Origin of the sequence: Pseudomonas sp. NPDC089408 (assembly GCF_044749445.1) — a bacterium.
Lineage (GTDB): Bacteria > Pseudomonadota > Gammaproteobacteria > Pseudomonadales > Pseudomonadaceae > Aquipseudomonas.
The window spans coordinates 1-55,882 of record NZ_JBIVHY010000010.1 but is presented as its reverse complement, the minus strand read 5'-3'; the positions used below and the strand labels follow the sequence as shown (position 1 = coordinate 55,882).

The 55,882-nt window shown below is 64.0% G+C and carries 54 protein-coding genes (1 of these 54 cut by a window edge); 27 read left to right on the top strand and 27 right to left on the bottom strand.

Going from position 1 to position 55,882, the window contains the following annotated elements; translation table 11 throughout:
* Positions 1 to 1,591: the 5' portion of a sensor histidine kinase gene (locus ACIP02_RS17230; RefSeq protein ID WP_400618266.1), read on the bottom strand. Its footprint begins 398 nt before the window's first position; 1,591 of the gene's 1,989 nt are visible here — the first part of the coding sequence; its start codon is at positions 1,589 to 1,591; its stop codon lies off the left edge, out of view.
* 265 nt (positions 1,592 to 1,856) lie between these two features.
* Between ACIP02_RS17230 and ACIP02_RS17225 the strand changes: the two genes are divergently transcribed.
* From ACIP02_RS17225 to ACIP02_RS17210, 4 genes are all read left to right on the top strand, one after another.
* Entirely contained in the window at positions 1,857 to 2,654 is a 798-nt protein-coding gene (locus tag ACIP02_RS17225; protein WP_400618264.1) for a hydroxymethylpyrimidine/phosphomethylpyrimidine kinase, read from the top strand.
* A gap of 13 nt (positions 2,655 to 2,667) precedes the next feature.
* A complete protein-coding gene (gene thiE / locus ACIP02_RS17220) occupies positions 2,668 to 3,291 on the top strand; it encodes a thiamine phosphate synthase (RefSeq protein WP_400618261.1) in 624 nt (207 codons plus the stop codon).
* A gap of 14 nt (positions 3,292 to 3,305) precedes the next feature.
* On the top strand, positions 3,306 to 4,589 hold the full coding sequence (gene hemL, locus ACIP02_RS17215; RefSeq protein ID WP_003249773.1) for a glutamate-1-semialdehyde 2,1-aminomutase: 1,284 nt from the start codon (positions 3,306 to 3,308) through the stop codon (positions 4,587 to 4,589).
* A gap of 237 nt (positions 4,590 to 4,826) precedes the next feature.
* Positions 4,827 to 5,372 carry a tetratricopeptide repeat protein gene (locus tag ACIP02_RS17210; RefSeq protein WP_400618258.1) on the top strand — a complete coding sequence of 182 codons (546 nt, stop codon included), beginning with the start codon at positions 4,827 to 4,829 and terminating at the stop codon, positions 5,370 to 5,372.
* 3 nt (positions 5,373 to 5,375) lie between these two features.
* Here the strand turns inward: ACIP02_RS17210 and ACIP02_RS17205 are convergent, their stop codons facing one another.
* Positions 5,376 to 5,702, bottom strand: coding sequence for a DUF1820 family protein (locus ACIP02_RS17205; RefSeq protein WP_041167902.1), 327 nt, complete (start codon positions 5,700 to 5,702; stop codon positions 5,376 to 5,378).
* 275 nt (positions 5,703 to 5,977) lie between these two features.
* Here ACIP02_RS17205 and ACIP02_RS17200 point away from each other — a divergent pair, with 275 nt between their 5' ends.
* The 4 genes from ACIP02_RS17200 to lnt are packed head-to-tail and all read left to right on the top strand — an operon-like array spanning position 5,978 to position 9,833.
* A complete protein-coding gene (locus ACIP02_RS17200) occupies positions 5,978 to 6,976 on the top strand; it encodes a PhoH family protein (RefSeq protein ID WP_400618255.1) in 999 nt (332 codons plus the stop codon).
* On the top strand, positions 6,969 to 7,442 hold the full coding sequence (gene ybeY, locus ACIP02_RS17195) for an rRNA maturation RNase YbeY (RefSeq protein WP_400618252.1): 474 nt from the start codon (positions 6,969 to 6,971) through the stop codon (positions 7,440 to 7,442). The genes ACIP02_RS17200 and ybeY overlap by 8 nt, the downstream gene beginning before the upstream one ends.
* Positions 7,443 to 7,467: 25 nt before the next feature.
* On the top strand, positions 7,468 to 8,307 hold the full coding sequence (locus tag ACIP02_RS17190; RefSeq protein ID WP_201203614.1) for an HlyC/CorC family transporter: 840 nt from the start codon (positions 7,468 to 7,470) through the stop codon (positions 8,305 to 8,307).
* Positions 8,308 to 8,315: 8 nt separating this feature from the next.
* A complete protein-coding gene (lnt, locus tag ACIP02_RS17185) occupies positions 8,316 to 9,833 on the top strand; it encodes an apolipoprotein N-acyltransferase (RefSeq protein ID WP_400618249.1) in 1,518 nt (505 codons plus the stop codon).
* Between the two features lie 153 nt (positions 9,834 to 9,986).
* Here lnt and ACIP02_RS17180 read toward each other — a convergent pair whose 3' ends face one another.
* A complete protein-coding gene (locus ACIP02_RS17180) occupies positions 9,987 to 10,748 on the bottom strand; it encodes a YdcF family protein (protein WP_400618246.1) in 762 nt (253 codons plus the stop codon).
* Positions 10,749 to 10,883: 135 nt separating this feature from the next.
* Positions 10,884 to 11,198 carry a hypothetical protein gene (locus ACIP02_RS17175; RefSeq protein WP_400618243.1) on the bottom strand — a complete coding sequence of 105 codons (315 nt, stop codon included), beginning with the start codon at positions 11,196 to 11,198 and terminating at the stop codon, positions 10,884 to 10,886.
* Between the two features lie 227 nt (positions 11,199 to 11,425).
* Here ACIP02_RS17175 and leuS point away from each other — a divergent pair, with 227 nt between their 5' ends.
* From leuS to ACIP02_RS17150, 5 genes are all read left to right on the top strand, one after another.
* Entirely contained in the window at positions 11,426 to 14,032 is a 2,607-nt protein-coding gene (leuS, locus tag ACIP02_RS17170) for a leucine--tRNA ligase (RefSeq protein WP_400618240.1), read from the top strand.
* Positions 14,033 to 14,093: 61 nt separating this feature from the next.
* Positions 14,094 to 14,699, top strand: coding sequence for an LPS assembly lipoprotein LptE (gene lptE / locus ACIP02_RS17165; protein ID WP_400618237.1), 606 nt, complete (start codon positions 14,094 to 14,096; stop codon positions 14,697 to 14,699).
* 39 nt (positions 14,700 to 14,738) lie between these two features.
* Positions 14,739 to 15,776 (top strand): DNA polymerase III subunit delta, encoded by a 1,038-nt coding sequence (gene holA, locus ACIP02_RS17160; protein ID WP_400618234.1) that lies wholly within the window; start codon positions 14,739 to 14,741, stop codon positions 15,774 to 15,776.
* A 209-nt stretch (positions 15,777 to 15,985) separates the two neighbouring features.
* Positions 15,986 to 16,150 carry an alternative ribosome rescue factor ArfA gene (arfA, locus tag ACIP02_RS17155; protein WP_009685838.1) on the top strand — a complete coding sequence of 55 codons (165 nt, stop codon included), beginning with the start codon at positions 15,986 to 15,988 and terminating at the stop codon, positions 16,148 to 16,150.
* A 60-nt stretch (positions 16,151 to 16,210) separates the two neighbouring features.
* Positions 16,211 to 17,527, top strand: coding sequence for a lytic murein transglycosylase (locus ACIP02_RS17150; RefSeq protein ID WP_400618230.1), 1,317 nt, complete (start codon positions 16,211 to 16,213; stop codon positions 17,525 to 17,527).
* A 148-nt stretch (positions 17,528 to 17,675) separates the two neighbouring features.
* On the opposite strand, the gene ACIP02_RS17145 is transcribed toward ACIP02_RS17150, so the two are convergent.
* The 13 genes from ACIP02_RS17145 to ACIP02_RS17085 form a co-directional block, all read right to left on the bottom strand.
* Positions 17,676 to 18,614: an LD-carboxypeptidase gene (locus ACIP02_RS17145; protein WP_400618227.1), complete on the bottom strand. Its 939-nt coding sequence runs from the start codon at positions 18,612 to 18,614 to the stop codon at positions 17,676 to 17,678.
* A gap of 109 nt (positions 18,615 to 18,723) precedes the next feature.
* Positions 18,724 to 19,740, bottom strand: coding sequence for a lipoyl synthase (gene lipA, locus ACIP02_RS17140; RefSeq protein ID WP_400618224.1), 1,017 nt, complete (start codon positions 19,738 to 19,740; stop codon positions 18,724 to 18,726).
* Between the two features lie 2 nt (positions 19,741 to 19,742).
* Positions 19,743 to 20,390, bottom strand: a complete 648-nt coding sequence (gene lipB / locus ACIP02_RS17135) for a lipoyl(octanoyl) transferase LipB (RefSeq protein WP_400618221.1) — start codon at positions 20,388 to 20,390, stop codon at positions 19,743 to 19,745.
* Positions 20,390 to 20,665 (bottom strand): DUF493 domain-containing protein, encoded by a 276-nt coding sequence (locus ACIP02_RS17130; RefSeq protein WP_003249736.1) that lies wholly within the window; start codon positions 20,663 to 20,665, stop codon positions 20,390 to 20,392. Before ACIP02_RS17130 ends, lipB begins: the two co-directional genes overlap by 1 nt.
* A 73-nt stretch (positions 20,666 to 20,738) precedes the next feature.
* Complete coding sequence (locus ACIP02_RS17125) at positions 20,739 to 21,899, bottom strand: D-alanyl-D-alanine carboxypeptidase family protein (protein ID WP_400618218.1); 1,161 nt, start codon at positions 21,897 to 21,899, stop codon at positions 20,739 to 20,741.
* Between the two features lie 333 nt (positions 21,900 to 22,232).
* Positions 22,233 to 23,237, bottom strand: coding sequence for a septal ring lytic transglycosylase RlpA family protein (locus tag ACIP02_RS17120; protein ID WP_400618216.1), 1,005 nt, complete (start codon positions 23,235 to 23,237; stop codon positions 22,233 to 22,235).
* A complete protein-coding gene (gene mltB, locus ACIP02_RS17115; RefSeq protein ID WP_400618213.1) occupies positions 23,237 to 24,247 on the bottom strand; it encodes a lytic murein transglycosylase B in 1,011 nt (336 codons plus the stop codon). Before mltB ends, ACIP02_RS17120 begins: the two co-directional genes overlap by 1 nt.
* Before the next feature lie 17 nt (positions 24,248 to 24,264).
* On the bottom strand, positions 24,265 to 25,368 hold the full coding sequence (gene rodA / locus ACIP02_RS17110; protein ID WP_400618534.1) for a rod shape-determining protein RodA: 1,104 nt from the start codon (positions 25,366 to 25,368) through the stop codon (positions 24,265 to 24,267).
* Between the two features lie 38 nt (positions 25,369 to 25,406).
* Entirely contained in the window at positions 25,407 to 27,296 is a 1,890-nt protein-coding gene (mrdA, locus tag ACIP02_RS17105; RefSeq protein ID WP_400618210.1) for a penicillin-binding protein 2, read from the bottom strand.
* Positions 27,297 to 27,312: 16 nt separating this feature from the next.
* A complete protein-coding gene (gene rlmH, locus ACIP02_RS17100; RefSeq protein WP_003249722.1) occupies positions 27,313 to 27,780 on the bottom strand; it encodes a 23S rRNA (pseudouridine(1915)-N(3))-methyltransferase RlmH in 468 nt (155 codons plus the stop codon).
* Between the two features lie 9 nt (positions 27,781 to 27,789).
* Entirely contained in the window at positions 27,790 to 28,212 is a 423-nt protein-coding gene (gene rsfS, locus ACIP02_RS17095) for a ribosome silencing factor (protein WP_400618207.1), read from the bottom strand.
* Positions 28,213 to 28,255: 43 nt separating this feature from the next.
* Positions 28,256 to 28,915, bottom strand: coding sequence for a nicotinate-nucleotide adenylyltransferase (gene nadD, locus ACIP02_RS17090; protein WP_400618204.1), 660 nt, complete (start codon positions 28,913 to 28,915; stop codon positions 28,256 to 28,258).
* A 1-nt stretch (position 28,916) separates the two neighbouring features.
* The gene (locus tag ACIP02_RS17085; RefSeq protein WP_400618201.1) at positions 28,917 to 30,188 is read right to left on the bottom strand and encodes a glutamate-5-semialdehyde dehydrogenase; all 1,272 of its coding nucleotides are present in this window, start codon (positions 30,186 to 30,188) and stop codon (positions 28,917 to 28,919) included.
* A 492-nt stretch (positions 30,189 to 30,680) separates the two neighbouring features.
* On the opposite strand from ACIP02_RS17085, the gene ACIP02_RS17080 reads away from it, so the two are divergent.
* A complete protein-coding gene (locus tag ACIP02_RS17080) occupies positions 30,681 to 31,349 on the top strand; it encodes a DNA-3-methyladenine glycosylase (protein WP_400618198.1) in 669 nt (222 codons plus the stop codon).
* Positions 31,350 to 31,351: 2 nt separating this feature from the next.
* The gene (locus ACIP02_RS17075) at positions 31,352 to 32,668 is read left to right on the top strand and encodes a bifunctional DedA family/phosphatase PAP2 family protein (RefSeq protein WP_400618196.1); all 1,317 of its coding nucleotides are present in this window, start codon (positions 31,352 to 31,354) and stop codon (positions 32,666 to 32,668) included.
* A gap of 110 nt (positions 32,669 to 32,778) precedes the next feature.
* Here the strand turns inward: ACIP02_RS17075 and ACIP02_RS17070 are convergent, their stop codons facing one another.
* From ACIP02_RS17070 to ACIP02_RS17060, 3 genes are read right to left on the bottom strand one after another with little or no spacing between them, the layout of a single operon-like run.
* On the bottom strand, positions 32,779 to 33,369 hold the full coding sequence (locus tag ACIP02_RS17070) for an LON peptidase substrate-binding domain-containing protein (RefSeq protein ID WP_400618194.1): 591 nt from the start codon (positions 33,367 to 33,369) through the stop codon (positions 32,779 to 32,781).
* 9 nt (positions 33,370 to 33,378) lie between these two features.
* Positions 33,379 to 34,095: an LrgB family protein gene (locus tag ACIP02_RS17065; RefSeq protein WP_400618191.1), complete on the bottom strand. Its 717-nt coding sequence runs from the start codon at positions 34,093 to 34,095 to the stop codon at positions 33,379 to 33,381.
* Positions 34,092 to 34,454 carry a CidA/LrgA family protein gene (locus tag ACIP02_RS17060; protein WP_400618188.1) on the bottom strand — a complete coding sequence of 121 codons (363 nt, stop codon included), beginning with the start codon at positions 34,452 to 34,454 and terminating at the stop codon, positions 34,092 to 34,094. The genes ACIP02_RS17065 and ACIP02_RS17060 overlap by 4 nt, the downstream gene beginning before the upstream one ends.
* Positions 34,455 to 34,597: 143 nt before the next feature.
* Here ACIP02_RS17060 and ACIP02_RS17055 point away from each other — a divergent pair, with 143 nt between their 5' ends.
* The 9 genes from ACIP02_RS17055 to ACIP02_RS17015 all read left to right on the top strand — a co-directional run bounded on the left by ACIP02_RS17055 (position 34,598) and on the right by ACIP02_RS17015 (position 45,994).
* Positions 34,598 to 35,053 carry a MaoC family dehydratase gene (locus tag ACIP02_RS17055; protein ID WP_400618185.1) on the top strand — a complete coding sequence of 152 codons (456 nt, stop codon included), beginning with the start codon at positions 34,598 to 34,600 and terminating at the stop codon, positions 35,051 to 35,053.
* A gap of 211 nt (positions 35,054 to 35,264) precedes the next feature.
* Positions 35,265 to 36,143, top strand: a complete 879-nt coding sequence (gene prmA, locus ACIP02_RS17050; protein WP_400618182.1) for a 50S ribosomal protein L11 methyltransferase — start codon at positions 35,265 to 35,267, stop codon at positions 36,141 to 36,143.
* Between the two features lie 42 nt (positions 36,144 to 36,185).
* Positions 36,186 to 37,553, top strand: a complete 1,368-nt coding sequence (locus ACIP02_RS17045; RefSeq protein WP_400618180.1) for a DUF3426 domain-containing protein — start codon at positions 36,186 to 36,188, stop codon at positions 37,551 to 37,553.
* Between the two features lie 278 nt (positions 37,554 to 37,831).
* Positions 37,832 to 38,845 (top strand): tRNA dihydrouridine synthase DusB, encoded by a 1,014-nt coding sequence (gene dusB, locus ACIP02_RS17040; protein ID WP_400618177.1) that lies wholly within the window; start codon positions 37,832 to 37,834, stop codon positions 38,843 to 38,845.
* Positions 38,842 to 39,162 (top strand): DNA-binding transcriptional regulator Fis, encoded by a 321-nt coding sequence (gene fis, locus ACIP02_RS17035; protein ID WP_003249693.1) that lies wholly within the window; start codon positions 38,842 to 38,844, stop codon positions 39,160 to 39,162. Before dusB ends, fis begins: the two co-directional genes overlap by 4 nt.
* A gap of 81 nt (positions 39,163 to 39,243) precedes the next feature.
* Complete coding sequence (purH, locus tag ACIP02_RS17030) at positions 39,244 to 40,851, top strand: bifunctional phosphoribosylaminoimidazolecarboxamide formyltransferase/IMP cyclohydrolase (RefSeq protein WP_400618174.1); 1,608 nt, start codon at positions 39,244 to 39,246, stop codon at positions 40,849 to 40,851.
* Between the two features lie 183 nt (positions 40,852 to 41,034).
* Positions 41,035 to 42,330: a phosphoribosylamine--glycine ligase gene (gene purD, locus ACIP02_RS17025; protein ID WP_400618171.1), complete on the top strand. Its 1,296-nt coding sequence runs from the start codon at positions 41,035 to 41,037 to the stop codon at positions 42,328 to 42,330.
* A 135-nt stretch (positions 42,331 to 42,465) separates the two neighbouring features.
* Positions 42,466 to 45,237: a response regulator gene (locus ACIP02_RS17020; RefSeq protein WP_400618168.1), complete on the top strand. Its 2,772-nt coding sequence runs from the start codon at positions 42,466 to 42,468 to the stop codon at positions 45,235 to 45,237.
* Between the two features lie 160 nt (positions 45,238 to 45,397).
* A complete protein-coding gene (locus ACIP02_RS17015; protein ID WP_400618165.1) occupies positions 45,398 to 45,994 on the top strand; it encodes a MarC family protein in 597 nt (198 codons plus the stop codon).
* On the opposite strand, the gene ACIP02_RS17010 is transcribed toward ACIP02_RS17015, so the two are convergent.
* The 7 genes from ACIP02_RS17010 to cobG form a co-directional block, all read right to left on the bottom strand.
* A complete protein-coding gene (locus ACIP02_RS17010) occupies positions 45,991 to 46,614 on the bottom strand; it encodes a hypothetical protein (protein WP_400618162.1) in 624 nt (207 codons plus the stop codon). The two genes, ACIP02_RS17015 and ACIP02_RS17010, sit on opposite strands and share 4 nt — an antisense overlap.
* The gene (locus ACIP02_RS17005; protein ID WP_400618159.1) at positions 46,607 to 47,299 is read right to left on the bottom strand and encodes a hypothetical protein; all 693 of its coding nucleotides are present in this window, start codon (positions 47,297 to 47,299) and stop codon (positions 46,607 to 46,609) included. The genes ACIP02_RS17010 and ACIP02_RS17005 overlap by 8 nt, the downstream gene beginning before the upstream one ends.
* Positions 47,300 to 47,358: 59 nt before the next feature.
* Positions 47,359 to 48,042 carry a hypothetical protein gene (locus tag ACIP02_RS17000; protein ID WP_400618157.1) on the bottom strand — a complete coding sequence of 228 codons (684 nt, stop codon included), beginning with the start codon at positions 48,040 to 48,042 and terminating at the stop codon, positions 47,359 to 47,361.
* A 92-nt stretch (positions 48,043 to 48,134) separates the two neighbouring features.
* Positions 48,135 to 49,832, bottom strand: a complete 1,698-nt coding sequence (gene cobJ / locus ACIP02_RS16995) for a precorrin-3B C(17)-methyltransferase (protein WP_400618154.1) — start codon at positions 49,830 to 49,832, stop codon at positions 48,135 to 48,137.
* Positions 49,820 to 50,554, bottom strand: coding sequence for a precorrin-2 C(20)-methyltransferase (locus tag ACIP02_RS16990; RefSeq protein ID WP_400618151.1), 735 nt, complete (start codon positions 50,552 to 50,554; stop codon positions 49,820 to 49,822). The genes cobJ and ACIP02_RS16990 overlap by 13 nt, the downstream gene beginning before the upstream one ends.
* Complete coding sequence (locus tag ACIP02_RS16985) at positions 50,551 to 51,177, bottom strand: precorrin-8X methylmutase (protein ID WP_400618148.1); 627 nt, start codon at positions 51,175 to 51,177, stop codon at positions 50,551 to 50,553. The genes ACIP02_RS16990 and ACIP02_RS16985 overlap by 4 nt, the downstream gene beginning before the upstream one ends.
* Positions 51,170 to 52,501, bottom strand: a complete 1,332-nt coding sequence (gene cobG / locus ACIP02_RS16980) for a precorrin-3B synthase (RefSeq protein WP_400618145.1) — start codon at positions 52,499 to 52,501, stop codon at positions 51,170 to 51,172. Before cobG ends, ACIP02_RS16985 begins: the two co-directional genes overlap by 8 nt.
* A gap of 245 nt (positions 52,502 to 52,746) precedes the next feature.
* Between cobG and cbiE the strand changes: the two genes are divergently transcribed.
* From cbiE to ACIP02_RS16965, 3 genes are read left to right on the top strand one after another with little or no spacing between them, the layout of a single operon-like run.
* On the top strand, positions 52,747 to 53,958 hold the full coding sequence (gene cbiE / locus ACIP02_RS16975; RefSeq protein ID WP_400618143.1) for a precorrin-6y C5,15-methyltransferase (decarboxylating) subunit CbiE: 1,212 nt from the start codon (positions 52,747 to 52,749) through the stop codon (positions 53,956 to 53,958).
* Positions 53,951 to 55,045, top strand: coding sequence for a cobalt-precorrin-5B (C(1))-methyltransferase (locus ACIP02_RS16970; protein ID WP_400618140.1), 1,095 nt, complete (start codon positions 53,951 to 53,953; stop codon positions 55,043 to 55,045). Before cbiE ends, ACIP02_RS16970 begins: the two co-directional genes overlap by 8 nt.
* Positions 55,042 to 55,764 carry a cobalt-precorrin-6A reductase gene (locus tag ACIP02_RS16965; protein ID WP_400618137.1) on the top strand — a complete coding sequence of 241 codons (723 nt, stop codon included), beginning with the start codon at positions 55,042 to 55,044 and terminating at the stop codon, positions 55,762 to 55,764. Before ACIP02_RS16970 ends, ACIP02_RS16965 begins: the two co-directional genes overlap by 4 nt.
* The last annotated feature ends 118 nt before the right edge of the window (positions 55,765 to 55,882 follow it).

Here is a 55,882-nt window from a genome sequence, read left to right as displayed (position 1 = left end):
CACCCAACAGCCCGTCCGGCAAGTCGGCCGGGATATCCAGGCTCAGGTACAGGCCTTTGCCCAAAGCCTGCCCGGCATACCCGGCACGCAAGCTCTGTAGCAGCGTGCGCAAGCTGAACGGCGCAGGCTGTGCGCGCAAACGGCCCGCTTGCAACTCGGACAGGGTCAGAATCGCATCAACCATGTCCATCATGCCCTGCGCCGAGCCCACCGCTGTACGATGGTACTGGGCCATCTCGCCTTCCATCGGCAGCGTGTGCATCAGCTCCAGCGAGCCAATCACCCCATTCATCGGCGTGCGCAGCTCATGGGTCACACTCGCCAGGAACTCATCCTTCAGCCGGTTGCTCCTGGCCAGTTGCAGGTTCAACTGTTCCAGCGTGCGCCCGGTCTCACGCAAGGTCTGCGCCTGCTGCTCGCGCAGGCTGTTGATACGGTCGGCCAGCGCCAGCGACAGCAACGCCACTTCCAGCGCTGAACCCAGCTGGCTGGCATACATGGTGATAAACACATTGGGCAGGTAACCCAGCACCATCAGGGTATTGACCAGGCCACCGAGCAGGAACGCCGTCCAGGCAATAATGAACCAGCGCGCCACGCGCAGGCCGCGCCACCAGGCATACAGCCCGGCGCTGAAGATGCTCACGGTAAACAGCAGCGCCAGCAACGTGGCCATGCGCAAGGCAATGCCGTAAGGCACGCTCACCGCCAGCACCATCACCACGGCGCCGCCCAGCATCAGCAATTGCAGCAACCGGTCGAAGCGGCGGCTGATGCTGCCCAGTTGCAGGAAGTGCCGGGCAAACTGGCAGCCGAACAGCCCGGCAGCGCCAATGAACAGTGGTGTCGAGGCATTCGCCCACCATGGGCTGTCCGGCCAGAAGTACGCCACACCGGCACCGTTCACCGACACCTGATAAAAGCCGAACGACGCGATATAGAGGATGTAGTAGAGGTAGCTGACATCGCGCACGCTGAGGTAGATGAACAGGTTGTACACCAGCATCACCAGCAGCACGCCGTAGATCATCCCCAGCACATACAGGCGCGTGGGCTGGTCTTCCATGTAGGCCTGGGGGGACCAGAGCGCCAGCGGCGCCTGCACCGAGCCCTGGCTGTGCAGGCGCAGGTAGGCGGTGGTCACCTGGCCAGGCGGCAGCTGCAGTTCGAACAGGTAGTTGTTCTGGCGGATCTGCCGACTGCCATAGGGCAAGGCATCGCCGGTGCGTTGGGCCAGGCGATATACGCCGCTGCGGTCGGGCAGGTACAGCTCAAGGTGGTCCAGCGGCGGATAGGCCAGTTCCAGCAGCCATTGCCGGGGGGCAGCGCCGGGCGGGGCTACAGGGCGCAACTCGACCTTGAGCCAGAACACCGAGGTGGAATAACCGGCGTTCAGCACGTCTTCCTGGTGGGGGCGAAAGCGTTTGGCGAACCCCGGGGCGCTGACCTGGGCAATGCTGGTGCTGCCATCGAGGTCTTCATAAACCTGCATGGCCTTGCCCAACGGAACATGCCCGGTCGCGTCGTCGAAATCGACCGCTCCGGCCAGCACGGGCAATAAACCCAGAAGCACAATCAGCAAATAGCGCATACAGCCCCAGCATGGCCTGTCCGGTCGCGTCGCGGTTGCCTCCCATCCGTTTGAGACGACGCAATCCGGCAGAACCCGTTTGTCGAGTTATCCGAGCACTCTAGCATAGCTTCACAACCTGGCAATCGGCCATAACAAATCACAATGAGAAGGCTCTAAATCAATGCTTTCAGAGGACGATAAAAAACAAATCTGACCGAACGATCAACAAATCTCGTTTGTCGGACGATCCGCCCAAACAGGTTTGGTGGTAAGCTCGCCGACCATGAATACCTACAGCTCCCGCCCCGTTGTCCTCTGTCTCTCCGGCCACGACCCAAGTGGCGGCGCCGGCTTGCAGGCAGATATCGAAGCCCTGATCGCCCAAGGCTGTCACGCTGCACCTGCAGTGACCGCCCTGACCGTGCAGGATACCGTCAACGTTTCCGACTTCCGTGTGCTCGACCGCGAGTGGGTGCTGGCCCAGGCCAACGCCGTGCTGGCGGACTCCGCAGTGGCCGCCGTCAAGCTGGGTATGCTCGGCTCGATCGACATGGTCGACACCGTCGCCGAACTGCTCGCCGCCCACCCGCACCTGCCGCTGGTCTGCGACCCGGTACTGCGTGCCGGTGGCGGCGGCCGCCTGGGCAAGGACGAAGTGGGCTACGCGCTACGCGAACGCCTGCTACCGCTGGCGACCATCGCCACACCGAACCTGCCCGAAGCGCGCATCCTCGCCGAACTGCCCGAAGGCACTGCCGACCAGTGTGCCGAGAAACTGCTGCCGTTCTGTAGACACCTGCTGATTACCGGCGGTCACGGCGACGAAGACGAAATTCACAACCGCCTGTACACCCAGGACGGAAAGCTCCACACCTGGACCTGCCAGCGCCTGCCGGGCAGCTACCACGGCTCGGGCTGCACCCTGGCCAGCGCCCTGGCCGGCCGCCTGGCACTGGGCGAGCAGCTGGAAAGCGCCGTGCGCAGCGCCCTGGACTACACCTGGCGCACCCTGCGGGACGCCGAGCAACTGGGCAAAGGCCAATTCGTGCCACGCCGTCTGCCGTTGGATTTCTGTTCCTGATACGAGGCTTTCAATGAAGCTACGCGGTCTGTACGCCATCACCGACAGCCAGCTGCTCGCCGGCCGTTTCCTGTCCCATGTCGAAGCGGCGCTGGAAGGCGGTGTATGCCTGCTGCAGTACCGCGACAAAAGCGACGACGCGGCGCGCCGGCTGCGTGAAGCCGAAGGGCTGCTCAAGCTCTGCGAGCGTTACGGCACCCAGTTGCTGATCAACGACGATGCCGAACTGGCCGCGCGCCTGGGCGTCGGCGTGCACCTGGGCCAGACCGACGGCCCGCTGACCCCGGCCCGCGCCCTGCTCGGCCGCCAGGCGATCATCGGCTCCACCTGCCACGCCGACCTCGAGCTGGCGGCCCGGGCTGCCGACCAAGGCGCCAGCTATGTAGCCTTTGGCCGCTTCTTCAATTCCGTAACCAAGCCGGGCGCGCCCGCTGCCAACACCGACCTGGTGGCGCAGGCCCGCGCCCAAGTCAAACTGCCGATCGCGGTGATCGGCGGCATTACCCTCGACAACGCCGCCCCGCTGGTCGCCCATGGCGCCGACCTGCTGGCGGTGATCCACGGCCTGTTCGGTGCCGACAGCGCGCAGGAAGTCACCCGCCGCGCCCGCGCCTTCAACGCCTTGTTCGCATCCTGATTCGAGAGAACCCCATGTCCCGTTCCGAAGCCCTGTTCGCCCAAGCCCAGAAGCACATCCCCGGTGGCGTCAACTCGCCGGTCCGCGCTTTCAAGAGCGTGGGCGGCACGCCGCTGTTCTTCAAGCATGCCGAAGGCGCCTACGTCGTTGACGAGGACGACAAGCGCTACGTCGACTACGTCGGCTCTTGGGGCCCGATGATCCTCGGCCACGGCCACCCGGACGTGCTCGACTCGGTGCGCAAGCAGCTGGAGCACGGCCTGTCCTACGGCGCACCGACCGCCATGGAAACCGAAATGGCCGACCTGGTCTGCTCGATCGTGCCTTCCATGGAAATGGTGCGCATGGTCAGCTCGGGCACCGAAGCCACCATGAGCGCCATCCGCCTGGCCCGTGGCTACACCGGCCGCGATGCCATCATCAAGTTCGAAGGCTGCTACCACGGCCACTCCGACAGCCTGCTGGTAAAAGCCGGTTCCGGCCTGCTGACCCAGGGTGTGCCAAGCTCGGCGGGCGTGCCGGCCGACTTCGCCAAGCACACCCTTACCCTGCCGTTCAACGACATTGCCGCGGTCGAGAAAACCCTGGCCGAAGTTGGCCAGACCGTTGCCTGCATCATCGTCGAGCCGGTGGCCGGCAACATGAACTGCGTGCCGCCAGCGCCAGGCTTCCTTGAAGGCCTGCGCGAACAGTGCGACAAACACGGCGTGGTGCTGATCTTCGACGAAGTGATGACCGGTTTCCGCGTATCCCTCGGTGGCGCCCAAGGCCACTACGGCATCAAGCCGGACCTGTCCACCTTCGGCAAGATCGTCGGCGGTGGCATGCCGGTCGGCTGCTTCGGCGGCAAGCGTGAAATCATGGGCTGCATCGCCCCGCTCGGCCCGGTCTACCAGGCGGGCACGCTGTCGGGCAACCCGCTGGCCATGGCCGCCGGTCTGACCACCCTGAAGCTGATCAGTCGCCCGGGCTTCCACGCCGAGCTGACCGATTACACCAGCCGCATGCTCGACGGCCTGCAGCAGCGCGCCGATGCTGCAGGCGTGCCGTTCGTCACCACGCAGGCCGGTGCCATGTTCGGCCTGTACTTCAGCGGTGCCGACGATATCGTCACCTTCGAAGACGTGATGGCCAGCGATGCCGAGCGCTTCAAGCGCTTCTTCCACCTGATGCTCGACGGTGGCGTGTACCTGGCGCCGAGCGCGTTCGAGGCAGGCTTCACCTCCATTGCCCATGGCGACAAGGAGCTGCAGATCACCCTGGATGCGGCTGAGAAGGCATTTGCTGCCCTGAAGTGATGGTTAGCCTGTACTGGCCTATTCGCGGGTAAACCCGCTCCTACAAGTTATGCGTGTAAGGTGGGAGCGGGTTCACCCGCGAATAGGCCGGCACAGGCAATAAAATGCCCAGCACAATCAGCTGACTTCCCCAACCAAGCAGAAATTCGAGTAAAACTTTGTAAGGTTGGCGCTGCTTATCCCATAATGTGCCACCAGAGACATTGGCCGCAGCTTTGCAGAGGTAAGTCGATCCCCATGAACCGCACCGGCCGCGCCCTGACCCTGGGCTGCCTGTTGCTTCTACAGCCCCTGCTGGCCCTGGCGGAGGGCGGTAACTCGCTGCTTATTCCGGCAACGGGCCGCTGCACCTTGAACGTTCAGCCAGAAGACCTGGCGAACGCCCTCAAGGCCTGCGAGCAGACGGCAACCGCGGGGGACGCCCAGGCGCAATTCGAACTGGGCGAGTACTACTACACGCAAACGCCAAAAAACCTGAACAAGGCGCTGGACTGGTTCCAGAAGGCCTCGTTGCAAGGCCACGCCGATGCCCAGTACCGCCTGGGCGCCATGTTCTTCCATGGCGAAGGGGTCAAGGCCAACAACGTGCAGGCCTATATCCTGCTGAAAATGGCCGCGGTCAACGGCGCCGAAGATGCGCTGGACATGGCCGATGAAGTCACCGAGCAAATGCCCCGCGACGAGCTGGAGCATGCCACCCAGGTGCTCGGCCAGATCTTCCGCAAGTACCTGCTGGAACTGCAGAACGCCGAAGGGCGCACGCCCTTCTCGCCACTTCCCTGAGGGTTACTTTTCCGGCATTGGCATCGGGAACGGCATCACATTGCCGCCGCCCTTGGCTTCGCTGATCTTTGCCGTGCCCAGCCGCTCCACCTCATCGATGCGCACGATCGAATGCATCGGCACGAAACTGCGGATCACCCCCTCGAACTGGTTCTTGAGCTTCTCCTCGCTCGGGTCCACCACCAGTTGCGAGCGCTCGCCGAACACGAACTCCTCGATTTCCAGGAAGCCCCACAGGTCGCTCTGGTAGATCTGCTTGGCGTACATCTCGAAGACCTGCCCCTGGTTGAGGAAGATCACTTTATAGATGGCGGGTTCGCGTTTGCTCATGTTCGGCGGGATAACACATGCGTAAGAAAAGGGGCGCATCATAGCAGACAGGCTTGCTGAACTGTGTTGCCTGGCCCGGCCCTATCGCCGGCAAGCCAGCTCCCACGGGTACCGCGCTAGCCCCAGGCCTGTGCAGTACCTGTGGGAGCAGGCTTGCCGGCGATAGGGCCAGAACAGGCCGTACATACCGTTGAACGTTTCAGTGCTTTCGCCACTGCCATTCAAGGGTTATTCTTGAGATCAACTCCATTGCCGTCGAGCGGCTAAAAACGACCTTGAACGCACCCATACAACCCCATCGTTTCATCCTCGAACCTTTCGAGGCCCACCGTTTCGCCAACTTGTGCGGCCAGTTCGACGAGCACCTGCGCCTGATCGAACAGCGCCTGGCCATCGAAATCCGCAACCGTGGCAATCAGTTCGAACTGATCGGCGAACCCAAGACCACCTCCGCTGCCGAACAGCTGCTGCGCCGTCTCTACCGCGAGACCAAGGCCAGCGACCTGTCGCCGGAAACCGTGCACCTGTACCTGCAGGAGTCGGCCGTCGAGAACATCGACAACCCGGCCGTGAACGAGGTCAGCGTTTCGCTGCGCACGCGCAAGGGCAACATCCGCCCGCGCGGGCTTAACCAGCAGCGCTACGTCAAGGAAATCCTGGCCAACGACATCAACTTCGGCATCGGCCCGGCCGGTACCGGCAAGACCTACCTGGCCGTGGCCTGCGCGGTGGACGCGCTGGAGCGCGAACAGGTGCGCCGCATCCTGCTGGTGCGCCCTGCGGTCGAGGCGGGCGAAAAGCTCGGCTTCCTGCCCGGTGACCTGGCGCAGAAAATCGACCCGTACCTGCGCCCGCTGTACGACGCCCTGTACGAAATGCTCGGCTTCGAACACGTCGCCAAGCTGATCGAGCGCCAGGTGATCGAAATCGCCCCGCTGGCCTACATGCGTGGCCGCACCCTGAACAACAGCTTCATCATCCTCGACGAAAGCCAGAACACCACGCTGGAACAGATGAAGATGTTCCTCACCCGCATCGGTTTCGGCTCCACCGCCGTGATTACCGGTGACATTACCCAGGTCGACCTGCCGCGTGGCACCAAATCGGGCCTGGCGCACGTCATCGAGGTGCTGAAGGACGTTCCGGGTATCAGTTTTACCCACTTCCAACCCAAAGATGTGGTTCGTCACCCACTGGTGCAGCGTATCGTCGAAGCCTATGACCGCTTCGAAGGCCGCCAGGCCAAGCCCGAGGCGCCCGGCAAAGATGCTTGAACTTGATATCCAACGGGCCACGGATGCTGCCGCCCCGGATGACGACGCCTTCCGCCGCTGGTGCGAACTGGGTTTGCGCCAGCGCAGCGCCGACTCGGAAATGACCATTCGCCTGGTCGACGAAGCTGAAGGCCGCGAGCTGAACCACACCTACCGGCACAAGGACTACGCGACCAACGTGCTGTCGTTCCCGGCCGACGTACCCGATGACCTGCTCGATATCCCGCTGCTGGGCGACCTGGTCATCTGCGTAGCCGTGGTCGAGCGCGAGGCTGCCGAACAAGGCAAGTCGCTGGAAGCACACTGGGCGCACCTGGTCATCCACGGCTGCCTGCACTTGCTCGGTTACGACCACATCGAGGATGAGGAAGCCGAGGAAATGGAAGGCCTGGAACGAGAATTGCTGGCAGAACTGGGTCACCCTGACCCGTACGCCGACGATGAAACCGACACTCTCACATACTGATACACGAAGGATCACGAGAACCGCCATGAGCGAAGATCGATCGAGCAACGGGCAAAAGTCCTGGCTGGGTAAACTGACCCAGGCTTTTGCCCATGAGCCGAAAAACCGCCAGGAGCTCCTTGAGCTGCTGCGCGAAGCCCATCAGAACAAGCTGCTGGACAGCGAAGCGCTGACCATTGTCGAAGGTGCCATCCAGGTCGCCGACCTGCAGGTGCGCGACATCATGGTCCCACGCTCGCAAATGATCAGCATCAAGGCCAGCCAGTCGCCGCGCGAATTCCTGCCGGCGGTGATCGACGCCGCGCACTCGCGTTACCCGGTGATCGGCGAAAGCCACGACGATGTGCTCGGCATTCTGCTCGCCAAAGACCTGCTGCCGCTGATCCTCAAAGAGAACGGCGACAGCTTCAACATCAAGGACCTGCTGCGCCCGGCCACTTTCGTGCCCGAGTCCAAGCGCCTGAACGTGCTGCTGCGCGAGTTCCGCGCCAACCATAACCACATGGCCATCGTTATCGACGAATACGGCGGTGTGGCGGGCCTGGTGACCATCGAGGACGTGCTGGAGCAGATCGTCGGCGATATCGAGGACGAGCACGACGTCGAGGAAGACAGCTACATCAAGCCGCTGCCCAGCGGTGACTTCCTGGTCAAGGCGCTCACCCCGATCGAGAACTTCAACGAGTTCTTCGACAGCGAATTCTCCGATGACGAGTTCGACACGGTCGGCGGCCTGGTGATGAGTGCGTTCGGCCACTTGCCCAAGCGCAACGAAACCACCGAGATCGGGTCTTACAAGTTCCGTATTCTCAACGCCGACAGCCGGCGGATACACTTGCTGCGCCTGACCCCGATCAGCCGTTAAGGACAAACATGCGTTGGATCACCCGCCCCGGCTGGCCCGGTAACCTGCTGGCCCTGGCGGCCGGTGCCTCCACCCTCCTGGCCCTGGCGCCGTTCGACATCTGGCCGTTGGCGCTGTTGTCGATCGCCGTGCTCTACCTTGGCCTGCGCGAGCTCAGCCCGCGCCAGGCCATGTGGCGGGGCTGGTGGTTCGGTTTCGGCCTGTACGGCGCCGGCACCTGGTGGATCTACGTCAGCATGAACACCTACGGCGGCGCCTCGCCGTTGCTGGCAATCCTGCTGCTGCTGGCGTTTTTCGCCGCCCTGGCCTGGTTCTTCGCCCTGCCCACCTGGCTATGGGCACGCTGGCTACGGCGCAACGAAGCGCCACTGGCCGACGCCTTGTGCTTCGCTGCGCTGTGGCTGCTGCAAGAGGCCTTCCGCGGCTGGTTCCTGACTGGTTTCCCCTGGCTTTACGCCGGCTACAGCCAGCTGGACGGCCCGTTGGCCGGCCTGGCGCCGCTGGGCGGTGTATGGCTGGTTTCCTTCACCCTGGCCCTGACCGCCGCCCTGTTGTGCAACCTGCACCGCCTGCGCGCGCGCCCATCGTTCCTGGCCATTGCCGCGGTATTGCTGCTGGCGCCGTGGGTACTGGGCATGGCGCTCAAGGGTCACGCCTGGACCAAGCCGGCCGGCGACCCGCTGAAAGTGGCGGCAATCCAGGGCAACGTCGAACAGGAGCTGAAGTGGGACCCGGCGCACATCGACGCGCAACTGGCGCTGTACCGTGACCTGAGCTTCACCGCCAAACCCGTGGACCTGCTGGTGTGGCCCGAAACAGCGGTGCCGATACTCAAGGACCAGGCCCAGGGCTACATCGATGTGATGGGCCGCTTCGCTGCCGAGCGGCACTCGGCGCTGATCACGGGTGTACCGGTACGTGAAGAAGTGCACCATCAGCGCCGCTACTACAACGGCGTCACCGTTACCGGCGAAGGCGATGGCACCTACCTCAAGCAGAAGCTGGTGCCGTTTGGCGAGTACGTGCCGCTGCAGGACATGCTGCGCGGCGCCATCGAGTTCTTCAACCTGCCGATGTCGGACTTCGCCCGTGGGCCGGAAGACCAGCCGCTGCTGCAGGCCAAGGGTTACCAGATTGCGCCGTACATCTGCTACGAAGTGGTGTACCCGGAGTTTGCTGCCAGCCTGGCGGCACGTAGCGACCTGCTGCTGACCATCAGCAACGACACCTGGTTCGGCACGTCGATCGGCCCGCTGCAGCACCTGCAGATGGCGCAGATGCGTGCACTGGAAGCCGGCCGCTGGATGATCCGCGCCACCAACAACGGCGTGACCGCGCTGATCGACCCGTTTGGCCGCATTACCACGCAGATTCCGCAGTTCCAGCAGGCGGTGCTGTATGGCGAGGTGGTACCGATGCAACAGCTGACGCCCTACCTGCAATGGCGTTCGTGGCCGCTGGCGATTGCCTGCGCGCTGCTGCTGGGCTGGGCGTTGCTGGCCGGGCGCATTGCCAAGACCGTCTAGCTGGCGTAACACGGTCCCTGTAGGAGCGGCCTTGCGTCGCGATGGGCTGCAAAGCAGCCCCGGCAATCTTGAGATAGAGCTGAGATCCAGGGGCTGCTGCTCAGCCCATCGCGACACAAGGCCGCTCCTACAAGGCACCGCGTAAACCTGAATTCAATAGAACAGCCGATACCCCACCAACCCCACCACTTCATTCACCAACTGCCCGCTCTGCCACATCGCCCGGCTCTCCGGCAGCAACCCGCCGAACGGCCGTGCATGCTCGCGCCCAAGGAACCCCACCGGCGCCGGTACCACCTCGAACCCTGCCTGTTCAAAGCTCCAGCGCGAGCGCTGCATGTGCCAGGCCTGGGTCACCACCACCACCCGACGAATGCCCAATGGTTGCAGCACCTTGGCCGACAGCTGGGCGTTCTCCCAGGTCGTGCGGCTGGCCTCTTCGCGCCACTTCACCGCCACCGCGAAATCTTCATGCAAGCGATCCGCCATCAACTGCGCCTCGCTCGGCGGCGTGCCGTAGTGCAGCCCGCCACTGGTCAGCACCGGCAAGCCCGACGCCTTGGCCAGCCGCGCGGCAAAGCGCATACGCTCCAGCGCCGTGGCCGTAGGCTGGTCAGTGCCGCCCCAGGCCGGGTCACCCCGCTCGCGCCCCGCACCCAGCACCACGATGGCATCTGCCCGGCTGGCCAGCCCCGCCCAGTCGCTCACCGCCAGCGGCGGCTCGGTCTCCAGCAGCCGGGCGGTTTCCTGCACCACCAGCGGCAGGCTCATCAGCCACAGGCCACCCAGCCCCACGACAAAGCACAGTGCTGCCAGCCGCGGCCGCCGCGCACGCAACCACCATGCGGCAAGCAGCAGCAGGAACAAGATGCCCGGCGGCATCAACCATTGTTTGATGAAAAATCGGATCGGCATTGGCCACAGCTCCTTGGCAGAGGTGCAGCCTAGAAGGATCGGCGCCGGTCAACAAGGGTGCGACCGGCGCCAAACGTGAGCTGTGATGATATTGAAGAACCGGCGCGCTTGGCCTGCGCCTGGCGTCCTGAACGGCTAGCGATGTGGCAGCGTCCTGGATCTCGCCGTACTGGCGGGGCGTTTCTTGTCCTTGAGCCAGATGATCTTGGCCGATGTCGGCTCCGCTTGTGGGTAACTGCCGACTGCAGCGTTTTGGCGCTCCGGGAGGGAATCCAGGTAAGCCTTGATCACTTCGAACTCTGCGTGGCTCAGACCACGCAATTCCAGTTCGGCTGGCATCTCGTCGCGCAATCGCACCGAGGTCCTGGCGGTTTCCAGTGCCAGGCCAAGCCGGTCGATCAGGCGCTCGTAAAGCTCCGGTCTGATTGCGGGTAGCTGCGTCTCTCCCATCCGTTCACCTCATTGAAGATAAGAATATCTCCCCCCACACCTGAGCTTAGCGTCGTTGCAAAAAGCAGCCTTGTGCCGCGACCAGCGGCCATTCGCAACGAAGGTTTCCCACGATGCGCAGCGCTGCTGTATGCTACGGCGTTCACTCTAAACGACACCGGAGTGCCGGACGCAGCGAGGTTCCGCTGCCTGGAACAAGGTCTCTTCTCTCTCAGCCAAAAGTAGCCATGCACGAACAATACACGCCCCGTGATATCGAAGCCGCCGCCCAGAACTTCTGGGACGAGCAACAATCGTTCGCTGTTACCGAACAGCCAGGCAAAGACACCTACTATTGCCTATCGATGTTCCCGTACCCGAGCGGCAAGCTACACATGGGCCACGTGCGCAACTACACCATCGGCGACGTGATTGCCCGCTACCAGCGCATGCTGGGCAAGAACGTCCTGCAGCCGATGGGCTGGGACGCTTTCGGCATGCCTGCGGAAAACGCGGCGATGAAGAACAACGTCGCCCCGGCCAAGTGGACGTACGAAAACATCGACTACATGAAGACCCAGCTCAAGAGCCTGGGCCTGGCCATCGACTGGGCACGTGAAGTCACCACCTGCAAGCCCGACTACTACCGTTGGGAGCAGTGGCTGTTCACCCGCCTGTTCGAGAAAGGCATCATCTACCGCAAGAACGGGACCGTGAACTGGGACCCGGCCGACCAGACCGTGCTGGCCAACGAGCAGGTCATCGACGGCCGTGGCTGGCGTTCCGGCGCGCTGATCGAAAAGCGCGAAATCCCGATGTACTACTTCCGCATCACCGACTACGCCGACGAGCTGCTGGAAAGCCTCGACGAGCTGCCGGGCTGGCCTGAGCAGGTCAAGACCATGCAGCGCAACTGGATCGGCAAGTCGCGCGGCATGGAAGTACAGTTCCCGTACGACCAGGCCAGCATCGGCCACGAAGGCGCGCTCAAGGTCTTCACCACCCGTCCCGACACGCTGATGGGCGCCACCTACGTCGCCGTCGCAGCCGAACACCCGCTGGCCACCCAGGCCGCCCAGGGCAACCCGGCGCTGCAGGCGTTCATCGACGAGTGCAAGGGCGGCAGCGTCGCCGAAGCCGACATGGCCACCCAGGAGAAGAAGGGCATGGCCACTTCCCTGCTGGTCGAGCACCCGCTGACCGGTGAAAAGCTGCCGGTGTGGGTCGCCAACTACGTGCTGATGCATTACGGCGATGGCGCGGTAATGGCCGTACCGGCCCACGACGAGCGCGACTTCGAGTTCGCTCACAAGTACAACCTGCCGGTCAAGGCCGTGGTGCGCACCAGCGCTGGCGATGAAGTCGGCAACGAGTGGCAGGACGCCTACGGCGAACACGGCCAGCTGATCAACTCCGCCGAGTTCGACGGCCTGGACTTCGCCGGCGCCTTCGACGCCATCGAAGCTGCCCTGATCCGCAAGGAGCTGGGCAAATCGCGGACCCAGTTCCGCCTGCGCGACTGGGGTATCAGCCGCCAGCGCTACTGGGGCTGCCCGATCCCGATCATTCACTGCCCGTCCTGTGGCGACGTGCCGGTGCCAGAAGACCAGCTGCCGGTCACCCTGCCGGAGAACGTGGTGCCGGACGGCGCCGGTTCGCCGCTGGCGCGCATGCCAGAGTTCTATGAATGCAGCTGCCCGAAATGCGGCACTGCAGCCAAACGCGAAACCGACACCATGGACACCTTCGTCGAGTCGTCCTGGTACTTCGCCCGTTACGCCTCGCCTAACTACGAAGGTGGCATGGTCGACCCGAAAGCGGCCAACCACTGGCTGCCGGTCGACCAGTACATCGGTGGTATCGAACACGCCATCCTGCACCTGCTGTACGCGCGCTTCTTCCACAAGCTGATGCGTGACGAAGGCCTGGTCACCTCGAACGAGCCGTTCAAGAACCTGCTGACCCAGGGCATGGTAGTCGCCGAAACCTACTACCGTGTGGCCAGCAACGGCGGCAAGGACTGGTTCAACCCGGCCGATGTCGAAATCGAGCGCGATGCCAAGGCCAAGATCATTGGCGCACGCCTGAAGACCGACGGCCTGCCGGTGGAAATCGGCGGCACCGAGAAGATGTCGAAGTCGAAGAACAACGGCGTCGACCCGCAGTCGATGATCGACCAGTACGGCGCCGACACCTGCCGCCTGTTCATGATGTTCGCCTCGCCACCTGATGCGAGCCTGGAATGGTCCGACTCCGGCGTCGAAGGCGCCAGCCGCTTCCTGCGCCGTGTCTGGCGCCTGGCCCAGGCCCACGTGGCCCAAGGCCCGGCAGGCAAGCTGGACATCGCAGCCCTGGACGACGCGCAAAAGGTCATCCGCCGCGCCATCCACGCTGCCATCAAGCAGGCCAGCACCGACGTCGGCCAGTACCACAAGTTCAACACCGCCATCGCCCAGGTGATGACCGTGATGAACGTGCTGGAAAAGGCCCCGCAAGCCACCGAACAGGACCGTGCCCTGCTGCAGGAAGGCCTGGAAGCCGTGACCCTGCTGCTGGCACCGATCACCCCGCACATCTCCCACGAGCTGTGGCAGCAACTGGGCCACCAGCAGGCCGTGATCGACGCCGGCTGGCCAGCCGTCGATGAAGCTGCCCTGGTGCAGGACACCGTTACCCTGGTGGTGCAGGTCAACGGCAAGCTGCGTGGCCAGGTCGAAATGCCGGCCGCCGCCAGCCGCGAAGAAATCGAAGCTGCCGCGCGCAGCAACGAGAACGTCCTGCGCTTCATCGATGGCCTGGCCATCCGCAAGGTCATCGTGGTACCTGGCAAGCTGGTCAACATCGTCGCCAACTGATGGCAACGCCCGCCCGCAGCCACTGCGGGCGGGCGGAACAGGCCCACAAGGGAGCAACAACATGATCAAACGCAATTTGCTGGTAATGGGCCTTGCGGTCATGCTCAGCGCCTGCGGTTTCCAGCTGCGCGGCACTGGCACCAACGAGTTGAGCATCAAGGAAATGGACGTCAGCGCGCGTGATGCGTACGGTGCCACCGTGAAGGAACTGCGCCAGGTCCTGAAGAACAGCGGCGTCAATGTGCACACCGGCGCACCTTACCGCCTGGTGCTGACCAACGAACAGGAGCGCGAGCGCTCGGCCAGCTACAACAGCGGCAACCGTACCGCCGAATACGAACTGACCACCGAACTCGACTACAGCATTCAGGGCCTGAACAACCTGGAACTGCTCAGCGACAAGCTGGAAGTACGCAAGGTCTACGTGCGTGATGGCTCGAACATCACCGGTTCCGAGCAGGAAGCCGCCCGCTCCCGCCAGGAAATGCGTCGCGACCTGGTCAACGCCATGGTCTTGCGCCTGCAGCAGCTGAGCCCGGCCCAGCTGGACGAACTGCAGCACAAAGCCGACCAGCGCGCCCAGGCTGAAGCTGCCGCACTGGAGGCTGCCCGCCGCCAGCAGGCAGAAACGCCGCAGCAATCGCCACTGGAAATTCCGGGCAACTAAGCCCGTGCGGGGCACCTTCGGGTGCCCCATCTGCTCGCCATGAAGCTCGCCCCCGCCCAACTCAACAAGCACCTGCAAGGCGCCTTGGCCCCGGTCTACGTGGTCAGCGGTGACGACCCGCTGCTGTGCCAGGAAGCCGCCGACGCCATCCGCCATACCGCGCGTCAGCAAGGTTTTGACGAACGTCAGGTATTCAGTGCCGACGCCAACTTCGACTGGGGCACCCTGCTCCAGGCGGGCGCCAGCCTGTCGCTGTTCGCCCAGCGGCGCCTGCTGGAGCTGCGCCTGCCCTCGGGCAAGCCCGGTGACAAGGGCGCCGCAGCCTTGATGGAGTACTGCGCCAACCCCGCTGAAGACACCTTGCTGCTTATCAGCTTGCCCAAGCTCGACGCCAGCGCGCAGAAGACCAAGTGGGGCAAGGCCTTGATCGAAGGCGCCCATTGCCAGTTCCTCCAGATCTGGCCGGTGGATGTGCAACAGCTGCCACAGTGGATCAACCAGCGCCTGCAGCAAGCCGGCCTGTCGGCACAGCGTGACGCCGTCGACCTGATTGCCGCACGCGTCGAAGGCAACCTGCTGGCCGCCGCGCAGGAGATCGAAAAGCTCAAACTGCTGGCCGAAGGCAGCCAGATCACCGTAGAAACCGTGCAGTCGGCTGTCGCCGACAGTGCCCGTTTCGATGTCTTCGGCCTGGTCGATGCCATTCTCAACGGCGAAGCCGCCCATGCCCTGCGCATGCTCGAAGGTTTGCGCGGGGAAGGCGTGGAGCCGCCGGTCATTCTTTGGGCACTGGCCCGCGAGCTGCGCCAGCTGGCCGGGCTGGCCCAGCAGTTCAGCCAGGGCGTGCCGCTGGACAAGGCCTTCAGCCAGGCTCGCCCGCCGATCTGGGACAAACGCCGGCCGCTGGTCAGCAAGGCCCTGCAGCGCCTCTCGGCGCAGCGTTGGGCGCAGTTGCTGCAGGATGCCCAGCGTATAGATGCACAGATCAAGGGCCAGGCCCAGGGTTCGCCGTGGACCGGCCTGGCGCGGCTATCACTATTGATGGCTGGTCAGCGCCTGGCACTCCCCCCGGAATAACCGGGGCCGCTTCGCGCCCCATCCGACCGGTCCGGCGCCCCGGCAAGGCCGCTCCTACAGGAGATCGCGTATCCCCTGTAGGAGCGGCCTTGTGTCGCGATGGGCTGCATAGCACCCCAGGATCTCAACCATATACACAATCAATTGGCCCTCACCCACCCAGGGCCCTACAGTGCGCCCCGAAACCCAACCACCACGGGAACCCCGCCATGAGCAAAAAGCCGAAAAAGCACGGCCCCAACAAGGCCAAATCGATCATCGCCCAACCGCTGTTCCGCTGCCGCCAGGAACAACCGGAAAAAGGCAAAGGCAGCTACCGCCGCGAAGCCTTCCAATCGAGAGATTGGGAGGCTTCCTACTTTTTGGCAGCATGAAAGCATCGCAAGCGCAGGCATGGTATGGTCGTCACCTGACCTGCAATTCTGGATCTGTGCATGCTCTTCCGTCTTCTCCCCCGTTGGGAAACCCGCCAGCTGATCGCGGCCTCCAGCTTCATCCTGCTCGTTGCCTGCGCGGAAAAACCCACCGCCGCCGACGCGCTGCCGCTGGCCCCTGCGCAACCGGCGCCCGTGGTAACCGTGCCCGGTGCAACGCCAGACGTCAGCACTGAAATCCAGCCTCTGCAAACCTTTGCCCAATGGCAGGCAGGCTTCCGCCAGCAGGCCCTGCAAGCCGGTATTTCGCCAAGCACCTTCGACCGCGCCTTCCTCGGTGTTACCCCCGACCTGGACGTGATCAAGGCCGACCGCAGCCAACCAGAGTTCACCCGCCCAGTATGGGAATACCTCGAAGGCGCCCTGTCGCCACTGCGTGTGCGCAACGGCAAGAGGCTGCTGGAGCAGAACGCCGACCTGCTGACCCGCCTCGAGCAGCGCTATGGCGTCGACCGCCAGGTATTGGTGGCGGTGTGGGGCATGGAGAGCAACTTCGGCCAGTTCCAGGGCAGCAAGTCGGTTATCCGCTCGCTGGCGACCCTGGCCTACGAAGGACGCCGTCCGCAGTTCGCCCAGGACCAGTTGATCGCCGCCCTGCAGATCATCCAGCATGGCGACATCCAGCCTGAAGCCATGCGCGGTTCGTGGGCCGGCGCGATGGGCCAGACCCAGTTTATCCCGACCACCTATAACACCCATGCCGTGGACTTTGACGGCGATGGCCGCCGCGACATCTGGAACAGCACCCCGGACGCCCTGGCCTCGACTGCGCACTACCTGCAAAGCTCAGGCTGGAAGCGTGGCCAGCCATGGGGCTTCGAAGTGCAGGTGCCTGCTGATTTCGACTTCTGGCAGGCCGATGGCGCGCTGCGCAAGCCGGTCAGCGAATGGCTGGCGATGGGCGTGAAGTTGCCGGCAGGCACGCAATTGCCGGCAGGTAGCAACCAGCTGTCTGCCGCCCTGCTGCTGCCCGCGGGCGCACGTGGCCCGGCGTTCCTGGTACTGGACAACTTCCGCGCCATCCTCAAGTACAACAACTCGTCGTCCTACGCGTTGGCGGTCAGCCTGCTGGGCGATCGCTTCAGTGGCTGGGGCTTCATTGCCGGCAGCTGGCCTAAGGAAGACCTGCCGCTCAGCCGCAGCGAACGCATGGAATTGCAGAACCTGCTGAACAGCCGTGGGCATGAGGCGGGCAATGCTGATGGCATTATCGGTGCCAATACCCGCAAGGCCATTCGCAATGCCCAGCAAGGGCTGGGGTGGCCGGCGGATGGGTATCCGACCCATAAGTTGCTTGAGAGCCTGCGTCAGCAGTGAGATAGCCGGGGGCGCGTTGCGCCCCTTTCCGACCGGTCCGGCGCCCCGGCAAGGCCGCTCCTACAGGGACCGCGATACATTGGGGTAACGCGGTCCTCTGTAGGAGCGGCCTTGTGTCGCGATGGGCTGCAAAGCAGCCCCGACTATCTCAAGCCTTGAACAGGTCCTGCTCCAGCACCAAGCTCTGCCGACCACTGTCCAGCCTGACCCGAGCCCCCAGCGGCAAGCACACATTCGGGTCACAATGCCCACTGCGCCACCCGGCCAGCACCGGCACGCCCAGCGGGCCGAAGGTCTCCACCAGTAACGGCGCCAACGCCGCCGTGGTAATCCCGGCAAAATCCCCCACCAGCACGCCCTTGACCCCCGCCAGCTTGCCCGCCAGGCGCATCTGGGTCAGCAACCGGTCCACCCGGTACAGCGGCTCGTTGACGTCCTCGATGAACAAGATGCAGCCCTGGGTATCCAGTTCGGCAAGCGTGCCCATGGTCGCGCCCAGCATCGACAGGTTGCCCCCCAGCAACGGCCCGCTAGCCTCACCCGGCAACACACTGTCCAACGCGAACCCTGCCGGGTGCACGATCTGCTCACCTGCACGCACATGCCCGCCCAGTTGCGCCAGCAGTGACGACTCGGTCGGCGCCAGCTTGCCCTCCAGCAGGTCGGCATTGAGCATCCCGCCATGGAAGGTAAGCATCCCGCAATGGCGGTACAGCGCTGTGTGCAGCGCGGTTATGTCGCTGTAGCCGATCAGCGGCTTGGGGTTGCGCCGGATCAGCTCGAAATCCAGCTGGTCGAGCAGGCGCATGCTGCCGTAGCCGCCGCGCATGCACAGGATGGCGTCGATCGCCGGGTCGGCAAAGGCATCGTGCAAGTCCTGCAGCCGCTGCGGGTCCGGGCCTGCCAGGTAACCCTGAGCCTGCAGGGCACCTGGGTAAATGCGGCAACGGTAGCCGCGATCAGCGAACCACTGGCTGACCTTGTGCGTATCCAGCCGCGCCGAGCCCGCCGGCGCGATGATGGCGAAGCAGCCGTCCTGCGAGATCGCCCTGGGCAAATGTACGGTAAGGGTATCGACACAATTCATCATGCAGCTCCAGACATCTTGTCGCGTGTAGCTTATGGCTTGTCGCCGGCAAAAAAAATGCCGACGTTACCTTTTCGGCAAGCATCGGCATTTGTGTTTCAGCCCAGGCTCAGAGCTTGATCTTGGCTTCGTGCGCCTGTTGGTCGGCGTGGTACGAAGAACGCACCAGCGGGCCAGAAGCAACGTTCTTGAAGCCCATCTTGTAGCCTTCCTCGGCGAACCAGGCGAAGGTGTCCGGGTGGACGAAGCGCTGTACAGGCAAGTGGCTACGCGACGGCTGCAGGTACTGGCCGAGGGTGAGCATGTCGATGTCATGCTCGCGCATGCGGTGCATCACTTCGATCACTTCTTCGTCGGTCTCGCCCAAGCCGAGCATCAGGCCCGACTTGGTCGGTACATGCGGTACCAGCTGCTTGAACTTCTGCAGCAGGTCCAGCGACCAGTCGTAGTCCGAACCCGGGCGCGCAGCCTTGTACAGGCGCGGTACGGTTTCGAGGTTGTGGTTGAACACATCCGGCGGCTCTTGCGCGGTGATTTCCAGCGCCACGTCCATACGGCCGCGGTAGTCCGGCACCAGGGTTTCCAGCTGTACGCCCGGCGACAGCGCGCGGATTTCGCGGATGCAGTCGGCAAAGTGCTGGGCACCACCGTCACGCAGGTCGTCGCGGTCCACCGAGGTGATTACCACGTACTTCAGGCGCAGGTCGGCAATGGCGACTGCCAGGTTTTTCGGCTCGTCCAGGTCCAGCGGCTTCGGCCGGCCGTGGCCAACGTCGCAGAACGGGCAGCGACGGGTGCAGATGTCACCCATGATCATGAAGGTGGCGGTACCACCGGAGAAGCACTCGCCCAGGTTCGGGCAGGAGGCCTCTTCACACACGCTGTGCAGCTTGTGCTTGCGCAGCAGTTGCTTGATGCGGTCTACCTCGGGCGATACCGGGATACGCACGCGAATCCAGTCGGGCTTTTTCGGCAGCTCATCGGTAGGGATGATCTTTACCGGGATGCGCGCGACCTTGTCGGCGCCCCGCAGTTTTACCCCAGCTTCCACCTTCTTCGGCGCTGGGCGCGGGGTGACATCCTGGGTGGTTATCAGGTTCGGCACGGCTTCTTGCACAGTTGTCATATTCAGTCGATTCCGCCCGTGAGGGTCGTCTGCTCAGCGTAGTCGAGGTGCTTGACCAGCTGTCCGCGCAGCCTTGTCCTGACCTCGTCGAGTTCGATCGGGCCTGCCAGGTCACGCAGCTGGGTCATCGCCAGCCCCGCATAACCGCAGGGGTTGATTCGGCGGAATGGCGCAAGGTCCATGTCCACGTTCAGGGCAAGGCCATGGAACGAGCGGCCATTGCGAATTCGCAGGCCGAGGGAGGCGATTTTCGCTCCGTCGACATAGACGCCCGGCGCATCGGGCTTGGCCGCAGCCTGGACGTCATAACTGGCAAGCAGATCAACCAGGGTCTGCTCGATAAGGCTGACCAGCTCACGCACGCCAAAACCCAGCCGGCGTACATCCAGCAGCAGGTAGGCCACCAGCTGCCCGGGGCCATGGTAGGTCACCTGACCACCGCGGTCGGTCTGCACCACCGGGATGTCGCCCGGCACCAGCAGGTGCTCGGCCTTGCCGGCCTGGCCCTGGGTGAAGACTGCGGGGTGCTCGACCAGCCAGACTTCATCCTGGCTGTCCGGGCTGCGCTGCTCGGTAAAGCGACGCATGGCCTCCAGCACCGGTTCATAGGGCTGCAGGCCAAGTTCGCGAAAACCGAGGCAGGCGGACATCAGAGCACCATTTTCACGATGCCGGTAGCGCGCAGGGCACTGTTGATATCGTGCAGCTGGTTCTCGCTTTCGGCAACGATGTGCAATTGCACGGTGGTGTACTTGCCTTCCTTGCTCTGGCGTTCGGCCAGCGTGGAAAGGTCGACCTTGGCGTGCTTGCTGAGAATCTCGATGACCGTGTCCTTGAAGCCGACAACGGTGTCACCGATGACCTTGATCGGGTAATCATCGCAAGGGAATTCGATCTTGTGCGACTTTACGTCTGGTTCGCTCATGGCGGAAACGGCCTCGTAAGCCGTGGCAACAACAATGCCCCCGCGTGATACGCGGGGGCTTGCAGGTCACGTATCAGTTGAACAAGCCATAGAAGAATAGACGGATGCTATCCCACATACGGCGGAAGAAACCACCTTCCTCAACGCCATCGAGGGCGATCAGGTCGGCGCTGTGAACCACTTTCTCGTCCAGTTTGACTTCCACTTTACCGATCACGTCACCTTTGGCGATAGGCGCGGTAATTTGCGGGTTCATGGTCATCGAAGCCTGAAGGCGCTTCAATTGGCCTTTAGGCATAGTCATGGTCAGGTCGTCGGCCAGGCCTGCCTTGACGATGCTGGAGGCGCCCTTCCAGACCGGAGCCTGGGTCAGCTCGGTACCCTTCTGGTAGAAGGTCTGGGTTTCGAAGAAGCGGAAGCCATACGTCAGCAGCTTCTGGGTCTCGGCGGCACGCGATTGCTCGCTGTTGGTACCGAACACCACGGCGATCAGGCGCTGGCCATCGCGAACGGCCGAAGCCACCATGCAGTAGCCGGCTTCGTCGGTGTGGCCGGTTTTCAGGCCATCGACCGTCTTGTCACGCCACAGCAGCAGGTTGCGGTTAGGCTGCTTGATGTTGTTCCAGAAGAACTCTTTCTGCGAGTAGATGGCGTAGTGGGCCGGGTCGACGTTGATGATCGCACGGGCCAGGGTCGCCATGTCGTGGGCCGACGAGTAGTGCTCCGGGTTCGGCAGGCCGGTCGGGTTCATGAAGTGGCTGTTGCTCATGCCCAGGTCGGCAGCCGTCTTGTTCATCATGTCGGCGAAAGCGTCTTCGCTGCCGGCGATGTGCTCGGCCAGGGCGACCGAGGCGTCGTTGCCGGACTGGATGATGATGCCGTGCAGCAGGTCGCTGACCGTTACCTGGCTGCCCACCTTGATGAACATGCGCGAACCGCCGGTACGCCAGGCGTTTTCGCTGACGGTAACCGGGTCGTTCTCGCCGATCTGGCCGCGGCGGATGTCCAGGGTGGCGATGTAGGCGGTCATCAGCTTGGTCAGGCTGGCTGGCGGCAGGCGCTCGTCACCGTTGTTCTCGACCAGCACGTTGCCGCTGGACGCGTCCATGAGTACGTAGGACTTGGCTGCCAGTTGCGGTGGTGCCGGTGTCATCTGCTCAGCCGCGAAGGCGGCAGGCGTGATCATCAGCAGTACGGGCAGGCAAAGTCGTTTGGCAAGGTTGGTGATGTTCATCCGTCTCTCGAAAATCGCTAATGGTCTGATGTTCCCTGGGCAAGATCATGTGCCCAGCGCCAGTCAGTCTAGTTTTATGGCCGTAGGCCTGGCCCGCCGGCATTTGTAAATCAAAGTGCGGCTTTATGTCGCTGCGGGCAAAAGCCGACATTGTACATGGCCGTGCCCGGCAATTCATGACAAAACCGACAGTTTGGTGTTGCCTTCTTCGCGGGTGAACCCGCTCCCACAGGGGTATGCGAAACCCTGTAGGAGCGGGTTTACCCGCGAACACCGGCGCAGCCGGTGCCATCCACCGCATCGCCTGCTTCGCGGGCGCGCCCGCTCCCACTGTCAGTCAGCTGTGACCAGCTTGGCCTGCCCCAAGTTCGCCAGGCGGATGCTGTCTTGTGCCTGCTGGATCTCGCCCTGGCTGCCGATCGGCCCCAGGCGCACGCGGTGCAGGGTCTGCTGGTTACGCACGATCGAGCTGATGAACACCGGCGCGCTGACCATGGTGCTGAGCTTGGAGCGCAGCAGTTCGGCGGCGTCCGGGTTGGCGAAAGCGCCCACCTGCAGGAAGCTGCCACCGTTGCCGCCAGGCACGTTGTTACCCCCCACCTGCACCGGCACCACGGGCGCTGCATGCTGCTGTGGCGGCGGCGTCCATTGCTCGACACGCCCGGTCGTGGCCGGGATCGCCTGGGTCTGCGCCACTTGCGGCTCTTTCAGCACCATTGGCGGGGTTTGCCCGCGCTGGGCCCACCACTGCTGCGGGTCGATGCCCTCGACACGCACATGCGCGGTACCGATTTCGGCATAGCCGAGCTTTTTCGCCGCCGCATAGGACAGGTCGATGATGCGGTCGGAATAGAACGGGCCACGGTCGTTGACCCGCAGGACGACGCTACGGCCGTTGGCCAGGTTGGTCACCTTGACGTAGGCCGGCAGCGGCAGGGTCTTGTGCGCAGCGCTCATGCCGTACAGGTCGTACAGCTCGCCGTTGGCGGTGTTCTGCCCGTGGAACTTGGTGCCGTACCACGACGCCGTGCCCTCGGCGCGGTAATTGCGCGAGTCCTGCATCGGGTAGTAGGTCTTGCCCAGCACCGTGTACGGGTTGGCCTTGTAGTTGCCGGTGTGCACGGTCGGCGTGGCGTCGGGGATCTTGTTCACATCCACGTCCCACCACGGTGCGCCGTCCTTGTGCGCCCGGTTGATGTCCAGGCCTGGTTGGCTGCGCACCGCGTTGCCACTGCTTTGCTGCTGGGCCGGGCGGCTGGAAGAGCAACTGGCCAGCACCACGCCGACGGCAAGACAGGTGAGCAGCTTGAAGGAATTGGCAGAGATGATTGCGCGCATTACTTGACGCCCCGTACTTGAACCAGCTGTTCCGCGAGCTGATGCACCGCCATGGCATACATCACGCTGCGGTTGTAACGCGTGATCGCGTAGAAGTTCTTCAGGCCCATCCAGTATTCGGGGCCATTGTCACCCTCGAGACGGAAAGCGGTAACCGGCAGATCATCGCGCAGCGAATCATGAACCGACCAACCCAGGCTACGCAACTCCCCGACCGTCTTGACCGGTTCGATACCGGTGGTCAGGCCCTGTTCGGCGCGCTCGCCCTGGACCCAGGCGCGGCTGACCACGCCCTCGCCGGCGACCCAGCCGTGGCGCTTGAAGTAGCTGGCCACGCTGCCGATGGCATCGTCCGGGTTGTTCCAGATATTGATGTGGCCGTCGCCGTCAAAGTCCACCGCGTAGTTGCGGAAGCTGCTAGGCATGAACTGCGGCAGCCCCATGGCGCCCGCGTAGGAACCCTTGAGCGTCAGCGGGTCGAGCTGCTCGTCACGCGCCAACAGCAGGTACTCACGCAGCTCCTTGCGGAAGAATTCGGCCCGCGGCGGGTAGTCGAAGCCCAATGTCGACAAGGCGTCGATCACGCGGTAGTTGCCGGTATTGCGGCCGAAGAAGGTTTCCACGCCGATGATCGCGACAATGTATTGCGCCGGTACGCCGTATTCCTGCTCGGCACGTGCCAGTACTGCCTCATGCTGGCGCCAGAAGTCCACACCACGGGCAATGCGCGCATCGGTAATGAACATCGGCCGGTACTCCTTCCACGGTTTTACCCGTTCGGCCGGCCGCGAAATGGCATCGAGGATCGACTGCTTGCGCTGAACCTCACGGAACACGCCCATCAGCTGTTCAGGGGCAAAACCGTAGTCGCGGCTCATCTCGCCAACGAACTCGGCCACCTTCGGCGAGCCGTCATAATCGCCGGCATGGGCCAGCTGTACAGCGCCGAACAGGCCCACCGCGCCGATCCACGGCGCACAACGGGCAGCCCAGTTACGCACTGCTTGCATGAAATTGTTCACCTTATTCAAACCTGCGCGATCCATTTGCGGTGCGTATGGATCGACATTAAAACGCCAAACGCTGACAACAGCGTCACCAACGATGTTCCGCCATAGCTGATAAAAGGCAGCGGCACGCCCACCACGGGCAGCAGGCCGCTGACCATCCCGATATTGACGAACACGTACACAAAGAACGTCATGGTCAGGCTGCCCGCGAGCAGCTTGCCAAACAGGGTCTGCGCCTGCGCGGTGATCATCAGGCCACGGCCGATCAGCAGCAGGTAGACGATCAGCAGCAGGCAGATACCCACCAGGCCAAACTCCTCACCGAGCACGGCAATGATGAAGTCGGTGTGGCTTTCCGGGAGGAAGTCCAGGTGCGACTGGGTGCCGAGCAGCCAACCCTTGCCGAACACCCCGCCCGAGCCGATGGCAGCCTTGGACTGGATGATGTTCCAGCCGGTACCCAATGGGTCGCTTTCCGGGTCGAGGAAGGTCAGTACCCGCTGTTTCTGGTAGTCGTGCATGACAAAGAACCACATCGCCACCGCCACCGGCACTGCCGCCGCCAGCACACTGAGAATCCAGCGCCAGCGCAGCCCCCCCATGAACAGCACAAAGGCACCGGAGGCGAGGATCAGCAGCGCTGTCCCCAGGTCCGGCTGACGCACGATAAGAATGAACGGCACACCGATCAACACCAGGCTTATTGCCACGTGTTTCAGGTGCGGCGGCAAGGTGCGCTTGGACAAGTACCAGGCGATGGTCGCCGGCATGATGATCTTCATGAACTCCGAGGGCTGGAAGCGGATCACCCCGGGGATGTTGATCCAGCGCGTGGCGCCCATGGCGTTGTGGCCCATCACGTCCACCACCACCAGCAACAGCACCCCGGCCAGGTACGCCAGTGGCACCCAGCGGGCCATGAAGCGCGGCTCCAGCTGGGCGATGACGAACATCGACACCAGGCCGATGCCGAACGAGGTGGCCTGCTTGAGCAGCAGGTCCCAGTTCTTGCCACTGGCCGAATAGAGCACGAACAGGCTGCCGGCCGCGAGGGTCAGCAGGATGATCAGCAACGGGCCATCAATATGGATGCGCTGCAGGAAGCTGGCGCGCCGACGCATCACATCCTCGCTGGAGAGCATGCGATCGAAATTGTTCATCACAGGGCCGATTCCTGGGTAACGGTGGCAGGCGCGAACTCGGGCTTGAGCCGGCCATTTTCGTCGAGCAGCCAGGCGTCCATGATCTGTCGCACCACCGGCGCGGCCACACCCGAACCGGACTCACCGTTCTCGACCATCACCGAGACCACGATCTTTGGGGCTTCGGCCGGGGCAAAGGCGACGAACAGCGCATGGTCGCGGTGGCGCTCCTGGAGTTTGTTGCGGTCGTACTTCTCGCCCTGCTTGATCGCCACCACCTGGGCGGTACCGCTCTTGCCGGCAATACGATACTGGGCACCGGCTGCGGCCTTGCGCGCCGTACCACGGGCGCCGTGCATCACCTGCTCCATGCCATGGGTAACCTTGGCCCAGTCAGACTTGTCGCGCAGCACAATGTCTTCCATCGGGTTGTCATCTACCGGCTGCTGGCCTTCGATGGTCTTGGCCAGGTGCGGGCGGTTCCACACACCCTTGTTGGCGATCAGTGCCGTGGCCTGGGCCAGTTGCAGCGGCGTCGCCTGCATGTAGCCCTGGCCGATGCCGAGGATCAAGGTTTCGCCGGGGAACCAGGCCTGGCGGCGGGTGGCGCGCTTCCACTCGCGCGAAGGCATCAGCCCGGCAGACTCCTCGAACATGTCGAGGGACACCCGCTGGCCGATACCGAACTTGTTCATGTAGCTGGACAGCCGATCGATGCCCATCTTGTGCGCAAGGTCGTAGAAATAGGTATCGTTGGAACGCATGATCGCGGTATCCAGGTCGACCCAGCCATCACCGGAGCGGTTCCAGTTACGGTACTTGTGGTCGTAATTGGGCAACTGGTAGTAGCCCGGGTCGAACACCCGGCTACTGGCATTGACTACGCCACTGTCGAGGCCGGCGATGGCCACCGCCGGCTTGATGGTCGAACCCGGCGGGTACAGGCCACGCAGCACACGGTTGAACAGCGGCCGATCAATCGAGTCGCGCAGCTCGGCATAGGCCTTGAAGCTGATGCCGGTGACAAACAGGTTGGGGTCGAAGCTGGGCTGGCTGACCATGGCCAGGACTTCGCCTGTTCGCGGGTCAAGCGCCACTACCGCACCACGGCGGCCACCCAGGGCGGCTTCGGCGGCTTCCTGCAGTTTGATGTCCAGGCTCAGCACGATGTCCTTGCCCGGCTTGGGGTCGGTGCGTTTGAGCACCCGCAACACCCGGCCCCGGGCGTTGGTTTCGACTTCCTCGTAACCCACCTGGCCGTGCAGGGCATCTTCGTAGAAGCGCTCGATGCCGGTCTTGCCAATATGGTGGGTGCCGCTGTAGTTCACCGGGTCGAGGGTTTTCAGTTCTTTTTCGTTGATCCGCCCCACATACCCCACGGAATGCGCAAAGTGCGCCCCCTGCGGGTAATGCCGCACCAGCTGCGCCACCACTTCGACGCCCGGCAGGCGGAACTGGTTCACCGCCACCCGGGCGATCTGTTCTTCGTTGAGCTCGAACAGGATCGGCACCGGCTCGAACGGCCGGCGGCCTTGGCGCATGCGCTTCTCGAACAGCGCCCGATCATCATCCGTCAGTTCCAGCACTTCAACGATGGTATCCAGCACTTCCTGCCAGTTACCCGCACGTTCGCGGGTCATCGACAGGCTGAAGCTGGGCCGGTTGTCGGCAACGATCACGCCGTTGCGGTCGAAGATCAGCCCACGGGTTGGCGGGATCGGCTGCACATGCACCCGGTTGTTCTCCGACAGCGTCGAGTGGTAGTCGTACTGAATGATCTGCAGGTAGTACAGCCGGGCGATCAGCACGCAAATAAGCAGCATGACCGCCACTGCGCCGACCACGACGCGGTTGCGCACCAGGCGGGCGTCTTTCTCGTGGTCCTTGAGACGGATCGGCTGCGACATCGGACTGCTTACAGGCTCATTTGTGGTAAGGGTGCCCGGACAACACGGTCCAGGCGCGGTAGATCTGCTCGCCGATGAGTATCCTTACCAACGGGTGCGGCAGGGTCAGCGGCGACAGCGACCAGCGTTGCTCGGCGCGCGCGCAAACCTCAGGCGCCAGGCCTTCCGGGCCTCCCACCATCAAATTGACCGTGCGCGCATCCAGCCGCCAGCGGTCCAGCTCGGTCGCCAGCTGCTCGGTACTCCAGGGCTTGCCATGGACCTCGAGGGTGACGATGCGTTCGCCGGGCTGCACCTTGCTCAGCATCGCTTCGCCCTCCTGACGGATCAGGCGGGCGACATCGGCATTTTTGCCACGGGTGTTCAGCGGGATTTCCACCAGCTCCAGCGACAGCTCGGCGGGCAGGCGCTTGGCATATTCATGCCAGCCTTCCTCGACCCACTTCGGCATGCGCGAGCCGACCGCGATCAGGCGAAGACGCACGACGCTTCCTTATTCCCGGTCTTTGAGCTTGTCGGTGAAGTAGTCGCTGGTGTTTTCCGGGCTGTGGTGTTTGGCATCAGCAGCACGGCTCTGCTCGGCACCCGCCCACAGGCGCTCCAGGTCGTAGAACTGGCGGGCAGCGCCAGTCATCATGTGCACGATGACGTCGTTCAGGTCCAGCAGTACCCAGTCGCTGTCGCCCTTGCCTTCTTCGCCCAGTGGCTGTGCGCCCTTGGCCTTGACCGCTTCGCGAACCTTTTCGGCCATCGCGTTGATCTGGCGGTTGGAGGTACCGGTGGCAATGATCATGTAGTCGGTCAGGCTATGCTTTTCGCGCACGTCGATGACCTGGATGTCCTGGGCCTTGACGTCTTCCAGCGCGGCCTTGGTCACTGCGACCAGTTCTTCGCCGTAAATTTTCTGCTTGGTCATATAAAACTCGTTCAACTCGTTGGATGAGGCGCCAGAGGCACCGTCAGTTGGGCGCACGATACAGTTCGTGCGCCTCGATATAGGCCAGTACGGCGTCCGGCACCAGGAACCTCACCGATTTGCCGCTGGCCAGCAGCTGTCGGATCTGTGTAGCCGACACCGCAAGCGGTGTCTGCCAGACGAACGAAATATTTCCCGCCGGGCCGGACATGGCGGTGGGATCGCTCTCGGAGCGCGCAGCCAGCAGGTTGCGCAGCTCGTCAGGGGGTTCTACGTCGGCATCCGGGCGTTGCAGCACGAGGATGTGACAGTGTTGCAGCAATTCTTCCCAGCGGTGCCAGTTGGGCAAGCCACAGAAGGCATCCCAGCCCAGCAGCAGGAACAGCTGGTCGTTGCCGGCCAGTTCGGCGCGGATCGATTCCAGCGTGTCGATGGTATACGAAGGCTTGTCACGCTCGAGCTCGCGGGCGTCGACGCTCAGGCACGCCACGCCCTGCACCGCTTCGCGGACCATGGCCAGGCGGTCTTGCGCGGCCACCTGCGGGGTGTCACGGTGTGGCGGCCGGGCATTGGGCAGCAGGCGCAACTCGTCCAGCCCCATGAACTCAGCCACTTCCAGCGCGCTGCGCAGGTGGCCGATGTGCACGGGGTCGAAGGTGCCGCCTAGAATGCCGATGCGCCGGACTGCCTGAGCCTTGCTCAACTCAGCAGGCCCCTTGGCCGCGCAGCTGGCCGTCGCCGATCACCACGTATTTTTCGCAGGTCAGGCCTTCCAGGCCGACCGGGCCGCGGGCATGCAGCTTGTCGGTGGAAATGCCGATTTCCGCACCCAGGCCGTACTCGAAGCCGTCGGCGAAGCAGGTCGGGGTGTTGAGCATGACCGACGCCGAATCGACTTCAGCCATGAACTGGCGGGCTTCGCCCTGGTGTTCGCTGATGATCGAGTCGGTGTGGTGCGAGCCATAGTGGTTGATGTGCTCGATGGCCTGGTCCAGGCCATCGACGACGCGGATCGACAAGATGGCGTCGAGGTACTCGGTATGCCAGTCAGCTTCTGTGGCCGGTTTGGCATCGATGAACGCCCGGGTCCGCTCGCAGCCACGCAGCTCTACGCCCTTGTCGTGGAAGCGGCGGGCCATCTCCGGCAAGAAGCGCTCGGCCACCTGCTGGTCGACCAGCAGGGTTTCCATGGCGCCGCAGATGCCGTAGCGGTAGGTCTTGGCGTTGAAGGCCACGTTCCAGGCCTTGTCCAGGTCGGCATGCTGGCTGACATAGACATGGCAGATACCGTCCAGGTGCTTGATGACCGGCACGCGGGCATCGCGGCTGATGCGCTCGATCAGGCCACGGCCGCCGCGCGGGACGATCACGTCGACGAATTCCGGCATGCTGATCAGCGCGCCCACGGCTTCGCGGTCAGTGGTCTCGACCACCTGCACCACTGCCGCCGGCAAGCCGGCCTCGGCCAGCCCACGCTGGATACAGGTGGCGATGGCACGGTTGGAATGGATGGCTTCGGAGCCGCCCCGCAGGATGGTCGCGTTACCCGACTTCAGGCACAGGCTGGCGGCATCGATGGTTACGTTCGGGCGCGACTCGTAGATGATCCCGATCACCCCCAGCGGCGTGCGCATCTTGCCGACCTGGATGCCTGACGGGCGGTAGCTCATGTCGCGGATGGCACCGACCGGGTCCGGCAGGCTGGCCACCTGGCGCAAGCCGGTGATCATGCCGTCGATACGCGCAGGGGTCAGGGCCAGGCGGTCAAGCAGCGCCGGCTCAAGGCCATTGGCGCGGCCAGCGGCCAGGTCCAGTTGGTTGGCGGCAGTCAGCTCGGCACGTGCGCCATCCAGCGCCTCGGCGGCGGCTTGCAGGGCGCGGTTCTTCTGCGCGGTGCTGGCACGGCCGATCACCCGGGAAGCCTCCCGGGCAGCGCGACCCAGGCGGGTCATGTAGTCAAGAACGGACTCAGTCATGGGTTCGGTGTCTTGGCGAAAGGGGAAATCGGCTGATTATAACTGCCGCGCAGGTATACGCCCAGCGGCGGGAGGCGGATGGTAGAAAATGGTTGTTCGCCTATAACCTTTCTGCGCCTGTGAAATCGAGCGCCGCCCGCGCGGCGCTTCGCGGGGCAAGCCCGCTCCCACATCTATTTCGGGCCAGTGCGTCCTGTGCCGGCGGCGCGCGACCGCCTTGTTGTTCCAATTTGAATATCAAGGCGGACGCCAAGGGTGCGAGTGCGTCGGTTACAGGAATAACTGGCCCGAAACAGATGTGGGAGCGGGCTTGCCCCGCGAAGCGCCGCGCGGGCGGCGCTCGATTTCACAGGCGCCAAACCTTTCAAGGCAAACCCCACCAGCCACTCTCCCAATGAAACATACAGATACCAATCAGTCCCTCCTCAGGTTCAGCCTCGATTAAGCCATTCATTGCTATCATCCCCGCCTCCCCAACCGCGAACCGTCCGCATGCCAGCCCTGCCCGACAGCTTTTTCGACCGCGACGCCCAGACCCTGGCCAAGGCCCTGCTAGGCAAAGTCATCCGCCATCGCCACGGTGACCTGTGGCTGGCCGCGCGCATCATCGAGACCGAGGCCTACTACCTCACCGACAAAGGCAGCCATGCCTCGCTCGGCTACACCGAAAAGCGCAAGGCCCTGTTCCTCGACGGCGGGCACATCTACATGTACTACGCCCGCGGCGGCGATTCGCTGAACTTCAGCGCCCACGGGCCGGGCAACGCGGTGCTGATCAAGTCTGCCTATCCTTGGCAGGACGCCCTCTCGGGCCCCAACAGCCTGGCGCAGATGCAACTGAACAACCCCGACGCCAGCGGCCAGGTGCGCCCGGCCGAACGCCTGTGTGCCGGGCAAACGCTGCTGTGCCGCGCACTGGGCCTGAAAGTGCCGCATTGGGACGCCCAGCGCTTCGACGCCGAGCGCCTGTACGTGGAAGATTGCGGCAACCCGGTACCACGGGTGATCCAGGCCGCCCGCCTGGGCATCCCGCACGGGCGGGACGAGCACCTGCCCTACCGCTTCGTCGACGCCGAATATGCACGCTTTTGCACACGGAACCCGTTACGCCGCGGCCAAGTCGAAGGCCGGGACTTCTTCATTCTCGAACAAGGAAGCTGAACATGGGCCAATGGCTCGACAGCCTGACCGCTTGGCTCGGCGCCAACCCGCAGTGGCTTGGCCTGGCGATTTTCCTCATTGCCTGCATCGAGTGCCTGGCCATTGCCGGCATCATTGTACCCGGCACGGTACTGCTGTTCGCCGTGGCGGTACTGGCTGGCAGCGGCGCCTTCAGCCTCGGTGAAACGCTGTTGCTGGGCTTTCTCGGTGGCCTGCTCGGGGATGCCTTGTCGTATACGGTGGGCAAGTACTTCCACCAGAACATCCGCCGCCTGCCCTTGCTGCGGCACCACCCGGAGTGGATCGGCAGCGCCGAGGCGTATTTCCAGCGCTACGGCATCGCCAGCCTGCTGGTCGGCCGCTTCATCGGCCCGCTGCGGCCTATGCTGCCGATGGTCGCCGGCATGTTCGACATGCCGCTGCCACGCTTCATTGCCGTCAGCCTGGTGGCCGGCGCCGGCTGGTCGGTGGCTTACCTGCTACCCGGCTGGGCCACGGGCGCGGCGATGCGCCTGCCATTGCCGGAAGGCTTCTGGCTGGATGCCGGGATCATTGCCGGCACCCTGGCAGTGCTGATCGGCCTGAGCCTGAACAGCAGCATCCGCGACCAGCGCCACGGCACCCGGCTGGTGGCCGGCCTGTGCTTCCTGGCCCTGGCCGGGTTGTTTCTGGGCTGGCCCTACCTGCACGAGTTCGATCAAGGCGTAATGACGCTTGTGCAGGAACACCGCAGCCAGGCCATCGATGGCACGGTGGTGCTGGTAACCCGGCTGGGTGACTTCCGCACCCAGTTTTTCCTCGGTGTCCTGCTGACCGGGCTACTGCTGCTCGCCCGGCAATGGCGCCACGCACTGTTCGCCACAGGCGCGCTGATGGGCACGGCGATCGCCAACGGCTCCCTGAAATGGCTGTTTGCGCGGGCCCGCCCCGAGGTGCTGAGCGACCCGCTGACCAGCTACAGCATGCCCAGCGGGCACAGTTCGGCGTCGTTTGCGTTCTTTTTGGTGCTGGCGGTGCTGGCCGGGCGTGGACAGCCGCCGCGCATGCGCCTGACCTGGGTGATGCTGGGTTGTATTCCGGCGCTGGCGATTGCGCTGTCGCGGGTGTACCTGGGGGCGCACTGGCCGACCGACATCCTCGCCGGGGCCATGCTGGCGTGCTGCGTGTGTGCGCTTAGCCTGACGTTGGTGCAACACAAGCAGACGCTGCCAGCCTTGCCACAGCGGGTGTGGTGGCTGGTGCTGCCGGCGTGTATTGCGCTACTGGCGTTTTTTGCCATGCATGCGTTGCCCCAGGCTTTGTTGCGTTATCAGTATTGATGGTGCCTGTACCGGCCTATTCGCGGGTGAACCCGCTCCTACACAGGGTATTGGGCTCGCTGTAGGAGCGGGTTCACCCGCGAAGAGGCCCGCACACGCAAACACAACCCTCAGGCAAACAACTCACCCTGAATCCGCTCCAGCAACTTCTGTATCTCCCCCAGCCGCTGCTGCGGCGAGTCAAGGGTCAACAAGTCGAGCTTGTCCTCCTCCATGAACGGCAACAGATACGCCAACTGGTTGGCCAACGCCTGCTGCCCGTCCACCGGGCGTGGCATGTCCAGGGCTTCGACCATCGGGTGCTCGCCCAAAGCCACCAGCAGTGCCAGCAAGTCGTCATCCGCCTCCTGCAGCGGGCTGTCCGCCTGTTCCGGCAGCCATTGCACCTGGCCCACCAGCAACTGGTCCTTCTGTACCTCGGTGCTGTCCAGGTTGAAGCGCCGCACCCCTTCAACGCGAATACCCAGCAAGCCGTTATCCTGCTGCACGAAGTCGCGGATCACCGCCTCACAGCCGATTGACGCAACCACCGGCGGCGCCTTGCCGACCTGCTCGCCTTCCAGGATGCACACCACACCAAACCCTTCGCCCCGCTTCATGCAGCGCCCGATCATGTCCAGGTAGCGCGCCTCGAAAATCTGCAAATCGAGAAAGCAGCCAGGAAACAGCACGGTGTTGAGCGGAAACAGCGGTAGTGTCATTACAAGTCCTCAAGCTACCAGGCTGACCGCCAGCGGCAGGAACACCGCCGTGGCCACGCCCATCAGGCTCATCGCAAGGGCGGCAAAGGCGCCGCATTCGTCACTTTCCTGCAGAGCCACCGAAGTGCCCACCGCATGCGCAGTCACACCCAGCGACATGCCCCGCGCTTCAGGGCTGTGTACGCCAAAGCGGCTGAGCAGCGCCGGGCCGAAGATGGCGCCGATTACCCCGGTAATCAGCACGAACACCGCCGCCAGGGCCGCCACGCCGCCAATCTGCTCGGCCACCAGCATGGCAATCGGCGAAGTAACCGACTTCGGCGCCATGGTCATCAGGATCATGTGTTCGGCGCCGAACCACCAGCCCAGCAGCAGACAGCACAGCGTGGCGAACAGGCCTCCGACTACCAGCGTAGTAAAGATGGGCCAGAACAGCTGCCGGATACGCCGCAGGTTGAGGTACAGCGGCACGGCCAGGGCCACCGTGGCGGGGCCCAGCAGGGTGTTCATGATTTCTGTGCTCTTGCGGTATTCGCTGTAGTCGATGCCGCTTACCAGCAGCACGCCGATCACCAGCAACATCGACACCAGCACGGGCTGCAGGAAGATCCAGCGGGTCTTCTCAAAGGCAGCCAGCACCACCTGGTAGGCCGCGAGCGTGATGCCGATGCCGAATAGCGGGTGATGGACCACCGCATCGAGTGCGCCTTGCCAGTCGAGCATCATGGCTGCTCCTCGCGCTTGCCCTGGCGATGCATGAGCTTTTGCATCAGCACGCCGACGAACACCAACGTCGCCAGACAGGAAATCAGCAAGGCGCCGGCAATCGCCCAGAAGTCGGCAGCGATGTCCTTGGCGTACACCATCACCCCCACAGCCGGCGGCACCAGCAACAACGGCAGGTAGCGCAACAGGCTGCTGGCAGCTTCATTCAACGGCTTGCCGACCTCACCGCGGGCCATGAGGAAGAACAACAGCAGCAACAGGCCGATGATCGGCCCCGGCAAAAACGGCACAAACAGGTGATTGACCGCCGTCCCCAGCAGCTGGAACAGCACCAGCCAGGTTAAACCACGCAACAGCATAAGCATCTCCCTCGGGCATGGCCGTCATTATAAGCACGCGCAGCTATAGACCGATATTCGCCGAAAAGCGGGCAACTTGACTGAAACGGTTCGCCGTGCTGATCTTGCACTTTCGTACCAACTGACAACCCGGAGAGTCCGCGATGCCCCATGTACCGGTTACAGAGCTTTCGCTGTACGTTGGTAAGGAACTGGGCCGCTCGGCCTGGCTGAAGATCGACCAGCAGCGCATCAACCTGTTCGCCGAGGCCACCGGCGACTTTCAGTTCATCCATGTCGACCCGGAAAAGGCGGCAAAAACCCCGTTTGGCGGCACCATTGCCCACGGCTTCCTGACCTTGTCGCTGATTCCTGTGCTGATGGAGGACATTCTGGTCCTGCCGCAAGGGCTGAAGATGGTGGTGAACTACGGCCTGGACAGCGTGCGCTTCATCCAGCCGGTCAAGGTAGACAGCCAGGTGCGGTTGAAGGTGGACCTGGCCGAAGTGACGGAGAAGAAGCCCGGGCAGTGGCTGCTCAAGGCAATTGCCACGCTGGAGATTGAAGGTGAAGAGAAGCCTGCTTATATAGCTGAGTCGCTCTCGCTCTGTTTTGTCTGATAGATTTTTGGGGGCGCTGCGCGCCCCGATCGCGACGCAAGGCCGCTCCTACAAGGGAATGCGATCTCCTGTAGGAGCGGCCTTGTGTCGCGATCGGGCTGCGCAGCAGCCCCATTCCCAAGCCGATCCACAAATCTCCCGCACTCGCGTAAACTGCCAGCCTTCGCGCAGCCTAGGGCTGCCCTCTGTCGATTTACCAAAGGTGCCCGCCATGCCCTGGCTGCAAGTACGCCTGGCCATCAGCCCGGAACAAGCCGAAACCTACGAAGACGCCCTGCTTGAAGTGGGCGCCGTCTCGGTCACGTTCATGGACGCCGAAGATCAACCGATCTTCGAGCCCGACCTGAACACCACCCCGCTGTGGTCGCACACCCACCTGCTGGCCCTGTTCGAGGCCGATGCCGACCCTGAGCAGGTGTTTGCCCACCTGCGCCTGCTGACCGGCGCCGAGCTGCCCGAGCACCAGGCCGAAGTGATCGAAGACCAGGACTGGGAACGCAGCTGGATGGATGGTTTCCAACCAATGCGCTTCGGCAACCGCCTGTGGATCGTGCCCAGCTGGCACGATGCCCCTGAAAAAGACGCGGTAAACCTGCTGCTCGACCCGGGCTTGGCTTTCGGCACCGGCACCCACCCCACCACCGCCCTGTGCCTGGAATGGCTCGACGGCCAGCAGCTCGACGGCACCCAGGTGCTGGACTTCGGCTGCGGCTCGGGCATCCTGGCCATTGCCGCGCTGCTGCTGGGCGCCCGTGAAGCGGTCGGTACCGACATCGACGTGCAGGCCATCGAGGCTTCGCGCGACAATGCCCAGCGCAACGGCATCGCCGACGAGAAACTGGCCTTGTACCTGCCCGAACACATGCCGGCGATGCAAGCCGAAGTGCTGGTCGCCAACATCCTCGCCGGCCCGCTGGTATCGCTGGCGCCGCAGCTGGCCGGGCTGGTACGCCCAGGTGGCCTGCTGGCGCTGTCGGGCATCCTCGCCGAACAGGGCGAAGAAGTGGCTGCCGCCTACGCTGCCGACTTTGAGCTGGACCCGATCGTCGTACGCGACGGCTGGGTGCGTATCAGTGGTCGGCGCCGCTAAGCGGGCCTAGAATACTTCTCTGCACAGCTCCCGGACCGCCGCATGACCGACAGTTTCGTCACCCAGTGCCCGCATTGCCAGACCAGCTTTCGCGTCACTCACCACCAGTTGAGCGTGGCTCGCGGCGTGGTGCGCTGCGGCCACTGCCTGCAGGTATTCAACGCTGCCAAGCAGCTGCTTGAGCAGAACCGCAGCGCCAGCGCGCCTGCAGCGCCGGCAGCGGTCCCTGCGGCACCTGCCGAACCGGCGGTGCCACCAGCGATTGAAGCGGCGATCCCTCCTGAGCCGGCGCTCAGCGCACGCAGCAGCACCCCTGACGAGGATTGGGCGCTCACTGCCCAGGCGCTCGATGCACTGGACCTCGACAAGGAGCTGGCGCGCCTTGAGCGCCGAGGCCAGCTGGCCTCGACGCACCCGGCCAAGCAGGATAACGGCTTGCAGGCGCGGCGCGACGAACCGCAAGCAGATGAACATGACAACGACCTGTTCGGTACGGCCACCGACGAGCCGTTCGAGCTGCAGCAGCCAGCAGAGTCCGCGCCTGTGCTGCTGGAGCCGGAGCCTCTGGAGCAGGACCTGCAGCCCGGCCCCGGCGAGCGCACCGAGCCGACCCTGGGCGGCAACCTGGCGCTGGACATCGACGACGAACCGCCCGTGCACCGCACGGCCGAAATCGATGAGCCCGAAGCCTTCAGCGAACCCCTGCGCGCCAGCGATGACGAACTGCCGGAAAAAGGCCTGAGCGCCCGCGACGATGAGCCGCTGCCGCTGCATCTGTCGGCGCGCGACGACGACCCGGTCGAAACAGTGCCTGGCGAGCGTCTGGAACCAGCACTGACCAGCAAACCGGAGCGCCCGTCGCGCAAGGAGCCGCTGGTCGATGTCGTCGACGACCCGCTGCAACTGGGCTGGGAAAAACCTGCACCCAACTGGGGCAAGCGCCTGCTATGGGGCGTGCTGACCTTGCTGGCCGCCGGCCTGCTGGCGTTCCAGTACGTCTGGTTCCACTTCGACGAAATGGCCCGCCAGGACCAGTACCGGCCTATCTTCCAGCAGGTCTGCCCGATCGTCGGCTGCCAGGTGCCCACCCGCGTCGACATTGCCCGGATCAAGAGCAGCAACCTGGTGGTGCGCAGCCACCCGGACTTCAAGGGCGCGCTGATCGTTGATGCAATCCTTTACAACCGCGCACCGTTCGCCCAGCCATTCCCGCTACTGGAGCTGCGCTTCGCCGACCTCAACGGCCAGCTGATCGCCAGCCGCCGGTTCAAGCCCAGCGAGTACTTGTCCGGCGAACTGGCCGGGCGTGGCGAAATGCCCAGCCAGACCCCGATCCACATTGCCCTGGACATTCTCGACCCTGGGCCGAAGGCCGTGAACTACAGCCTGAGCTTCCGTTCGCCGGAATAACCACCAACCCCTGCCCCCCTGTAGGAGCGGCCTTGTGTCGCGATAGGGCCGCAAAGCGGCCCCAGCAATGTATGCATCTGCGCTGAGCCCTAGGGGCCGCTTCGCGGCCCATCGCGACACAAGGCCGCTCCTACAGGTCAGCGCCAACCTAAGCAATTGTCATAAGCCGACAACTGTTCAGATTTTATCCAAATCCATCTTTATCCGGTCACCGAGAGCGGGTATCATGCCAACCCTTTTTCGAACTCCAAGATTCGGCCCCACAACAGGGATCACCTATGTCGGCGGTACGCATCGGCCAATACACACTACGCAACAACCTGATCCTCGCGCCCATGGCCGGGGTCACGGACCAGCCTTTCCGAACACTTTGCCAGCGCCTTGGCGCCGGCATGGTGGTATCGGAAATGGTCAGCAGCGACATGAGCCTGTGGAACAGCCGCAAGTCGAGCCTGCGCCGCATCCATGAAGGTGATCCCGAGCCACGCTCGGTACAGATCGCCGGGGGTGATGCGCAGATGATGGCAGCGGCAGCACGGGCCAACGTCGAGGCAGGCGCCCAGATCATCGACATCAACATGGGCTGCCCGGCGAAAAAAGTCTGCAACAAAGCCGCAGGCTCTGCTTTATTGAGAGATGAAGCCTTGGTTCACGAGATCCTCCACGCCGTGGTCGGCGCCGTGGATGTTCCGGTGACCCTGAAGATCCGCACGGGTTGGGACCGGGCGAACAAGAACGGCCTGAACGTGGCGAAAATCGCCGAGCAGGCCGGCATCCAGGCGCTGGCGGTGCATGGCCGCACACGCGCCGACCTGTACACAGGCGAAGCCGAGTACGACACCATCGCTGCCATCAAGCAAGCGGTGTCGATCCCGGTTTTTGCCAACGGCGATATCACTTCGCCAGAAAAGGCCCGGGCGGTGCTGGACGCCACCGGGGTCGATGGCCTGCTGATTGGCCGGGCTGCCCAAGGGCGGCCATGGATCTTTCGCGAGATCGAGCATTACCTGCGCACTGGTGAACACTTGCCGGCGCCGCAGCTGGACGAAGTGGAACGCATCCTGCTGGAGCACCTGGCCGCGTTGCATGCCTTTTATGGCGATGTGATGGGCGTACGTATCGCCCGCAAGCACGTTGGCTGGTACCTGGCAACACGACCCGGCGGCAAGGAGTTTCGCTCCCGGTTCAACGCTTTGGAAGACACACAAGCGCAGTGCGCCAACGTTCGTGCGTTTTTCAGCGAACGTCGACAGAGCCTTGAGACAGAGGACGGACAAGGGGTGGCCGCATGACGATGATGACCGAGAATTTTGTGAGTGGAACAACGCCCGTGAGCGACAACGCCAACCTGAAACAGCACCTGAACACGCCGAGCGAAGAGGGCCAGACCCTTCGCGACAGCGTCGAGAAGGCGCTGCACAACTACTTCGCCCACCTGGAAGGCGCGACCGTCACGGACGTGTACAACCTGGTGCTCTCCGAAGTCGAGGCGCCCCTGCTCGAAAGCGTGATGAACTACGTGAAGGGCAACCAGACCAAGGCCAGCGAGATGCTCGGGCTGAACCGAGGCACCCTGCGCAAGAAGCTCAAGCAGTACGACTTGTTGTAAGCCAGAATCCCAACCAGAAAAGGCGGCTCCCTGAACAGAGGCGCCTTTTTTGCTGACTCCACCGCGTTATTGGAACCCGAAATGACCGACCAGACTACCCGCCTGCCAGTCCGCCGCGCCCTGATCAGCGTCTCCGACAAGACCGGTATCCTCGAATTCGCCCGTGAGCTGCAACAGCTCGGTGTCGAGATCCTGTCCACTGGCGGCACCTACAAGCTGCTCAAGGACAACGGCGTGAACGCGGTGGAAGTGGCCGACTACACCGGCTTCGCCGAAATGATGGATGGCCGGGTCAAGACCCTGCACCCGAAAATCCACGGCGGCATCCTCGGCCGTCGCGGTACCGACGACGCCATCATGAACGAGCACGGCATCAAGCCGATCGACCTGGTTGCGGTCAACCTGTACCCGTTCGAAGCTACTATTTCCAAGCCTGGCTGCGACCTGCCGACCGCCATCGAGAACATCGACATCGGCGGCCCGACCATGGTCCGCTCGGCTGCCAAGAACCATAAAGACGTGGCCATCGTGGTCAACGCCAGCGACTACGCCGGCATCGTCGACGGTCTCAAGGCCGGTGGCCTGACCTACGCCCAGCGCTTCGACCTGATGCTCAAGGCGTTCGAGCACACTGCCGCCTACGACGGCATGATCGCCAACTACATGGGCACCATCGACCAGGCCAAGGACACCCTGAGTACCGAAGCGCGCAGCGAGTTCCCGCGCACCTTCAACAGCCAGTTCGTCAAGGCGCAGGAAATGCGCTACGGCGAGAACCCGCACCAGAGCGCGGCGTTCTACGTCGAAGCCAAGAAAGGCGAAGCCAGCATTTCCACCGCCGTGCAGCTGCAGGGCAAGGAACTGTCGTTCAACAACGTGGCCGACACCGACGCCGCGCTGGAGTGCGTGAAGAGCTTCGTCAAGCCGGCCTGCGTCATCGTCAAGCACGCCAACCCATGCGGCGTGGCTGTGGTGCCTGAAGAAGAAGGCGGCATCCGCAAGGCTTACGACCTGGCCTACGCGACCGACACCGAGTCGGCATTCGGCGGCATCATCGCCTTCAACCGCGAACTGGACGGCGAAACCGCCAAGGCCATCGTCGAGCGCCAGTTCGTCGAAGTGATCATCGCGCCGAAGATTTCCCAGGCTGCCCGCGACGTGGTCGCGGCCAAGCAGAACGTTCGCCTGCTGGAATGCGGCGAGTGGCCAGCCGAACGCGCTGCCGGTTGGGACTTCAAGCGTGTCAACGGCGGCCTGCTGGTACAAAGCCGTGATATCGGCATGATCACCGCCGATGACCTGAAGATCGTCACCCAGCGTGCGCCGACCGAGCAGGAAATCCACGACCTGGTGTTTGCCTGGAAAGTGGCCAAGTTCGTCAAGTCCAACGCCATCGTCTACGCCAAGCAGCGCCAGACCATCGGTGTCGGCGCCGGCCAGATGAGCCGCGTCAACTCCGCTCGCATTGCTGCAATCAAGGCCGAGCATGCTGGCCTGCAAGTGCAGGGCGCAGTCATGGCGTCGGATGCGTTCTTCCCGTTCCGTGACGGCATCGACAATGCCGCTAAGGTGGGTATCAGCGCCGTGATCCAGCCGGGTGGTTCGATGCGTGATGCTGAAGTCATCGCCGCTGCCGACGAAGCCGGCATTGCGATGGTGTTCACCGGAATGCGCCACTTCCGCCACTAATCAGATGTGGGCCGATCGCCGGCCCTTGTAGGAGCGGCCTTGTGTCGCGATAGGGCCGCAAAGCGGCCCCGGCAATTTCTGCTGCGAAGCTGAAAACCTGGGGGCGCGATGCGCCCCTTTCGCGACACAAGGCCGCTCCTACAAAAACCGGGATCGGCGCCAAACAGAATTCGAGGTTTTGACATGAAAGTTTTGATCATCGGCAGCGGCGGCCGTGAGCACGCCCTGGCCTGGAAAGTCGCCCAGGACCCACGCGTCGAGAAAGTCTTCGTTGCCCCCGGCAACGCTGGCACCGCGACCGAAGCCAAGTGCGAAAACGTCGCCATTGACGTGTGCGCCCTGGAGCAACTGGCCGACTTCGCCGAGAAAAACGTCGACCTGACCATCGTCGGCCCGGAAGCCCCGCTGGTCATCGGCGTGGTCGACCTGTTCCGCAGCCGCGGCCTGGACTGCTTCGGCCCGACCAAGGGCGCGGCCCAGCTGGAAGGCTCCAAGGCCTTCACCAAGGACTTCCTGGCGCGTCACAAGATCCCGACCGCCGACTACCAGAACTTCACCGAGATCGAGCCGGCACTGGCCTACCTGCAGGAAAAAGGCGCGCCGATCGTGATCAAGGCCGACGGCCTGGCCGCGGGCAAGGGCGTGATCGTCGCCATGACCCTGGAAGAAGCCGAAGCCGCCGTGCGTGACATGCTGGCCGGCAACGCCTTCGGTGAAGCCGGTTCGCGTGTGGTGATCGAAGAGTTCCTCGACGGCGAGGAAGCCAGCTTCATCGTCATGGTCGACGGCCACAACGTGCTGCCGATGGCCACCAGCCAGGACCACAAGCGCGTCGGCGACCAGGACACTGGCCCGAACACCGGCGGCATGGGTGCCTACTCCCCTGCCCCGGTGGTGACTGCCGACGTGCACCAGCGCGTGATGGACCAAGTGATCTGGCCAACCGTGCGCGGCATGGCCGAGGAAGGCAACGTTTACACCGGCTTCCTCTATGCTGGCCTGATGATCGACAAGGCGGGCAACCCCAAGGTCATCGAATTCAACTGCCGCTTCGGCGACCCGGAAACCCAGCCGGTCATGCTGCGCCTGGAATCGAGCCTGGTGCTGCTGATCGAAGCTGCCTTCGCCAAGGCGCTGGACAAGGTCGAGGCCCAGTGGGATCCGCGCCCGAGCCTGGGCGTGGTACTGGCCGCTGGCGGTTACCCGGGCGACTACGCCAAGGGCGACGTGATCAACGGCCTGGACGCTGCAGCGAAGATCGAAGGCAAGGTGTTCCATGCCGGTACTTCGCTCAAGGATGGCCAAGTGGTCAGCAATGGCGGCCGCGTACTGTGTGCCACCGCCATGGGCAGCACCGTTGCCGACGCGCAGCAGCAGGCTTACCGCCTGGCCAAGGAAGTGAACTGGAACGGTAGTTTCTACCGTACCGACATCGGCTACCGGGCCATCGCCCGTGAGCGCGGTGAGCACCAGCAGTAAGGACTACCGGAGCGCCGTGCTGCCTTGCGCACCCGGCATCCGGCTCGTCGACAAGGCCCGGCATGGGCCTTGCCTTCGACTTGGCGCGCCGCGCATAGTTAATACCCGGCACATCGGCTAAGAAGGGATTTCGTAGTGCGTCGGCTTCGGATTGCCTCAGCTCTGATCGTCAGCTTGCTGACCTTGCTCTGCATGTTCCCGGCTTTAGCCGATCATGACGGAGGCTGGAGCGTTCTGCTCGACGAACAGGCCAACCTGCAACTGAGCGACGTGCGCTCCGAGCGCTACCGCAACCAGTTCAGCCCACTGACGCTTGCCGACCTGGATGCCGCCCCGGCAGAGCAGGCCTTGTGGCTGCATTACCGCCTGGACCCAGGCGACCAGGAAAAACTGCTACGGGTATTTGCCCCGGACCTGTCTGGCCTGGACCTCTACGCCCTCGAAGGCGACCAACTTCTGCGTCAGCTGCACCATGGGCGCCAGGCCGGCAATGCCAGCCCGACCCTGCGCGGCAGCGACCATGTACTGCCCCTGCCCAACAGCAGGCAACCGCTGGATATCTACCTGCGTCTGGTTTCCGAGCACCAGCTGCGCCCGGCCATCAGCCTGGAGCCTGCGGCCGAGGCCGCCTCCGACCACAGCCAGCCACTGTTGTTCGGCATGCTGTTCGGCGGCCTAGTGATGCTGATCATGCACAACCTGATCCGCTTCCTCTACAGCCGCTCCAGCACCACCTTGATCCTGGCGCTGTACCACGGCCTGATGCTGCTCAGTGGCCTGATCCTGCTGAACCTCAGCGGCCCCTGGTGGCATGTCTGGCACAGCGCGCAAACGCCCGCCGCCTACCTGACCCTGGTGCTGGCCGGCCTGGCCGGGCTGTATTTCACCCAGCATTTCTTTTCGCCGTGCAACTCGCCACGGCTGAACCGCTTGCTGCAAGGCGAAATGCTGATTGTCGGGGTCAGTGGCCTGGTGCTGCTGTTCGTCGATACCCTGCCGCTCAACCTGATGACCTATGCCCTGATGGCGCTGGGCAGCGTAAGCATGCTGCTGGTCAGCAGCTACCACTGGTACAAGGGCTACCCCCCCGGGCGCCTGTTCAGCCTGGCCATGGTGGTGTTCAACCTCGGCGGCCTGGTGCTGCTGCCGGCACTTCTCGGCCTGACCCGCACCTCGACCCCCTGGCTGCTGTGCATTCTGCTGGGGCTGACCGTGGTCAGCGGCCTGCTGCTTAACCTGGCGGTCAGCGAACGCCTGCGGCGCATGAGCGAAGAGCGCTTCAGCGCCAGCCGAGCGCTGGCCGCCAGCGATGCCGAGATCAACGCCAAGGCCGAGTTCCTAGCCAAGATCAGCCACGAAATCCGCACACCGATGAATGGCGTGCTGGGCATGACCGAGCTGCTGCTGGGCACGCCCTTGTCGGTCAAACAGCGCGACTATGTGCAGACCATCCACAGCGCCGGCAATGAACTGCTCACGCTGATCAACGAAATTCTCGACATTTCCAAGCTGGAGTCCCGGCAGATCGAACTGGATGACGTGCAGTTCGACCTCAACGCGCTGATCGAGGATTGCCTGAACATCTTCCGCGCCAAGGCCGAGCAGCAGAACATCGAGCTGATCAGCTTTACCCAGCCGCAAGTACCGCAGGTGATCAGTGGTGACCCGACGCGCCTGCGCCAGGCCCTTTCGAGCCTGCTGGAAAACGCACTGAAAAACACCGACCAGGGCGAAATCCTGCTGGTGGTGGCGCTGGACCAACGCGGTGAGGTACCGCGCCTGCGCATTGCCGTGCAGGACAGCGGCGAGCCGCTGCCTGCCGCCGACCGCGAAGCGTTGCTGCAGGCCGAACTGCACAGCCACCACTTCCTTTCCAGCAACAAGCTGGGCGGCCACCTTGGGCTGGTCATCGCCAAGCAGTTGATCGGCCTGATGCAGGGCGAATTCGGCATCAAGAGCAGCACCGGCATGGGCAATACCCTGTGGCTGACCTTGCCACTGGACCCTTCGCGCCTGGAGCAGCCACCGGCCGACCTCGACGGCCCGCTGCGCGATGCCCGCGTATTGGTGGTGGACGACAACGACACCTGCCGCAAGGTGCTGGTGCAGCAGTGCAGCGCCTGGGGCATGAACGTCAGCGCGGTGCCGTCGGGCAAGGAGGCCCTGGCCCTGTTGCGCACCAAGGCGCACCTGCGCGACTACTTCGATGCCGTGCTGCTGGACCAGAACATGCCAGGCATGACCGGCATGCAGCTGGCGGCCAAAATCAAGGAAGACCCCAGCCTGAACCACGACATCCTGGTGGTGATGCTCACCGGCATCAGCAATGCGCCAAGCAAGGTCATCGCGCGCAATGCCGGGGTCAAACGCATACTCGCCAAGCCGGTGGCAGGCTACACGCTGAAAACCACCCTGGCCGAGGAACTGGCCCAGCGCGGCCGCGAGCAGGCGGTGCCCGCCAGCCTGCCCGGGGTGCCGCAGGCTCTGGACCTGCCAGGTGATTTCCGCGTGCTGGTCGCCGAGGACAACAGCATCTCGACCAAGGTGATCCGGGGCATGCTCGGAAAGCTGAACCTGCAACCGGACACCGCCTGCAATGGCGAAGAAGCCCTGCAGGCGATGAAAGCGCAGCGCTATGACCTGGTGCTGATGGACTGCGAAATGCCGATTCTGGATGGTTTCTCGGCCACCCAGCAGTTGCGTGCCTGGGAAGCCGCCAACCAGCGCCAGCGCACCCCGGTGGTGGCGCTGACTGCGCACATTCTTGCCGAACACAAGGAACGCGCGCGGCTGGCAGGCATGGACGGGCACATGGCCAAGCCGGTGGAGCTGTCGCAGTTGCGCGAGCTGATCCAGTACTGGGCCAATCAGCGTGAAGCGCAGGTGAACCCGGCGCATATTTCCTGATCGTTAGCGCCTGTGCGGGACTATTCGCGGGTGAACCCGCTCCTACACAGGGTGCGCGGTCCCTTGTAGGAGCGGGTTCACCCGCGAATAGGCCCGCACAGGATGACAACAGAATCTGCTGATAAACTCTGCCCAGCCATAACTGCCTGGACTAGCCCCCATGCTCCATGAGTTGTTCAGCGTCTACCTGAAAATGCTCGTGCTCTACAGCCCGTTCTTCGTGCTGTCGTGCTTCATCAGCCTGACCCGCGGCCACTCCAGCAAGGAGCGCAAGCAACTGGCCTGGAAGGTAGCCTTCGCCGCGCTTGTCGCCAGTGTTCTGCTGTACCTGTTCGGGCGGGCGATCTTCGGCATCTTCGGCATCACCGCCGACGCCTTCCGCATTGGTGCCGGCAGCGTGCTGTTCATCTCGGCACTGGGTATGGCCCAGGGTAAATCCGCAGTGCAAGCAGACAACGTGCAGCAGGACGTGACCATCGTGCCGCTGACCATCCCGCTGACCGTCGGCCCCGGCACCATCGGTGCACTGCTGGTCATGGGCGTGGGCCACCCGCACTGGGACGACAAACTGCTGGCCATCATCAGCATCGCACTGGCCAGCTTCACCGTTGGCCTGGTGCTGTACCTCTCGCACCGCATCGAGCGCATCCTCGGTGACCAGGGCCTGCAAATCGTCAGCCGGCTGATGGGGCTGTTCGTCTGCGCCCTGGCGGCACAAATCATTTTCACCGGCATCAAAGGCTACCTGGTGCCCTAGAGGTCGAAGTCCAGAATACGGTGCAAGGACACCTGAACCACGCGCTCCTGAACCTTTGGCAAATAGCTCTGCTCGAACGCCAGGATGTTGAAGCGTATCAATTCCGCGCGCACATCCTGGCAGCTACGTTTCTGGCTGATGAAGCCGGCGCGGAATGCCGAACGCTTGTCCGTCTCGTGGTACAGCACCATGTCGACGCGATTAGCGCCCACAGGCGCACAGGGCAGCAACTGAAAATGCTGGCGTTCATAGGCATACTGTTCAAGCGCCTGCAGAGCCGGCGGCTTGGCCATCAGTGAGCGCATGGAACGGCTGCTCGCCGAGGCAAAATGATCGCCGGCAGTGGCGGCAATGGTTTCAAGCACCTGGTCGGTTTGCCGGGCCCGCCCTTCTTCCGGCCAGTGCGCCTGCTCCGGGGGCACGGCATCCCAGCCCATGAACTTGAGCTGGTTGCGGTAATAGGCCAGCCAGTCCTCGATCAGCCCTTCCTTGAACGCCGTCTCGGTCGCCCGCTCGGCCATTGCCAAAGCCAGTTTCACCTTGTTTCGTTGCCCCACCGGTATACCTGGCAGGAACGAAACAATCCCCGCGCCGATCACGGCAGATGTGGCGTCACTCATGATGCGCTCCTTTCACGGGCGCGTAAGGGTCGAACCGGTAGTCGCCCTGCGCATCCTTGGTTTGCATCAATGCCTGCAGTTCATCTCGCTGGCGCTGGAAGCGCCCGTTGTCCAGCAGCAAAGACACCCCATTGAACTCGGCTTCGCCCTTGAGCTGGTGCTCCTGCAGCAACAGGTCCTGCGACAGGTTGGCAATCGGCTTGTCGAAGTGCAGGGTGATGCTGCAAAGGTCCAACGCCGGCCCCGGCTTGAGCAGGCCAAGCTCGACCACCAGCTTCGCGCCCTGCGCCTGGTCTTGCGTGCTGAATTTCAGCAGGTGGCGAAAACCCTCAGCTGAACGGGCCAGCCCTGCCTTGACGGCGGCCAGCACAGCCTCATGGCGAATCGAGCGCATTTTCAGCCACGCCTCCAGTGGCTGGATGTGCGCGTTGCGCACAGGTTGCCCAAGCTGCTTGAGGTCATATGTGCTGGCCAGCTTGATCCAGCCCAGTTGGCGATAAGCCTCACGATAGGCGGCGTACCAGCCCTCGTAGTTTGTGAAGCGTGACCCAGCGTTCTTGTTGGCCACCAACTGCGCGTAGAGGATTGAATCAAAGGCGGCCTGACGCTGTATCTCGCCCGTATCTGCGGGATACAGCAATGCCGTACCCCCAACCAACATCAGATGCTCAGCTGTTCTATCCATTGCCTTGCCTCATTACAAAGAACCGGACAAGGCGGCGTTGCAACAACGCCGCCCTGCAATCAGATGTCGTACTGGAGAACGTTCTCGACGCTGCGTACGCCGAGTTTGTTTTCCACGGTTTCGCGGACTTTGTCGTAGACGAAGGTGTTGAGGGTGAGCACTGCCGTGCCGGCATAGTAGTGAGTCTTGTCCAGCTTCCACTGGATACCCAGGATGTCGTCGTCCAGCTGCGGGGCAGAAGACTGGATGCAGCTCACGACCATGACCACATCGTTTTTTTCGGTTTCGATGCAGGCGGCCATGCCGACCATGCCGCGCGCCTTGTTTTTGCGTTTATGATCAATGATCTTGGCGTCGTTTTCGACGGTGATCAGGTGATCGAAGGCCATCTTCGCCAGATCACCCAGCTTGGTGCCCCCCAGCATCGCATTACCTACCACACCGATCGCGCGTACAGCGACTGCGCCAACGGTAACGCTCAGCTCTGCGGAGGTTTCCAACTCGAAGCTGCGCCGTGGAATGGTGAAACCGAGGTCACGCATGACATCGATAAACTTGTCGTACCATTCACGGCTCTGCTTTTCGGCATCGAAGGCTTTGTCGGCCACCAGGGTGGCGAAGTGGAAGGCGTTCTTGACGTCATGCCGGCTTTGCGCAGACATGCCTGCGCCACAGGCCAGCAGGTTACCGTCGACCAGGATCGCGGCATCGTTGGTCGTAGCAATTTGCATTGTTTCGCTCATGTGAAACTCCAAGGTGGTTGCCCCTCTAAGCAGGGGCAGCCACCTTAGTCAGCGCGCTGAAGATTCAGCGCTCTGAAGCGTTTCCGCGGTAACTAGCTGGCCGACGGGTACCAACGCGGCGTGTACGCCCACACCCCTCCCGACAGACGAGGAAACACGCAGGTTGTAGAGGAGCCGACCAGCACCATGGTGCGCATATCGACCATTTCTGGCAGCAGTTCGGCCAAGGAGACTACCTTCAGCGTCTGCCCCGGCCTACCGATGTCACGGCCAAGGACTACAGGCGTGTTCCCGTCGCGGTGTCGGCGCACCACTTCCAGTGCTACACCGAGCTGATGCGGCCTGGATTTGGAAATCGGGTTGTAGAACGCCAGCACCAAGTCGGCCTGCGCGGCCAGGTCCAGGCGTTTTTCAATGATCGACCAGGGCTTGAGGTTGTCCGACAGCGACATCACGCAGAAGTCATGCCCCAGCGGCGCGCCCGCCTGGGCGGCCGTTGCCAGCGAAGCCGACACCCCGGGCAGGATCTCGAGGTCGACGCGGTGCCACGCCGGGTCAGTCGATTCGTGCAGCGCTTCGAGTACCGCCGCCGCCATGGCGAACACACCCGGATCACCCGAAGACACTACCACCACCGACCGGCCCTGGGCCGCCAGCTCAAAGGCATGTCGGGCCCGTTGCATCTCTTCGCGGTTGTCTGTGCAGTGCAACACCTGGTCGTCGCGGAACGGGCCGGCCATGCGCACATAGGTTTCGTAACCGAGCACATCCTCGGCTTGCGCCAGCTCGGCCTTGACCGCCGGCACCATCAGTTCGGCAGCCCCCGGGCCCAGGCCGATCACGGCCAGGCGACCACGGCGGCGGCCAACCTGCGCCACCTCGACAGGGGCAGGCGCCACGGCGATGACCACATCGGCCTGCTCAATCAACTGGGCATCGGGCAATGCGGCGGCAACCATCCCAGCCACATCGTGCGGCTTGGCAGCGAAGCGCAAGGCGACGCCCAGTTCATGCGCCGCCTCGTGCAAGGCGGCATCGGCCATGGCCATTTCGTCGGCCAGCACGCAGGCCACTGAAGGCCCGGCGATGCCGGCCTGTTGCAAGGCCGCACGAATGCTGGCCAGGTTGCCACCTGCAACGCCCACTACCACCGAACGCGGGTGGATCAGCAACTCGTCGCGGCTGGCCGGGCGCGCCTGATGCCCCACATGGATGGTGCGCTGGGCAACGTCGCTGGCAGGCAACTGTGCCTGCTGCAACCAGGGTGCATCGCCTTCGATGCGCACCGACTCGCCAGCCAGCAGGTCGGAGACAAAGCGCTTGCCTTGCTCGATATCCGCCAAGGCATAGCCCTGTGGCGGGTTCAACAGGCAGGTACCAAAGCGCAGCTCGCCACTGGTGGTGATGGCGGCAGCAACGCCCAGTGCTTCGGCAATTTCACGCGCCATCACGTTCACACCGCCCAGGCCACCGAGCAACGGCACGACCGCGCTGCCATCCTCGGCCACGGCCAATACCGGTGGCTCGCTGCCCTTCTCGTTGAGCAGGCTGGCCAGGCTGCGAATGACGATACCGGCGGCGCACAGGGCGATGATCGGCGTGTCCTGCTGATACAGCCCACGCAAGGTATCGCCGAACGCGCCGTAGTAGGCATCGGCACCTTCGACCCGGCCTTCCAGGCCATGGATCGTGGCCTGTGGATAACACTGCTGGATCCGCTGCGCCGTGGCCAGGCTGCCCGGGCCAAGGATGACGATAGCCGGCGCCTTGTGCATGTTCAGCCCTGCCATTTTTCCCCCGGCACGATGATCAGCGAGAAGTACGGCGACGACTGCGGGTCAACCTGGTCCAGCGGCACGATCTTCTGGTTGGCCATGGTCGCCCGCTCCACATACAGCGCACGCCCGTCCAGGCCCAGTTCGGCCAGCACGTCGCGCACCTTGGGGAAGTTGCGCCCAAGCTTCATGATCACCGCCGCATCGGCGTCGGCCAGGCGGCGCTTGAGCTCTGCGGCCGGCAACACGCCCGACAGCACCGACAGGCTCTGGTTGCGGTACACCAGCGGCGCGCCCAACACCGAAGCACCACCGAGCATCGAGCAGACACCGGGGATCACTTCTGCCTCAAAGCGCTGCGCCAAGCGGTCATGCAAGTACATGTAGGAGCCGTAGAAGAACGGGTCGCCTTCGCAGATCACCGCCACATCACGGCCGGCATCCAGGTGCTCGGCCACCTGCACGCTGGCTTCGTCATAGAAGTCGCTGATCACCTGTTCATAGGACAGCGGCGCCGGCAGGGCTTCGGTGGTAACCGGGTAGACCAACGGCAGCAAGGTCTGCTCGGGCTGCAGGTGCGCCTCGATGATGCCGAAGGCATTGCCACGCTTGCCCTTGGCCACGAAGTAGGCCACCACCGGCGCTTCGCGCAGCAGGCGCAGGGCCTTGAGGGTGATCAGTTCAGGGTCGCCCGGGCCCACGCCCAGGCCCAACAGTCGTCCACGCGGCGCCATCATTCCACCTCCGTGGCCAAGGCGTTGACCGCGGCGGCGGCCATCGCGCTGCCGCCCAGTCGGCCCTGCATGATCACGAACGGCACACCACGGCTGTCGGCGGCGAGCATGGCCTTGGACTCGGCAGCGCCGACAAAGCCAACCGGGAAGCCGAGGATCAATGCCGGCTTTGGAGCACCGGCATCGAGCATTTCCAGCAGGTAGAACAGTGCGGTGGGCGCATTGCCGATCACCACCACGCTGCCTTCCAGGTGCGGGCGCCACAGTTCCAGGGCGACGGCGGAACGGGTGTTGCCTGCGTCCTTGGCCAGGCCCGGCACGCTCGGGTCACGCAGGGTGCAGATGACCTTGTTGTTCGCTGGCAGGCGGGCACGGGTAATGCCTTCGGCAACCATGTGCGCATCGCACAGGATCGGCGCGCCGTTCAGCAGCGCCTCGCGCCCGGCCCGGCCGGCGCCTTCGGAGAACTGCAGGCCATCGATGGCGTCGACCATGCCGCAGGCGTGGATCACCCGTACGGCGAGCTTTTCGAGGTCTGCGGGGATCCGCTCGAGTCGGGCTTCCTCGCGGATGATCCGGAAGGAATTGCGATAGATCTCCTGACCATCGCGGATGTAGTCAATCATCAAGGTGCTCCGTCGGCAGGTCGAGCATGGCGCCTGCTTCATTCAAGGTAAGGTCGGTGCCGCGCAGGGCGCCAAAGCCCGGCTGGCGCGCGTCACGCAGGTACAGGTCATAGCGGCCCGGCGAGCGGGCCAGCAGGGTGGCCGGGGCCACATGGGCCACGGCGCAGGAACGGGGGCAGCCGGACAGGTGCACGCTGGCAGGGGCACCTGGGCCCAACAATGCGGCCAGGGTAACGGCATCGGCCTTGGTCTCGCCCAGCGCCTTGGCGCAGCCGCTGCTGCCGGTGCAGGCGCTGATGCGTGCCAGCGGCTCATGGGCGTGGCACAGCAGGCCGACCGCGGACAACTCGGCCTGGGCGTGCGCGATATGCAGCGCTTGCAGGTTGGGCAGCACCAGGCTTTGCCAGGGGCTCAGGCGCAGGCTGCCATCACCCAGTTCACGGGCCATGCGTGCGGCGCCGCGCAGCATGGCCGGGGTCAGACGGCCCTGCGGTGGGGCCACGCCAAGGGCCAGGCCATGCGCCTGGGGCAGCTTGCCCAGCCATTGGGTGTGTTGTGCTTCACGGCGCCAGGCGAGCACGGCAGCATCGCGGCGGATGTTCAGGCCAAGGCCATCGACAAAATCGCTTGCCGGGCATACCTCAAGCAACTGGCGCATGCGCGACTGTTCAGGGGTTGCCAGGTCGAGGAAGCGCTCCAGCACCGCCCGCACCAGCGCCAGCCCCTGCTCCACTGGCACTGCGCCGAGCACCTGGCCGTCTTGCGGGCAACTCGCCAGGCCAAACGCCAGCCAGGTGTGTTGCCCCAGACGCAGGGCCGACAGCCACAGGTCGTGGGGGTGTTCAAGCATGGCCAGGCCTTCGCCGGCATCCAGCTGCACGGCGAACTTGGCCGACAACTGGTGGAAGCGCGGGGTGCCTTCAAGCAGGTCGAGGATCTGCCCGGCCAGCGGCCGAGCGTCCAGCAGCATGCCTGGATCATGCCCGGCCAGCGGGCTGAGCATCAGGTTGCGCACATCGTCGCCCGCTGCATCGCGCGGGCCCAGGCCGGCCGCGAGCAGTGTCTCGAGCAGGGCTTGGTGCTGGTTGCCGATGCCGCGGATTTGCAGGTTGCCACGGTTGGTGGCCTCGATCACGCCGCCAGCGAAGCGCTCCGCTGCCTCGGCCACTGCCTCGGCCTGCCCCGCCAGCAGCAAGCCACCCGGCAGCTTGATGCGGCAGATACCGCCATCACGGGCACTGACGATGCGCCACAACCCCGGGCAGGCCGAGGGGCGGGGCGTTACGTTGGGGGCATGGTCCTGCGTCAAAGGGGCGTCCGGCAATCTGTGAAAATGCGCTTGAGTGTAGAAGGCGCGGTATTATGCCTGCTTTGTCCGGCGGCATGAAAAGCCGGTGGTCGAGCATCCTCGGCAATTGAGTAGAAATTCAGGACCGCGTCGCCCTCTTCGCGGGTAAACCCGCTCCCACAGGATCACCAATGCCCCAAATGGCTGTGCGGTCCCTTGTAGGAGCGGGTTCACCCGCGAAGGGGCGCAAAGCGCCCCCAAAAATGGCGGATCCAAAACACATGACCCCCTGGCTGACAGTAATCGGCATCGGCGAAGACGGCTTCCCAGGCCTGGGCAAACAAGCCCGGCGCGCCCTGCTGGGCGCTGCAAAGATCGTCGGCAGCCCACGCCAACTGGCCTTGCTGCCATGCTGCATCACCGCTGAACAACTGGCCTGGCCCAGCCCGTTCTCGCTAACCCCGGTACTGGCCCTGCGCGGCGAGCCGGTGTGCGTACTGGCCAGCGGCGACCCGATGTTCTACGGCGTGGGCGCCAGCCTGGCGCGCCAGGTGCCCGCCGCCGAAATGCGCGTACTGTCGATGCCCTCCTCCTGCGCGCTGGCCGCTGCACGCCTGGGCTGGCCGCTGCAGGACGTACAGGTGGTGTCGCTGGTAGCCCGCCCCCTGGCAACGCTCAATGCCCACCTGTACAGCGGCATGCGCCTGCTGGTACTGAGCAACGATGGCGACAGCCCGGCGGCCATCGCCGCGCTGCTGCGCGAGCGCGGCTTCGGGCCAAGCCGGCTGCAGGTGTTCGAGCACCTCGGCGGCGAAAATGAACGAGCACTGGCCGGCACCGCCCAGGACTGGCCGCACGCCGACATCGCCGCGCTCAACCTGGTCGCCATCGAGTGCCGGGCTGCACCCGACGCACCACGCCTGCACCGGCTGGCCGGGTTGCCCGACAGCGCCTTGCGCCACGACGGCCAACTGACCAAGCGCGATGTGCGCGCCATTACCCTGGCGCGCCTGGCGCCGCAGCCCGGCGAACTGCTGTGGGACGTGGGCGCAGGCTGCGGCTCGATCGGCATCGAATGGATGCGTGCCCACCCCGCCTGCCGCGCCCTGGCCATCGAGGCCGACGAAGGCCGCCAGGGTTTTATCGAACACAACCGCGAAGCGCTCGGTGTACCTGGCTTGCAGCTGGTCTGCGGCAAGGCGCCCGCAGCACTGGAGGGCCTGGAGCAACCGGATGCCATCTTCATCGGCGGCGGCGTTACCCGCGAAGGCGTGCTTGACCGCTGCTGGGCCAGCCTGCGCCCCGGTGGGCGGCTGGTGGCCAACGCCGTGACCCTGCAAAGCGAACTGGCCCTGGCACATTTTCGCGAGCAACACGGCGGCGAACTGACCCGCATCCATGTCGCCCACGCCCAGCCCTTGGGCGCATTCGACACCTGGCGCCAGGCACTGCCGATCACCCTGCTCGAAGTGGTAAAGCCCACCAATGCGTGAAGAAACCCGCGAACAGCCCGCGCCCCTGCGCAGCGGCCTGACCACCGGCAGCTGCGCCACCGCCACCAGCCTGGCAGCGGCCAAGCTGCTGCTCACCGGGCAGCGTGACGATGCGGTGGATATCACCCTGCCCAAGGGCAAGGTGGTGCAGATGCGCCTGGAGTTCTGTCGCCTGGTGGGCGAGTGCGCCGAAGCCGGAACCCTCAAGGATGCCGGCGACGACCCGGACGTGACCCACGGCGCCCTGCTCTACAGCCAGGTACGCCTGCAGGGCGAGCCCGGTACCCGCTTCGTCGCTGGTCAGGGTGTCGGCACCGTTACCCGCCCAGGTCTGGTGCTGGCCGTGGGTGAACCGGCCATCAACCCGGTACCACGGCGGATGATCAGCGAGCACCTGCAGGGCTTGGCCGACGAGTGCGGCTACGCCGGCGGCTTTGAGGTCACGGTCAATGTGCAGGGCGGCGAGCAGCTGGCGCTGAAGACCATGAATCCGCGCCTGGGCATCCTCGGCGGGCTGTCGATCCTCGGCACCAGCGGTATCGTGCGGCCGTTCTCCTGCGCGGCCTACATCGCCTCGATCCACCAGGGCATCGACGTGGCCCACACCAACGGCTACACGCATATTGCCGCCTGCACCGGCAACGCCAGTGAAGACACCATGCGCCGGGTCTACGGCCTGCCGGAAATCGCCCTGATCGAAATGGGCGATTTCGTCGGTGCGGTGCTCAAGCACTTGCGCAAAGTACCGGTGCCACGCCTGACCCTGTGCGGGGGGTTCGGCAAGATCAGCAAACTGGCCGCCGGGCACATGGACCTGCACAGCCGCCACTCCAGCATCGACTTGCCGCAACTGGCCGGCTGGGCAGCGGACATCGGCGCTGACGCGGGCCTGCAAGCGGCGATCATTGGCGCCAACACCAGCCAGCAGGCGCTCGCACTGGCGCATGCCGCCGGCATCGCCCTGGGTGATGCGGTGTGCGCTCACGCCCTGGCCTTTGCCCGCAGCGTGGTGCCGGCGCACGTACAAGTGGAAGTGTTCGCCATCGACCGCCAGGGCGGCATCGTCGGCAAGGCAGGTGTGCAATGACGGCCCGTATCCTACTGTTGGGTGGCGTCACCGAAGCCCTGGCCATCGCCCGCCGCCTTGGCCCGCAACATGTCTACAGCCTGGCCGGTATCGGCCGCGTGCCGCAAGACCTGCAATGCCAGGTGCGGGTCGGCGGCTTTGGCGGCGCCGAGGGCCTGGCCAGCTACCTGCGCGAGGCGGGCATCACCCTGCTGGTCGACGCGACCCATCCGTATGCCGCGCAGATCAGCCGCAATGCCGCCAGCGCTGCCCGCATGGCGGGTATCCCGTGCTGGGCCTTGCGTCGCCCGGCGTGGCAGGCGCAGGCGGGGGACGACTGGCGCGAAGTTGAGGACTGGGCCGGGTTGATCGAAGCGCTCAAGCCGTTCCGCAGGCCGCTGTTCACGCTGGGGCGGGAGCCGTTGCAACATCTGGATGAGATTCCAGCGGAGCAGTTCTGGACCTTGCGGGCGCTGGAAGCCTGCCCTGGCAACGCGCGCTGTGAAGTGATGGGTGCGCGAGGGCCGTTCCTTATCGAGGATGAACGGACGTTGTTCCAGCGGCGCAAGGTCGATGTGCTGATCAGCAAGAACAGCGGCAGCGTGGCGACCGAGCCGAAGCTGGAGGTGGCGCGGGAGCTGGGGGTGCCGGTGTTGATCCTGAAGCGGCCGGTGTTGCCGGTGGTGGACCGGATATTCGAATCGCAGTCTGATCTGGCTGCAGCGCTCGACCTGCACTAACACCTATCGAAAGCACGCCGCAGATCCCTGTAGGAGCGGGGGGGGGGGGGGGGGGGGGGGGGGGGGGGGGGGGGGGGGGGGGGGGGGGGGGGGGGGGGGGGGGGGGGGGGGGGGGGGG

What these genes read in the sequence shown, in the direction of transcription:
- ACIP02_RS17225 (WP_400618264.1), top strand. Translation starts at nt 1,857, where the DNA reads ATGAATACCTACAGCTCCCGCCCCGTTGTCCTCTGTCTCTCCGGCCAC.
- thiE (WP_400618261.1), top strand. Translation starts at nt 2,668, where the DNA reads ATGAAGCTACGCGGTCTGTACGCCATCACCGACAGCCAGCTGCTCGCC.
- hemL (WP_003249773.1), top strand. Translation starts at nt 3,306, where the DNA reads ATGTCCCGTTCCGAAGCCCTGTTCGCCCAAGCCCAGAAGCACATCCCC.
- ACIP02_RS17210 (WP_400618258.1), top strand. Translation starts at nt 4,827, where the DNA reads ATGAACCGCACCGGCCGCGCCCTGACCCTGGGCTGCCTGTTGCTTCTA.
- ACIP02_RS17205 (WP_041167902.1), bottom strand. Translation starts at nt 5,702, where the DNA reads ATGAGCAAACGCGAACCCGCCATCTATAAAGTGATCTTCCTCAACCAG.
- ybeY (WP_400618252.1), top strand. Translation starts at nt 6,969, where the DNA reads ATGCTTGAACTTGATATCCAACGGGCCACGGATGCTGCCGCCCCGGAT.
- ACIP02_RS17190 (WP_201203614.1), top strand. Translation starts at nt 7,468, where the DNA reads ATGAGCGAAGATCGATCGAGCAACGGGCAAAAGTCCTGGCTGGGTAAA.
- lnt (WP_400618249.1), top strand. Translation starts at nt 8,316, where the DNA reads ATGCGTTGGATCACCCGCCCCGGCTGGCCCGGTAACCTGCTGGCCCTG.
- ACIP02_RS17180 (WP_400618246.1), bottom strand. Translation starts at nt 10,748, where the DNA reads ATGCCGATCCGATTTTTCATCAAACAATGGTTGATGCCGCCGGGCATC.
- ACIP02_RS17175 (WP_400618243.1), bottom strand. Translation starts at nt 11,198, where the DNA reads ATGGGAGAGACGCAGCTACCCGCAATCAGACCGGAGCTTTACGAGCGC.
- leuS (WP_400618240.1), top strand. Translation starts at nt 11,426, where the DNA reads ATGCACGAACAATACACGCCCCGTGATATCGAAGCCGCCGCCCAGAAC.
- lptE (WP_400618237.1), top strand. Translation starts at nt 14,094, where the DNA reads ATGATCAAACGCAATTTGCTGGTAATGGGCCTTGCGGTCATGCTCAGC.
- holA (WP_400618234.1), top strand. Translation starts at nt 14,739, where the DNA reads ATGAAGCTCGCCCCCGCCCAACTCAACAAGCACCTGCAAGGCGCCTTG.
- arfA (WP_009685838.1), top strand. Translation starts at nt 15,986, where the DNA reads ATGAGCAAAAAGCCGAAAAAGCACGGCCCCAACAAGGCCAAATCGATC.
- ACIP02_RS17150 (WP_400618230.1), top strand. Translation starts at nt 16,211, where the DNA reads ATGCTCTTCCGTCTTCTCCCCCGTTGGGAAACCCGCCAGCTGATCGCG.
- ACIP02_RS17145 (WP_400618227.1), bottom strand. Translation starts at nt 18,614, where the DNA reads ATGAATTGTGTCGATACCCTTACCGTACATTTGCCCAGGGCGATCTCG.
- lipA (WP_400618224.1), bottom strand. Translation starts at nt 19,740, where the DNA reads ATGACAACTGTGCAAGAAGCCGTGCCGAACCTGATAACCACCCAGGAT.
- lipB (WP_400618221.1), bottom strand. Translation starts at nt 20,390, where the DNA reads ATGTCCGCCTGCCTCGGTTTTCGCGAACTTGGCCTGCAGCCCTATGAA.
- ACIP02_RS17130 (WP_003249736.1), bottom strand. Translation starts at nt 20,665, where the DNA reads ATGAGCGAACCAGACGTAAAGTCGCACAAGATCGAATTCCCTTGCGAT.
- ACIP02_RS17125 (WP_400618218.1), bottom strand. Translation starts at nt 21,899, where the DNA reads ATGAACATCACCAACCTTGCCAAACGACTTTGCCTGCCCGTACTGCTG.
- ACIP02_RS17120 (WP_400618216.1), bottom strand. Translation starts at nt 23,237, where the DNA reads ATGCGCGCAATCATCTCTGCCAATTCCTTCAAGCTGCTCACCTGTCTT.
- mltB (WP_400618213.1), bottom strand. Translation starts at nt 24,247, where the DNA reads ATGCAAGCAGTGCGTAACTGGGCTGCCCGTTGTGCGCCGTGGATCGGC.
- rodA (WP_400618534.1), bottom strand. Translation starts at nt 25,368, where the DNA reads ATGCGTCGGCGCGCCAGCTTCCTGCAGCGCATCCATATTGATGGCCCG.
- mrdA (WP_400618210.1), bottom strand. Translation starts at nt 27,296, where the DNA reads ATGTCGCAGCCGATCCGTCTCAAGGACCACGAGAAAGACGCCCGCCTG.
- rsfS (WP_400618207.1), bottom strand. Translation starts at nt 28,212, where the DNA reads ATGACCAAGCAGAAAATTTACGGCGAAGAACTGGTCGCAGTGACCAAG.
- ACIP02_RS17085 (WP_400618201.1), bottom strand. Translation starts at nt 30,188, where the DNA reads ATGACTGAGTCCGTTCTTGACTACATGACCCGCCTGGGTCGCGCTGCC.
- ACIP02_RS17080 (WP_400618198.1), top strand. Translation starts at nt 30,681, where the DNA reads ATGCCAGCCCTGCCCGACAGCTTTTTCGACCGCGACGCCCAGACCCTG.
- ACIP02_RS17075 (WP_400618196.1), top strand. Translation starts at nt 31,352, where the DNA reads ATGGGCCAATGGCTCGACAGCCTGACCGCTTGGCTCGGCGCCAACCCG.
- ACIP02_RS17070 (WP_400618194.1), bottom strand. Translation starts at nt 33,369, where the DNA reads ATGACACTACCGCTGTTTCCGCTCAACACCGTGCTGTTTCCTGGCTGC.
- ACIP02_RS17065 (WP_400618191.1), bottom strand. Translation starts at nt 34,095, where the DNA reads ATGATGCTCGACTGGCAAGGCGCACTCGATGCGGTGGTCCATCACCCG.
- ACIP02_RS17060 (WP_400618188.1), bottom strand. Translation starts at nt 34,454, where the DNA reads ATGCTGTTGCGTGGTTTAACCTGGCTGGTGCTGTTCCAGCTGCTGGGG.
- ACIP02_RS17055 (WP_400618185.1), top strand. Translation starts at nt 34,598, where the DNA reads ATGCCCCATGTACCGGTTACAGAGCTTTCGCTGTACGTTGGTAAGGAA.
- prmA (WP_400618182.1), top strand. Translation starts at nt 35,265, where the DNA reads ATGCCCTGGCTGCAAGTACGCCTGGCCATCAGCCCGGAACAAGCCGAA.
- ACIP02_RS17045 (WP_400618180.1), top strand. Translation starts at nt 36,186, where the DNA reads ATGACCGACAGTTTCGTCACCCAGTGCCCGCATTGCCAGACCAGCTTT.
- dusB (WP_400618177.1), top strand. Translation starts at nt 37,832, where the DNA reads ATGTCGGCGGTACGCATCGGCCAATACACACTACGCAACAACCTGATC.
- fis (WP_003249693.1), top strand. Translation starts at nt 38,842, where the DNA reads ATGACGATGATGACCGAGAATTTTGTGAGTGGAACAACGCCCGTGAGC.
- purH (WP_400618174.1), top strand. Translation starts at nt 39,244, where the DNA reads ATGACCGACCAGACTACCCGCCTGCCAGTCCGCCGCGCCCTGATCAGC.
- purD (WP_400618171.1), top strand. Translation starts at nt 41,035, where the DNA reads ATGAAAGTTTTGATCATCGGCAGCGGCGGCCGTGAGCACGCCCTGGCC.
- ACIP02_RS17015 (WP_400618165.1), top strand. Translation starts at nt 45,398, where the DNA reads ATGCTCCATGAGTTGTTCAGCGTCTACCTGAAAATGCTCGTGCTCTAC.
- ACIP02_RS17010 (WP_400618162.1), bottom strand. Translation starts at nt 46,614, where the DNA reads ATGAGTGACGCCACATCTGCCGTGATCGGCGCGGGGATTGTTTCGTTC.
- ACIP02_RS17005 (WP_400618159.1), bottom strand. Translation starts at nt 47,299, where the DNA reads ATGGATAGAACAGCTGAGCATCTGATGTTGGTTGGGGGTACGGCATTG.
- ACIP02_RS17000 (WP_400618157.1), bottom strand. Translation starts at nt 48,042, where the DNA reads ATGAGCGAAACAATGCAAATTGCTACGACCAACGATGCCGCGATCCTG.
- cobJ (WP_400618154.1), bottom strand. Translation starts at nt 49,832, where the DNA reads ATGGCAGGGCTGAACATGCACAAGGCGCCGGCTATCGTCATCCTTGGC.
- ACIP02_RS16990 (WP_400618151.1), bottom strand. Translation starts at nt 50,554, where the DNA reads ATGATGGCGCCGCGTGGACGACTGTTGGGCCTGGGCGTGGGCCCGGGC.
- ACIP02_RS16985 (WP_400618148.1), bottom strand. Translation starts at nt 51,177, where the DNA reads ATGATTGACTACATCCGCGATGGTCAGGAGATCTATCGCAATTCCTTC.
- cbiE (WP_400618143.1), top strand. Translation starts at nt 52,747, where the DNA reads ATGACCCCCTGGCTGACAGTAATCGGCATCGGCGAAGACGGCTTCCCA.
- ACIP02_RS16970 (WP_400618140.1), top strand. Translation starts at nt 53,951, where the DNA reads ATGCGTGAAGAAACCCGCGAACAGCCCGCGCCCCTGCGCAGCGGCCTG.
- ACIP02_RS16965 (WP_400618137.1), top strand. Translation starts at nt 55,042, where the DNA reads ATGACGGCCCGTATCCTACTGTTGGGTGGCGTCACCGAAGCCCTGGCC.